This window comes from Mycolicibacterium aromaticivorans JS19b1 = JCM 16368 (assembly GCF_000559085.1).
GTDB classification, from domain to species: Bacteria; Actinomycetota; Actinomycetes; order Mycobacteriales; family Mycobacteriaceae; genus Mycobacterium; species Mycobacterium aromaticivorans.
In genome coordinates, this window is sequence record NZ_JALN02000004.1 from 1 (window position 1) to 45,160 (window position 45,160).

At 63.4% G+C, this 45,160-nt stretch carries 44 protein-coding genes and 3 pseudogenes; 16 read left to right on the plus strand and 31 right to left on the minus strand.

The features are described from left to right. Positions 1-397 precede the first annotated feature (397 nt). The 5 genes and pseudogenes from Y900_RS33880 to Y900_RS29535 all read right to left on the minus strand — a co-directional run bounded on the left by Y900_RS33880 (position 398) and on the right by Y900_RS29535 (position 4,881). Positions 398-2,226 (minus strand): annotated as a pseudogene (locus tag Y900_RS33880) (PE-PPE domain-containing protein). Then, positions 2,153-2,353, minus strand: coding sequence for a hypothetical protein (locus Y900_RS32615; protein ID WP_157838304.1), 201 nt, complete (start codon positions 2,351-2,353; stop codon positions 2,153-2,155). Before Y900_RS32615 ends, Y900_RS33880 begins: the two are co-directional and overlap by 74 nt. 219 nt (positions 2,354-2,572) lie before the next feature. Beyond that, positions 2,573-2,938, minus strand: a complete 366-nt coding sequence (locus Y900_RS33885) for an EamA family transporter (RefSeq protein ID WP_051660618.1) — start codon at positions 2,936-2,938, stop codon at positions 2,573-2,575. A 36-nt stretch (positions 2,939-2,974) separates the two neighbouring features. Continuing rightward, positions 2,975-4,230, minus strand: a protein-coding gene (locus Y900_RS29525) for an IS3 family transposase (RefSeq protein ID WP_237752818.1) whose coding sequence is annotated in 2 segments (ribosomal slippage) — positions 2,975-3,957 and positions 3,957-4,230 — 1,257 coding nt in all. Because the reading frame shifts where the segments join, the coding sequence is not laid out codon by codon here. A 48-nt stretch (positions 4,231-4,278) separates the two neighbouring features. Continuing rightward, the gene (locus Y900_RS29535) at positions 4,279-4,881 is read right to left on the minus strand and encodes a DMT family transporter (protein ID WP_081845476.1); all 603 of its coding nucleotides are present in this window, start codon (positions 4,879-4,881) and stop codon (positions 4,279-4,281) included. Positions 4,882-5,092: 211 nt separating this feature from the next. Between Y900_RS29535 and Y900_RS29540 the strand changes: the two genes are divergently transcribed. Next, the gene (locus tag Y900_RS29540; protein ID WP_036349690.1) at positions 5,093-6,004 is read left to right on the plus strand and encodes a LysR family transcriptional regulator; all 912 of its coding nucleotides are present in this window, start codon (positions 5,093-5,095) and stop codon (positions 6,002-6,004) included. Between the two features lie 52 nt (positions 6,005-6,056). Here the strand turns inward: Y900_RS29540 and Y900_RS29545 are convergent, their stop codons facing one another. Further along, complete coding sequence (locus tag Y900_RS29545; protein WP_036349692.1) at positions 6,057-6,404, minus strand: hypothetical protein; 348 nt, start codon at positions 6,402-6,404, stop codon at positions 6,057-6,059. Positions 6,405-6,546: 142 nt separating this feature from the next. Further along, positions 6,547-6,786 (minus strand): hypothetical protein, encoded by a 240-nt coding sequence (locus Y900_RS29550; RefSeq protein ID WP_036349695.1) that lies wholly within the window; start codon positions 6,784-6,786, stop codon positions 6,547-6,549. A gap of 168 nt (positions 6,787-6,954) precedes the next feature. Here Y900_RS29550 and Y900_RS29555 point away from each other — a divergent pair, with 168 nt between their 5' ends. After that, positions 6,955-8,235, plus strand: a complete 1,281-nt coding sequence (locus Y900_RS29555) for an IS256 family transposase (RefSeq protein ID WP_036348825.1) — start codon at positions 6,955-6,957, stop codon at positions 8,233-8,235. On the opposite strand, the gene Y900_RS29560 is transcribed toward Y900_RS29555, so the two are convergent. The 5 genes from Y900_RS29560 to Y900_RS32850 form a co-directional block, all read right to left on the minus strand. Next, on the minus strand, positions 8,195-8,611 hold the full coding sequence (locus Y900_RS29560; RefSeq protein WP_131536386.1) for a hypothetical protein: 417 nt from the start codon (positions 8,609-8,611) through the stop codon (positions 8,195-8,197). The two genes, Y900_RS29555 and Y900_RS29560, sit on opposite strands and share 41 nt — an antisense overlap. Continuing rightward, positions 8,595-11,519, minus strand: a complete 2,925-nt coding sequence (gene mobF / locus Y900_RS29565) for a MobF family relaxase (RefSeq protein ID WP_036349701.1) — start codon at positions 11,517-11,519, stop codon at positions 8,595-8,597. Before mobF ends, Y900_RS29560 begins: the two co-directional genes overlap by 17 nt. Positions 11,520-11,733: 214 nt before the next feature. Continuing rightward, entirely contained in the window at positions 11,734-12,978 is a 1,245-nt protein-coding gene (locus Y900_RS29570; RefSeq protein ID WP_237752819.1) for a rep protein, read from the minus strand. Between the two features lie 309 nt (positions 12,979-13,287). After that, positions 13,288-13,494 (minus strand): hypothetical protein, encoded by a 207-nt coding sequence (locus Y900_RS29575; protein WP_036349704.1) that lies wholly within the window; start codon positions 13,492-13,494, stop codon positions 13,288-13,290. A gap of 87 nt (positions 13,495-13,581) precedes the next feature. After that, positions 13,582-13,746, minus strand: a complete 165-nt coding sequence (locus tag Y900_RS32850; RefSeq protein ID WP_192827634.1) for a hypothetical protein — start codon at positions 13,744-13,746, stop codon at positions 13,582-13,584. A 442-nt stretch (positions 13,747-14,188) separates the two neighbouring features. Between Y900_RS32850 and Y900_RS29580 the strand changes: the two genes are divergently transcribed. The 3 genes from Y900_RS29580 (at position 14,189) to Y900_RS29590 (ending at position 17,415) form a co-directional block, all read left to right on the plus strand. Continuing rightward, positions 14,189-15,457 (plus strand): hypothetical protein, encoded by a 1,269-nt coding sequence (locus Y900_RS29580; RefSeq protein ID WP_036349707.1) that lies wholly within the window; start codon positions 14,189-14,191, stop codon positions 15,455-15,457. A gap of 226 nt (positions 15,458-15,683) precedes the next feature. Continuing rightward, a complete protein-coding gene (locus Y900_RS29585; RefSeq protein WP_036349711.1) occupies positions 15,684-16,472 on the plus strand; it encodes a hypothetical protein in 789 nt (262 codons plus the stop codon). 190 nt (positions 16,473-16,662) lie between these two features. Next, complete coding sequence (locus tag Y900_RS29590; RefSeq protein WP_036349715.1) at positions 16,663-17,415, plus strand: Abi family protein; 753 nt, start codon at positions 16,663-16,665, stop codon at positions 17,413-17,415. Positions 17,416-17,485: 70 nt separating this feature from the next. On the opposite strand, the gene Y900_RS29595 is transcribed toward Y900_RS29590, so the two are convergent. The 7 genes from Y900_RS29595 to Y900_RS32620 all read right to left on the minus strand — a co-directional run bounded on the left by Y900_RS29595 (position 17,486) and on the right by Y900_RS32620 (position 24,971). Further along, positions 17,486-17,941 (minus strand): hypothetical protein, encoded by a 456-nt coding sequence (locus tag Y900_RS29595; RefSeq protein WP_131536388.1) that lies wholly within the window; start codon positions 17,939-17,941, stop codon positions 17,486-17,488. Continuing rightward, complete coding sequence (locus Y900_RS29600; protein ID WP_036349721.1) at positions 17,934-18,653, minus strand: ParA family protein; 720 nt, start codon at positions 18,651-18,653, stop codon at positions 17,934-17,936. The genes Y900_RS29595 and Y900_RS29600 overlap by 8 nt, the downstream gene beginning before the upstream one ends. 479 nt (positions 18,654-19,132) lie before the next feature. Continuing rightward, the gene (locus Y900_RS29605) at positions 19,133-20,260 is read right to left on the minus strand and encodes a hypothetical protein (protein ID WP_036349724.1); all 1,128 of its coding nucleotides are present in this window, start codon (positions 20,258-20,260) and stop codon (positions 19,133-19,135) included. Beyond that, entirely contained in the window at positions 20,257-21,141 is an 885-nt protein-coding gene (locus Y900_RS29610) for a DNA-methyltransferase (protein ID WP_081845477.1), read from the minus strand. The genes Y900_RS29605 and Y900_RS29610 overlap by 4 nt, the downstream gene beginning before the upstream one ends. A gap of 82 nt (positions 21,142-21,223) precedes the next feature. Beyond that, the gene (locus tag Y900_RS29615) at positions 21,224-22,255 is read right to left on the minus strand and encodes a site-specific integrase (RefSeq protein ID WP_081845478.1); all 1,032 of its coding nucleotides are present in this window, start codon (positions 22,253-22,255) and stop codon (positions 21,224-21,226) included. Beyond that, on the minus strand, positions 22,252-24,807 hold the full coding sequence (locus tag Y900_RS29620; RefSeq protein WP_036349731.1) for an AAA family ATPase: 2,556 nt from the start codon (positions 24,805-24,807) through the stop codon (positions 22,252-22,254). Before Y900_RS29620 ends, Y900_RS29615 begins: the two co-directional genes overlap by 4 nt. Then, positions 24,804-24,971: a hypothetical protein gene (locus tag Y900_RS32620; RefSeq protein ID WP_157838306.1), complete on the minus strand. Its 168-nt coding sequence runs from the start codon at positions 24,969-24,971 to the stop codon at positions 24,804-24,806. Before Y900_RS32620 ends, Y900_RS29620 begins: the two co-directional genes overlap by 4 nt. 160 nt (positions 24,972-25,131) lie before the next feature. On the opposite strand from Y900_RS32620, the gene Y900_RS29625 reads away from it, so the two are divergent. Then, on the plus strand, positions 25,132-25,497 hold the full coding sequence (locus Y900_RS29625) for a hypothetical protein (protein WP_036349734.1): 366 nt from the start codon (positions 25,132-25,134) through the stop codon (positions 25,495-25,497). Between the two features lie 41 nt (positions 25,498-25,538). On the opposite strand, the gene Y900_RS32265 is transcribed toward Y900_RS29625, so the two are convergent. After that, complete coding sequence (locus Y900_RS32265; protein ID WP_131536390.1) at positions 25,539-26,843, minus strand: hypothetical protein; 1,305 nt, start codon at positions 26,841-26,843, stop codon at positions 25,539-25,541. A 530-nt stretch (positions 26,844-27,373) separates the two neighbouring features. On the opposite strand from Y900_RS32265, the gene Y900_RS33370 reads away from it, so the two are divergent. From Y900_RS33370 to Y900_RS29640, 3 genes are all read left to right on the plus strand, one after another. Continuing rightward, entirely contained in the window at positions 27,374-28,060 is a 687-nt protein-coding gene (locus Y900_RS33370) for a hypothetical protein (protein WP_237752820.1), read from the plus strand. A 19-nt stretch (positions 28,061-28,079) separates the two neighbouring features. Beyond that, positions 28,080-28,334 carry a nitroreductase family protein gene (locus Y900_RS33375; RefSeq protein WP_237752821.1) on the plus strand — a complete coding sequence of 85 codons (255 nt, stop codon included), beginning with the start codon at positions 28,080-28,082 and terminating at the stop codon, positions 28,332-28,334. A gap of 180 nt (positions 28,335-28,514) precedes the next feature. Beyond that, positions 28,515-28,889, plus strand: coding sequence for a hypothetical protein (locus tag Y900_RS29640; RefSeq protein ID WP_131536392.1), 375 nt, complete (start codon positions 28,515-28,517; stop codon positions 28,887-28,889). Positions 28,890-28,960: 71 nt separating this feature from the next. On the opposite strand, the gene Y900_RS29645 is transcribed toward Y900_RS29640, so the two are convergent. The 3 genes from Y900_RS29645 to Y900_RS29660 form a co-directional block, all read right to left on the minus strand. Further along, a protein-coding gene (locus Y900_RS29645) for an IS3 family transposase (RefSeq protein WP_237752818.1) occupies positions 28,961-30,216 on the minus strand; the annotation gives its coding sequence in 2 pieces (ribosomal slippage) (positions 28,961-29,943 and positions 29,943-30,216; 1,257 coding nt in all). A gap of 241 nt (positions 30,217-30,457) precedes the next feature. Beyond that, complete coding sequence (locus Y900_RS29655; protein WP_036349747.1) at positions 30,458-31,333, minus strand: phytanoyl-CoA dioxygenase family protein; 876 nt, start codon at positions 31,331-31,333, stop codon at positions 30,458-30,460. A gap of 8 nt (positions 31,334-31,341) precedes the next feature. Then, a complete protein-coding gene (locus Y900_RS29660) occupies positions 31,342-31,932 on the minus strand; it encodes a TetR/AcrR family transcriptional regulator (protein WP_036349750.1) in 591 nt (196 codons plus the stop codon). A gap of 142 nt (positions 31,933-32,074) precedes the next feature. Here Y900_RS29660 and Y900_RS29665 point away from each other — a divergent pair, with 142 nt between their 5' ends. After that, positions 32,075-32,701 (plus strand): TetR family transcriptional regulator, encoded by a 627-nt coding sequence (locus Y900_RS29665; protein ID WP_036349754.1) that lies wholly within the window; start codon positions 32,075-32,077, stop codon positions 32,699-32,701. A gap of 42 nt (positions 32,702-32,743) precedes the next feature. Here Y900_RS29665 and Y900_RS29670 read toward each other — a convergent pair whose 3' ends face one another. Continuing rightward, on the minus strand, positions 32,744-34,261 hold the full coding sequence (locus tag Y900_RS29670) for an ArnT family glycosyltransferase (protein WP_237752822.1): 1,518 nt from the start codon (positions 34,259-34,261) through the stop codon (positions 32,744-32,746). A 403-nt stretch (positions 34,262-34,664) separates the two neighbouring features. Between Y900_RS29670 and Y900_RS29675 the strand changes: the two genes are divergently transcribed. From Y900_RS29675 to Y900_RS29690, 4 genes are all read left to right on the plus strand, one after another. Further along, on the plus strand, positions 34,665-35,258 hold the full coding sequence (locus tag Y900_RS29675) for a class I SAM-dependent methyltransferase (RefSeq protein ID WP_237752823.1): 594 nt from the start codon (positions 34,665-34,667) through the stop codon (positions 35,256-35,258). Further along, positions 35,255-35,863: an AAA family ATPase gene (locus tag Y900_RS29680; protein ID WP_237752824.1), complete on the plus strand. Its 609-nt coding sequence runs from the start codon at positions 35,255-35,257 to the stop codon at positions 35,861-35,863. Before Y900_RS29675 ends, Y900_RS29680 begins: the two co-directional genes overlap by 4 nt. A 75-nt stretch (positions 35,864-35,938) precedes the next feature. Next, entirely contained in the window at positions 35,939-36,916 is a 978-nt protein-coding gene (pip, locus tag Y900_RS29685) for a prolyl aminopeptidase (RefSeq protein WP_109751306.1), read from the plus strand. 103 nt (positions 36,917-37,019) lie between these two features. Beyond that, a complete protein-coding gene (locus Y900_RS29690; protein ID WP_131536394.1) occupies positions 37,020-37,478 on the plus strand; it encodes a GNAT family N-acetyltransferase in 459 nt (152 codons plus the stop codon). 303 nt (positions 37,479-37,781) lie between these two features. On the opposite strand, the gene Y900_RS32625 is transcribed toward Y900_RS29690, so the two are convergent. The 5 genes from Y900_RS32625 to Y900_RS29715 all read right to left on the minus strand — a co-directional run bounded on the left by Y900_RS32625 (position 37,782) and on the right by Y900_RS29715 (position 42,408). Beyond that, positions 37,782-38,819 carry a PE-PPE domain-containing protein gene (locus Y900_RS32625; RefSeq protein ID WP_051660620.1) on the minus strand — a complete coding sequence of 346 codons (1,038 nt, stop codon included), beginning with the start codon at positions 38,817-38,819 and terminating at the stop codon, positions 37,782-37,784. 859 nt (positions 38,820-39,678) lie between these two features. Next, complete coding sequence (locus tag Y900_RS32630) at positions 39,679-39,879, minus strand: hypothetical protein (protein WP_157838304.1); 201 nt, start codon at positions 39,877-39,879, stop codon at positions 39,679-39,681. Between the two features lie 190 nt (positions 39,880-40,069). Next, positions 40,070-40,465, minus strand: a complete 396-nt coding sequence (locus Y900_RS33890) for a DMT family transporter (RefSeq protein WP_081845481.1) — start codon at positions 40,463-40,465, stop codon at positions 40,070-40,072. Between the two features lie 36 nt (positions 40,466-40,501). After that, positions 40,502-41,757 (minus strand): IS3 family transposase gene (locus Y900_RS29705; RefSeq protein ID WP_237752818.1). Its coding sequence is split into 2 segments (ribosomal slippage): positions 40,502-41,484 and positions 41,484-41,757, totalling 1,257 coding nucleotides; the frame shifts between segments, so codons are not numbered across the junction. A 48-nt stretch (positions 41,758-41,805) separates the two neighbouring features. Beyond that, complete coding sequence (locus Y900_RS29715) at positions 41,806-42,408, minus strand: DMT family transporter (RefSeq protein ID WP_081845476.1); 603 nt, start codon at positions 42,406-42,408, stop codon at positions 41,806-41,808. Positions 42,409-42,619: 211 nt separating this feature from the next. Between Y900_RS29715 and Y900_RS29720 the strand changes: the two are divergent. Continuing rightward, a pseudogene (locus tag Y900_RS29720) lies at positions 42,620-43,530 on the plus strand (LysR family transcriptional regulator). A 52-nt stretch (positions 43,531-43,582) separates the two neighbouring features. Here Y900_RS29720 and Y900_RS29725 read toward each other — a convergent pair. Together Y900_RS29725 and Y900_RS29730 are read right to left on the minus strand one after the other, a co-directional pair. Beyond that, positions 43,583-43,930 (minus strand): hypothetical protein, encoded by a 348-nt coding sequence (locus tag Y900_RS29725; RefSeq protein ID WP_036349692.1) that lies wholly within the window; start codon positions 43,928-43,930, stop codon positions 43,583-43,585. Positions 43,931-43,951: 21 nt separating this feature from the next. After that, on the minus strand, positions 43,952-44,302 hold the full coding sequence (locus Y900_RS29730; RefSeq protein WP_036349760.1) for a hypothetical protein: 351 nt from the start codon (positions 44,300-44,302) through the stop codon (positions 43,952-43,954). A 165-nt stretch (positions 44,303-44,467) separates the two neighbouring features. Between Y900_RS29730 and Y900_RS29735 the strand changes: the two are divergent. Continuing rightward, positions 44,468-45,160, plus strand: a pseudogene (locus tag Y900_RS29735) (IS256 family transposase); the annotation flags it as partial.

Genomic DNA, 45,160 nt, shown 5'->3' on the forward strand with positions numbered 1-45,160 from the left:
AAGATCCGACGTGGGGCAGATCGGGCAGCGCCTCCTGGTGGTGGCAAGCTGGGCACACCACGAGGTAGCCCAGTGGGAAAACTCTGATCCTAGTGATCGATACCACGAGCCACCGGCTGTTTCGGGGTCAACATCATCGGCGGGTGCTGGACGCAGACACCCTGAGCAGTGTGTGTCGATGCTGGTCAACCCGATCACTAGTGCACCTCAATGCCGTTTTGTGAGCCCCACGGATCGATCACGGATCGATCGTGGGATCAGCGCCGTACCGTGCGGGAGGATCGTGGGCTGAGTCCGGGCACGTGAGTCGCAATGCGGCGCAGCGCAGTTCGGAGGTGATCGGTGCCAGCGGGTACTTTCGCAGTCGCCGCAGGCTGTCGGGTACTCAGCGCGCCTGTTATTGACGGGCGGTCGCCTCCGGCCGGCGAAGGCCCAACGCGGGTGTCCGCATGAGGCGTGTTCCTGCTGTCGTGGAGTGTTCCGACGGAACCGTGGTGGGTTGATAGCCCGCATCCACGATCGGGCGCAGCGCTGCATCGAGGAAATCTACCTCGGCTGCGGGGATTCCAGCTTGCCGTAGCGCATGGTGAGCGGGAGCTCACGGGTAGGAACCCGATAGATGGTCGTCGTCCCGCCGAGGGCATTTCGCGTCGTTGTGATGTCGCGTGCGGGAACCGTCCGCAAGTCGGTGTTCTGCGCGAACGGGTGCACGTAGGCGATGCCGAGCACAGCGTTGAGCACGGCCAACCTATTGGACGGATCAGTCGGCGGATCTGCGAAACCGTCGTACTGATTCTTCACCACGACAACGTGAAATCGTGTGTCCGGCAATGGTTCCGGCGTGTAATCGAGTCCGGGAACGCTGACGCCCTGCAGCGAAGATAGCGCACCGAGGTTAGGGTCGGCGGTCAGGACGAAGGTGGTATCGGACGGCACAGCCGGGTTGTCGTTGAGTTGGGCGGCCGCTTGCTGGACCACCATCGCGCCCTGTGAGGTACCCACGACGGTCAGCGGCCCCTTGCTCGCCAAGACCTCGGTCTCGAGGGCGTTAACACCGCTGGCGATCGATTCGCCCAAGGTCGGATCCGCTGGTCCCGTCACCGGCCAGAGCGAGGCGGGATAGTTGATTACCGTGACCGGATCGCTGCCGAGCGCTCCGCCGAGCAGATCAGCAGTGTCGCCGAACGTGCCGGCGGGCACCACACGCCCCAGTGTTCCGGTGGTCCCGCCTACGTAGAAAACAGTGTCGGCCTGAGCCGACGCACCGTCAACGATCGCGATGGCAATGACCATTGTCAGGATCGTTATGGGTCTGCGGACAAGTGATCGACGAGCACTCATGGCGACCTCCCAGCACAAAAAGTAGCCGACAGTGACGGCCATCAGCACGGGTAGTGAGAAACTCAGATATGCTGCGCTAGTGTGGCTTTCATTACTCTTGCTCCGCACGATTTGCGGTTTGACTGGGCAGCTGCCCTGCGAAGCGCGGCAACGCCCACACTTTCTTTTCCCCTTCGTACAGGTAAGGGCAGAGGCCACAAGTTCGTGACCCCGGGGAGACCCGTCGATCTCATGAAATCGTCTGAGTCCGAGACAAGGCGTGAGACGTCCACAATCTCTGGATACGAGACTTGATGTCGCTCGGCCTGGCCTTGGCGCGAAAAGGGTTGGACGCGCGCGAATTTCGCCGTAGCGTTTAGCGCTCGATGTGGTGTTGATCGCGAGAGGGCGGTGTCCAGTCGCGGGCGCGTGGTGGAACCGCCGGTGCAACCACATCCGCCCAAGCCGTCCCGGGTCACGAAGCCGCCGACGGTCCTGGGTGGTCAGCCCCAGGAGTCGGCCCTCGCTGCTTTTCGAAGACACGATGACACTGCCGTACAACAACGGCACCGTGCGCACCGAGAAGGTGGTGACCGACAGCAGAAGGCCGGTGGCCTGCCGATTCGGCCTATACCGGCCCGGCACCGCCGAGCGGAACCAGAAATCAATCGCCCCATCGCTGCTGGTCAAACAATCCACACACGGATCACGCAGAATCGCGTTGATGGCGCCCTGGGCAAATACCGTGATCTCCTGCACGTCCCCGGCTGGGGTAATCAACAATGCCGTGTACACAACAGCCCTTCCACAACCCTCGGCGGCACGCACGACCTCACGATCCGACGTGTCGTAGATCGGGCAGCGCCTGCTGATGACAGGCTGGGCACACCACCAGATACGGCCCATCGAGGAGATCGCTGTCCTTGATGATCGATTTCACTATCCACTGGGTGTTTTCGGGGTCAGCCTCATCGGCAGGTGCCGGACGCAGACACCCCGAACAATGCGTGTCGATGCTGGTCCAGCGGATCATTAGCGCACCTTATACCGAGTTAGCCGCCCAAGCGAGAGAATGTGATCAGCACCGCAGGTCCAGCATCAATCCGACCGTTACTGGCCCCGCGGATGCGGCCTCCGCATCCAGCATGCGCGCGCTGCGCGAGGCGCTCACCGATGGTGAGGATGGCCCCTTGCCGAGACAAAAACTGAGCCGTCCACATTCTTTAGAAACGAGACAGGTCGCTCGATGGCTTCAGACTTGGTCTTGTGGCGCGGGTATTCCCGTGCGGTGGGTGTCGATGAGTCGTCCCCAGTTTGTGCCGAAGAGGATCAATAGTGCTCCGGTGACGCCGATGGGGGTAAGGGGGTCGTGAGCCAAGAGCACTCCAATCGCCGCGGCCCAAAGCGGTTCAGTTCCCAAAAGCAGGCTTACCCTGGCTGGCGAGGTGCGCCGGACTGCCCATATCTGGATGAAGAAGGCGAAAACAGTGCAGACAAGCGCAAGATAAATCGTCAGGATCCATGATTGTGTGCTCATCTGCGCGGCGACTTCGCTGACTCCTCGTCCAGAGATCTGTGAGAGGACCGTGAACACGACTAGGCCAGTGCAGAGCTGCACGAGCGTGACTGAACCGTTCCGAGTTTCATGCCGGCTTCATGGTTGAGGTGTCGCCGGCTGGGACCCCTGGGTTTGAGCGTAGTAGGCGCTCTCGTATTCCTCGGGCGGGACGTAGTCCAGAACGCTGTGCAGTCGGCGGTTGTTGAACCAGTCGACCCACTCCATCGTGGCGTACTCGACGTCGTCGATGATGCGCAGCGGGCCGGACAGGAAGGGGCTGCCGCGGCCGACGGCTTCGGTCTTGAACAACCCGATCGTGGTCTCGGCCAACGCATTGTCATAGGCGTCGCCGACGCTGCCAATGGACGCCGCGATCCCCTCCAGCACAAGCGTTTCCGCGAATGCGATCGACGTATATTGCGACCCGGCGTCGCTATGATGAATCAGTCCAGCAGTCACTCGGTGATCGGCGTGATCACGCCGCCACAGCGCCATCTTCAACGCTGTTGTCACCATCGCGGTGTCCTTCACGGTGACGGCATGCCAGCCCACGATGGCCCGCGAGAAGCAGTCGATCACGAACGCCACGTAGACGAACCCCGACCACGTTCGGCAGTAGGTGAAGTCGGTGACCCATTTTCGATTCGGCATCACCGCGGTGAAGTCGCGGTCCAGCAGATCCGGTGCCCGACGAGAGTCCTTGCCGCCGGGGATCGTGGTGCGGTGCTTGCGACCCCTGACCACCCCGGACAGGCCCTCATCACTCATCAGCCGGTCCACGGTGCACGCCGCCACCTGATGACCCTGGCGGCGCAGATGTGCCGTCATCTTCCGACGCCCGTACAAGCCCTCCGGCGTCCCGACAGTGGCACGCAACGCATCAGTCAGCTCGGCGTCAGTGATCGTGCGCGCTGACGGCGCGGCCTTCTTCCAATGTCGATACGTGCGTCCGGCGACCGCCACACCCTGCTCAGTGAGCACGCGGCAGATCGACTCGACCCGGAACTTTCGTGCACGCATCTGATCGATGAACGAACAGATCAACGGTGGCGAGGGTCGAGTTCCCTCGCGAAGAAAATCGAAGCCGCCTTCAGAATCTCGTTTGCTTCCTTGAGATCTCGATTCTCACGCTCCAACTGCTTGATGCGTTGCTGCTCGGCTGTCGTCACCCCAGGACTCTGCGCAGCGTCGACCTGAGCTTGCAGCACCCACTTGCGCAGTGTCTCCGGACCGACCCCGACCTTCGGGCCGATCGCCTGAGCCGCGGCGTACACCGACCGATACTCGCCGAGATGATCGAGGACCATCTTCACCGCACGCTCACGCTGCTCGACCGGGTAATGCTTCGACATAATCTGCATCCTTCTCAAAGAAGGAAGCGGCATCAAACTCGGAACGGTTCAGACTCGCGCCGAGTCGAGGGTGCGTTTTTCAGACAATCGCGCGATCACGGTGACGTGCACTGCGCGTGCCGCGGCGGCAAGCAGAATTAGCAGATCCCCAAGGCTTGGCGCGGCGAATCCGCCGTTTTGAGTGAGTAGCCCGACGCCGACGATGGCGATGACCGCCGCCCCGTAGAACATGGGGGGCAGGTATGTACGCCGTATCCACCGTTCGAGCAGCGGTGTCATGACGATGGTTAAGGAGATGATCAGCCCAGCGTTTGATGCCGAGGTCATCGTCACCCCGAATGTTTCGAGAGTAAAGATGATGCTCAAGATCGTCCCGAAAACGACGCCGAGCGCAATCTCAGTGCGGTTGATGTGCCGCAGCTTCGGCGCTAAAACGATGGTCAAACCTAGTGCGGCCAGAGCGAATCGGATGACGAGGAAGGAGAACACGCCGTCGGCGGTGACAACTTCTTTGGCCGCCAGGTAGCTCGACCCCCAGACGACGGCCACCGCGAGCAATGCGACATCGACATTGCGGGAGGGGCACGCGGACGGCGGCGGTGTGTAGTTGATTGCCGCATTGGGGGTGGCGCGGTTGGGGATGCTCAACACGAGGTCTCGGCAGAAATGGCGGTGTCTTTCTGTGAAAGGTTCACAAGCCGCCGGCCCTCAATAGTGCAGCTTCCAGCTATGAAAGATGCAGACGGCGAGCCAGATTCGGCGACTACCGGGCCGGCCCCATGCCGCGGCGACATCCATCATCTCCAGAGCCCAACACATTAGACAAGCAACACTATCTTCAGTATCCAAGTAGATTCACTACATGGATGTGGAGCGTCTGCGACTTCTGCGCGAATTGGCCGAGCGCGGAACGGTCCATGCCACTGCGACCGCGATGTCCCTTACTCCATCGGCGGTCTCCCAGCAGCTCAAAATCCTGCAACGCGAGGTTGGCGTTCCCCTCCTCGAAGCCACTGGACGCCGATTACGCCTCACCGATGCTGGCCGGGTCCTCGTCGCACGGACCGACGAGGTGCTCGCTGCGCTCGATCGCGCACGCGCTGACATGGACGCCTACCGCGATACACCCCGTGGAACCGTGCGAGTGGCGATGTTCCCCTCCGGGGCCGCAATGCTGTTGGCCGGACTCATCACCCGGGCTGCAGCTATCGGCGTGGAGGTTCTAGGACGTGATATCGATGAGCCTGCCGCACACGCACCCATGCAGCTAGCCGACTTTGACGTTGTGGTTGTACATCGCGACGAACGTGACGCCGCGCACTGGGGTCCCCGCATCGAAGCCACCCTGCTTCTGCGAGAACCTCTTGAGATTCTGTTGCCGCCAGGCCATCGTCTAGCCAAGCGCAAGCGGGTAGCCCTGCCCGAACTCGCCGACGATCCATGGATCGGTGTCGAGGGCGGCCTCATGGTCGACGATGTGCTGCGCTCACTGGCCACCGTATCCGGGGTTCATCCGCGTATCGTTCAAAGAGTCAACGACTTTCGTGTTGTTGAAGAACTCGTCATAGCCGGCATCGGAGTCGCGCTCCTACCGCGCTACGTACTCACCGCCAGAGAACTGACCCGCAAACCACTCAGTGGGATCCGCATCGCGCGCCGCATCGAAGCGGTCACCCGTGCCGGTGCGACCGCTCGGCCCGCCGTCAACGCAGTCATCAGCATCCTCAAGTCACTCGCCCAAGAAACGAACCAGCACAACACCCGACCGCAATAACTGGCACCTGATGCCAGCCCCGGTGAGACAGGATCTGAGCCGTCCAAATTCTTTAAATCTGAGACGTTCTGCTGATTGAAGTGTTGGTAGTCATGTGTTCTGCTCGTTGCTGTTGGGCAGAATCCTTGGTGGTGCCGATGAAGACGTCGGCGATCTCGGGTAGCCCAGATACTAAATCCCACAGGGGCTTATCGGTCTCGTACCGCTCGGCGGCGTTCTCCTGGTCCCATTGCTGCTTCCATGCTGCATAACCAGGCAGGTCATCGGGGTCGGAGCTGTAGTCCAGCGGATCAAGCCCCTCGGGATGCTGCGGCCGGACCATGTAGAAGCGTGCTAGCCGTCCGGTGTGGCGGTGGCCGCCGAACTCGCTGACGAGCTGGAACGACTCCGGCGTCTTCACCGGCCGACTGCGGATCTTGCCGCTACCGGATCACCAGGTGGATGATCTCCGCGGCGATCGGCGCGGAGATGGCGGCCGGAGCCGGGCGGTGACGACGGCCAGAGCGGCGATGAGCGCCATTGCCAGGCCAGCGCAGTCAGCGTTATGGCTGATCTGCGATGAAGGCGCGCATGCCTTTGGGCCAGCTCCACGAGTATTCGGGGTCTGTTTCCCATGCAGTTCCGATGAGTCCCACGGGGCATCGGGTATCGGCCAGCAGCTTGGCCGTTACCGAGCTGGTGTCGTTGTCCTCGGCGGCCTTTCTGACGCGGGCGCGCTGGTCGTCGGTTAGCCGGCCCCACCATTCGCGGGTGTGTTTCTCGAACGGTATCTGGTCAACCATCGTTCACTTTCCCTTCGAGAGGTAGGTCCGGCATGAAGTCAGCGAGTCCGTTGGTGAGCCACCAAGTGAGGTGATCGCCGGTGAGGGCCGCGAGCATGGGGGACTGTGGATCTAACGGTGTTTCCGGCACTGACACGCTGAGTGATGCTCGGCGAGAAAGGTGCCGTGATGACGACACTGGACGATGTGGCGAAGAAGAAGGCGGCTGAGCAGTCCGAAGGCCAGAAGGCTGCGGTCGAACTGGTCCGATTGGCCCAGGAGCAGGGCTTGTCGCTGACCGGGCCCGACGGGCTGCTCAAGCAGTTGACCAAGACGGTCCTCGAGACCGCGCTCAATGAGGAGATGACCGAGCACCTCGGCTATGAGAAACACGACCCGCCCGAGACGGGGTCGGGCAACATCCGCAACGGCACCCGCACCAAGACGGTGCTGACCGACACCACCGGCCCGGTCGAACTTGACGTGCCGCGCGATCGGGCATCGACCTTCGAGCCTCAGATCGTCAAGAAACGCCAACGTCGCCTGAACGGCGTGGACGAGGTCGTGCTGTCGCTGTACGCGAAGGGCTTGACCACCGGTGAGATCTCGGCGCACTTCGCCGAGATCTACGGGGCGTCGGTATCCAAAGAGACGATCAGCCGCATCACCGACAAGGTGCTTGAGGAGATGAACGACTGGTCGGTGCGACCGCTGGATGAAACCTACGCCGCGATCTTCATCGACGCGATCGTGGTCAAGGTCCGCGACGGCCAAGTCGCCAACCGGCCGTTCTACGCTGCCATCGGGGTCACCCTGGCCGGGGAACGCGACATCCTCGGCTTGTGGGCCGGCACCGGCGGGGAGGGCGCCAAGTTCTGGATGAGCGTGCTCACCGACCTACGCAACCGCGGCATCAAGGACACCTTCTTCGTCGTCTGCGACGGGCTCAAGGGACTGCCCGAGGTGGTGGGCAATGTGTGGCCGCAGGCGATCGTGCAGACGTGCATCATTCATCTGCTGCGCAACACTTTTCGGCTCACGTCCCGCAAGTACTGGGACGAGATCAAGGGCGACGTCAAGCCGATCTACACTGCGGTCAACGCGACCGCGGCTCGGGCGGCGTTCGACGAGCTGGCCGAGAAATGGGGGCAGCGCTACCCGGCAGTGATCCGGCTCTGGGACAACGCCTGGGCGGAGTTCATTCCGTTCCTGGACTACGACGTGGAGATCCGGCGAGTGATCTGCTCGACGAACGCGATCGAGTCGCTCAACGCCCGCTACCGCCGCGCGATCAAGGCCCGCGGACACTTCCCCTCCGAGCAGGCGGCGCTCAAGTGCCTGTATCTGGTGACCCGATCACTGGACCCGACCGGTGTCGGCAGGGCACGATGGACGATGCGGTGGAAACCTGCCCTCAATGCGTTCGCGATCACCTTCGCCGACCGATTCCCGGCAGCCGAAACCTACTGATGAAAAACGCCGGAAACACCGTTAGCGAGATAGACCCGAGCATGGCGGTGATGCTGTGGTGGCGGTCCTCGGTGTGCATGATCCAGCCGTAGTCGGTGACGGGTGGCCGGTCGGCTTCGCAGTAGAGGTAGTCGTCGAGTAGCGTGGTTAGTTCGCTGGTGGTGGTGTGGGCGGCTTCAACGATCATTTCGGCGCGCTGTTGCGGGGTGTAACGCGTTGGGAGCACGGCCAGGTCGGTGTAGAGCTCGGCGATCATCGTGGTGAGCGCGGTGTGGCCGTGGTGTCCCCAGTCGGTGGCGATGCGGCCGGCGACCGCATCGATGCGAGCGGCGGCGTCGGTGGGCATAGCGGCGGGGTGGTTAGAGGCTGAGGTCATAGCCGGAGTCCTGTTCTCGGCTGCGGCTGCGGCTGCGGTCGAGGCCGAGGTGTCGGTCTAGTTCCCGATCACGTTGTGTGCGTTGGGTTTTCTGGTAGGTACTACGCCGGCGGGTGACCGCGTGCCGGTGTTCGGCAACCAATGATGCGACCAGCTCGGGCAAGTGCTGGGTGGGGGTGCCGGCCGCGATCTGGTGCGCGGTTCGGGCGGCCTCGTCGCGGCCGATGACTTGGCGTAGCGCTCGGGCGGCTTGGGTGGGGGTGCCACGGCGAGCGAGGTGTACTCCCTCGACGCCGGCCTGATTGTGGATGTGGTGGGTGTCGGCGGGGTCGCGTTGGTAGAGGTAGGCGTGGTTGGATGCGCGGCCGCGGGTGAGTGCGACGTAGGCCAGATTGCGGCTGGCGGTGTCGGCGAGCACGGAGTGGGTGGTGTCGGCGGTGACGCCTTGGGCGGCGTGCACGGTGACCGCATGCCCGAGCTGCACCTGCTCACGCAGGTAATCGTCACTGAAGACAGCCCACGCGCCGTCGCCCAGACGGCGGGCGGCGATCCGCGGGTGCTCGGCGGTGTCGTCGACTTTGACCACGCGCCAGCGTTGCCCGTTACGCACCGGCGCCCCGTTCAGGGTTTGGGTGCGGTCGTGGGGCTGGTAGACGGTGATGGTGGGGTCGTTGCGCCGGGTGAGCACCACATCCCCGGTGCTGATGTGGTGGTCGCGAGCTCCGGTCACCGTGGTGATGTCGCGCCCTGCGGCGGTGCGCTCGGCGACGGTCTGGTCGTGGACACGACGATTCAGGGCATCCGTCATTTCGACGGTGTCGGCCAGCAGTAACGCGTCTTTCCCGGCGGCGAGATCCGCTTGGTGGGCGGCCAGGGCGTCGGCGGCCATGGTGAGCTGATCCCCGCATGCCAGCCGCTGGTGGTCGCGGTACCAGTCGACCGCGCGGCGCACCGGCGCCGGCCCTCCATCACGCACCGCTAACGACGCCGCCCGTTCGGCCGGATCACGCAGACGCCACACCTCGGACAGGCGTTGAGCCCAGGGCAGCTCGTCGCAGAGTTGGGCGAACATTCCCCCACGGGCTTTGACCGGCTCGAGCTGGTGGGCGTCGCCGACCAGAACGGTTTTGGTTCCCGCGGTGGTGGTGGCGGTCAGCAACTGTCTCCAGTGGTCGGTGCCGACCATGCCGGCTTCATCGACGACCACCACATCGAAGGGCCCGAACTGCAGGCGCCCGTCGGCCACGCGGGCCAGGGCGCTGTGCATGGTGTAGCCCTCGGTGGCCACCCCTTCGGCCACGGCGACATCGACGGCTTTTCCGGTGGGGGCGATCACGATCATCCGCGCCGTCTGCCGGCGCTCGACGATGGTGCGCAACGCCCGCATGGAGGTGGTCTTTCCCGCGCCGGCTGGGGCGCTCAACGGCACCACCAACTGGGGTGTGGACGCGATCGCGGTCACCACCTGATGCTGCTGATCCGACAAGCCCAGCGCGGCCGCGGTGTGCTCCGGGCGCACCCACGCCATCGCCTGCATCGCGGTGGTGTCGACGAGGTCGAACACGCGGCGTTCCTCGGCCAAGATCGCATCGACGGTGAACCGCTCCGTGCCTTCGCGGTGATGCGCCAGCCGCGGCCCCGACAGCCGCATCCCCACCGCGTCCACCGCTGTTTCGATGAGCTGACGCGGCATCCCCGCGCCACTGGTGGCGGCACCGGCGGCCCCCGCGGAGTCCTCCACGAGGAGCGGCAGTTGGGCGCCGATGACTTCGACCAGATCCGCGCGCGTCAACCCCGCCTTGTCCGCGTGGGCCGCCATCGCCGCCACCGCGCGCCGATCCACCGCCACCCCACCGCGGCGCGCCGCGCGCGCTGCCGCGGTGCGCGCCGCCTGTTCCCGCGCGGCGCGAGCCTCCCGCTGCGCCGCACGCGACACCGCCAAACCACGCGTGTCAGCGCGCCACTGCGCGCGCAATTCGGCCCACGACAGCGACTCGGGTTTACGCGGTCGGGTGGCCTTCTGCGCGGCCGCCAACTGCGCCTGCGACAACCCCTTAGCATCGTCGACCAGCGTCAGATTTGATGCCGCCCACTCCCGCAACTGCGTGCTTCTCTGCGACCACGCGGCGATAGTTTTCGGGTCGATTCCGGCGATCTCCGCCATCCCCGTACGGGCATCCACCGGCCCCCACTCGATACCAGTCAACCGGTGCAATTCATAGCGCAGGGTGGCCTGATAAATGATCCCCGCTGCCCGGGCTTCATGGAACAAACTGGTGCCGTCAATCGACACCAGCCGGCCATCAGCCCGGGCCTGCCGATTCGGCACCAACACGTGGGTATGCAGGTGCGGATCCCCCGCCCGCGAGGTCTCATGCTGATAGGCCGCCGCCACCAAACCGGGCAATTTCTGCAGATCTTTTTCCCCCGTCACCGAGTTATGCACCCGGGTGTAGCCGGCATGGGCGGCCAAATATTCGAGCGCCTCACCGATCGCCGTCTGATGCGCCGCCGACACCGCTTTATCGACCACGTCATCGCCGAACACCCGCACCAACGACACCGACTTCGGGGCGCAAAACGTCAAATCAAAACCGTGCACACCGTGCTTACCGTGCGCGCGTCCGCACTCACCCGAGGGCGCCACACCCTCATCCAGCCAGCGCGCCACCACATCGGGATCCGCATCCCCACCCCCGCGCTCACCCTTGGTCAAACCGACCAAATCCGCGACCACCCGAGCATCACCGGCACATGTCCAGACCGGTGTCCGGGTGTCGCGTTCGGCGTAATACTCCGCCAACCCACCATTGGCCCGCTGACGGTCTTTCAGGGCATCACCCACCGCCCGCGCGGTGTCGTTGTAATAGTTCACCGACCACAACGACAACTTCGCCACCGTCAACACCGCAACCCCACTTCCGCGACGCCCGCTGCAACGAGCTAGGAAGCGCTGCGACGCGACGCCACCATAGCCTCGCACACCTTGTGCAAATGTGCCATGTTTATATTGTGGTTGGTGGAGGGTTTTGGGGCGGCGGTTGGGCTGGGGGTGGCTGCGGGAAGATTTGGGGAGCGGGAGCGAGGGGTTAGTGGTGGTGGAGTCAGGGTTGCTGGAGGTACTAGGGGCCAGTGGTGGCCACGGGGCGCAGCGGGTGGTGCGCTGGCTCGTCGAGGGCGCGCCGGCCGAGCGTGAACGCGTCGGCGTCGACCTCACCTGGCCGGCCGGCCACGTCCCCCTGTAACCCTGGTGAAGCGGGCGCGGTCACGGCGACCGTGCGGGGCGCATCGGGTGTATCGCTGGGGGTGCGGTGGGCTCGGCGGGACAAGATGTGGCGGATCTGTTCTTGGGCGGCGGTGATCCGGGCCGCCCGCGCGGCGTCGGTGAGCACCGGCGGCGCGGGCGCGGTGTCAATGCGACCGCCGGCTGTTTGCAGTGTGGGGTGCTGCACTGCCGGCGGTGCTGACCAGTCCAGTCGTCGCAGCCGGCTGGACAGGAACGCGCCGGGGTTGGTGATGTGGTCGGGCCAGCTCCAGCCGCGGGTGCGCATATCGGCGTTGAGTGCGTCGGTGATGGCCCGTGCCGTCCAGCCCTGGGGGTCGATACCTGCGACGGTGATGGCGTCGCAGATGGTGCCGATGTGGGCATGGTCTAGGCCGTGGGTGCCGGCCACCAGGGCCGCAGCAAGCTGTTGGGTGGCCAGCGGCCGCGCAGCGGCGCGCCGGGGCGGGCGCACTGCACGGGTTTTGAATCTCTTTCCCGAATCCTCGTCGGCGGGCGCGCCAGCGCGCCCGCTTGGTGAGTTTCTCCCTACGGGAGAAGAACAACCAACACCGCCTGACGGCGGTAGGTGGAAATCATCCCCACCGATACCCGAACGCCAAGGCTGGCGGGCGGCCGCCACCGGTGGCGGAATCCGGCGGGAAACGAGGTGGTACACCGAGGGTCGCCGCCCGACACTGGGGGTACCGGGTGAGCCGTGCCCGCGTTGGGCCTCCACGGCCCACTGGGACGCCCGCAAGACCCGCCAGGCGGCGGTCACAGTGCGCACATCACACCCCACCCGGGAGGCGATGGTGGCGCGGGTGACGGCCACGTGGCGGCCGGTGGCGTGATCGGCATGCTCGGCCATCACCGCCGCGATCGACACCAGCGTGGCCGCAGTGATCGACACCCGCTGCTCCGCGCACAGCTGTCCCAATGCCGGCGACTGCGCCCAGCGCCGTAGCCCCTCGAGCCAGCCGCTACGGCTAGTCCACATCGGGGCGCGCGGCGCACACGCACCGGCACGCTCAACCCAGCCGCGACGGCGTTCTTTCGCCAACGCGCGAACGACGTGCGGGGTGGGGGCAATGGCAGCGCCCACCGGAGCCGGCCACGTATTGCGTACCCGAGGCGATCGGGTGCTAAAGAAGTCACGATTTGCGCACTGACTGCGCGCTATCTCTGGAACGTTGAGCAAGCGTGCGCTACCGTGAGAGCTGTCCACCAAGACAGTCCCTTCGGGGAAATGGGTACGGAGACCCGGAACCGAGTTCGTAGCTCGGTTTGAACCTCCAGACGTGGCCCCGCCCAGGCGGGGCCTTCGTCATTCAGCGGGGTTCCGGACACCAGCTATTCAGATGTCACGTACTGGCCTTCGGCTGGTCGAACCAGCAGCCGCGGCGCGTACCGGTCACATCGCCAGCGGCAGAACCTCCTTGTCAAGTTCACGAATGAGTTCGGGGTGGCCAACATGGGCGGCCAAAACATCGGCCACGTACTGACCCATTGGGATGCCGCGTTGCGCGGCTTCACGCTTGACGATCTCGTAGACGACGCGATCGGGCCGGGTCATGATCTGCGCGCGATCGCCCTTATGTGTGCTGCGCCTTTGGGCCATGGGGTGAACTCTGCCAGCGATGCGGGGCGTTACCTGATAACGACACGCGGTTAGCCGGGCTGGCGTGAAACATGAGGTTTGGGCGGTTCACGGCCTTCGACTGGTAAGAGCGGAAATGATGTCAGCGACGGCGCGGCCGATTTCGGCGATGCCGGTGGTCGTGCCAGTCTTGTGGACGATGTAGCCGACCAGCAGATAGAACCCAATGAGGGCAACTGCGACGATGAGTACGGCGGCGGTCTGGGTGCTCACCGGTGTGCTCCCTTCGGAGATGTCGACCGGGAACCCCCTTGGCGGGGGTCCGGGGCCACGCGAGCGAGCGTGTCCTCTTCTTCTGGTTCGAGACGGCCTGAAATACAGGTCGAGGGAGAATGTGGCAGCACGGGGTGCAGCATCGAGTTGGGCCTTTCGACGACGTTGAAGGCCGTGCGATTCGCGATAAGCCCTCACTAGGGAGTACCTGTCGAATCGGCGTTTTCCGTCACCTCGGGAACCAACTCGCCCCTTCGAGGTATCGCCGCGCGGGGCGTGAGTTCTCTGCGTATGGCGGAACGTATATGCCGGTGACAGACGGATTTCGGGCAGCGGCGCGAAACACGGGGACGAAATTGGTCACTCGCTGAAGACACTGGGCGCTCCACACACGCCAGTTCGGATTCGGAACGGATCAGCGGAGCAGTGTCGTGAGATAGGTATGACCACCATGTCTGACGACACCACCATCGGCTCCAGTGACGACTACGACCCTCGCCAGAACGTGCTCCTGGACTTCGATGACGCCCTCGCTAGTCCAGACCGTTATCCGCGCATGTGGAACATGTCGGCTGGGATGGCCTTCTTCCAGGCGGTGATACGCCCGGATACGCCGGATCGCCCGGAATACGTCAGCGTCCCCATGCCGAGCAGCACCACCGACCTCGAAACCCGTGGGGCCAGGATCTTCGCGGTGGCTAGGTGGAATGCGTTGTGGGAGGCCGCCCAGTTCCGGCGCCGCTTCTTTCACGACGACACCGACGCTGCCCCTGACGGCCTCGCGACGTTACCTCCGGACCTGGCGCGCATCGCCGATCTCGGTGACAACAACATCGTGTTCATCCCCCGCACGCAAACTCGCTACTACGACTACGCACCCCTGTTTCACCTGCTCCCCCGCGCCACGTTGGACCGGTTCGGCCTGCCGATGCTCACTGCTGGTCAATGGCCGTTCTGGACAGAGCTGACCAACCCGGACCCCTACCTGCCCGTCGACTTCAGCCAGCGGCTATCGCGGGCCTGGGGGGCCACGATCTGGCGTCACCTCATGCCCGGATCACCGCAGATCGCCTTCACCAAGAACGACCCGATCCGCATCCTGGCGCACAACCTCGACTTCTGGGTTCCCGCGGTCACCGAGGCCATGGAAGACGAGATGCGGACCTGGCCGATCGTCGACACCGATGGCCCTACTGGCCCGGTACGGCTGAGCAACGGCGAGATCCTCGAAGGCGTCACCGCCGGCGGCCCCCGCGTGGGTTCTGACCTGTGGGCCGGGGAACAGGAAGCCGCCGAGTTCGTCGAGCGCACCATCGCCGCCGCCGACAAAACCGGCCGGCTCCGCGACATTCTCGACGCCGTGCGCTCCCACCGGGTCCACGACGACTTCTCCGACCGGTGGTCACACGCCAAGGAGGACTTCGATCGCACCCTCAACCACAAGCGCTCCAAGGTCACCGTCACCTTCGTCGAACTCGATGACACAACACCGGTTCACGGGCCTGAGACCGAAGTCATCGGCCAGCTCGCCTGCAGCGACTTCCTGACCCTGCTCAACCCCCGCGACCGCGAAGTCGTGGTCGTCCTGCGCAGCGGAGTTACCTCCCTCACCGACGTAGGCAAGATCCTCGGCTACAGCAGCCACAGCGCCGTATCGAAGCGGCTCGCACGCATTCGCGACCAGGCGGCACGCTTCTTCGACCAGAACTGACCCCGAAACGAGGAAGTGGGCAATCACCCCGCCACGCCATCATCAAGGACCCCACGTCGTGATGATGAAGAGCGAGAACATCCGGCAAGTGGCTCCGGTGATTCGACATGTACTTCGACATGTACTCCGACAGGTATTAGATGATCTTTTATAGCTCCTTCTGTCGCGGCAAGTATCAGTGTCCCCTCCAGGAGTTTGACCCGCAGTGACCTGGCATCATGAGTCCATGAATCACGCACCTATCCCCGGCCAGCAGGCCGCCATTGAGGCGCTGCTGAAGGCCTCCGCCCGCACCTCGCAGCGGGTCAACATTCGGAACAGCTTCGTCCAAGGGGGTGATCAAAAGCATCCCGTCCCCGGCCCGCTCCATAAGATGGTTCGCGCACAGGACGACCGCGCGCTGGACCTGTTCCTGCTGCACCGCGCCCTGGTCTCGGCGGAACCCTGGACCAGCCGGCCCCTGCTCTCTCGGGTCTGGGCCCGCATGCTGGGTGTTGAAACCGACCAGGACCACGGTGCCGCGGTCGTCTCGCGCACCTGGCGGCGACTCGACCAGAAGTACGGCCTCATCACCCGCGGCAAGACCGGCCGCAGGGCGGTCTTCACCTCCCTGCGGGAGGACGGCAGCCGCGAGGACTACACCGCACCGTCTGGTCGCGACGTCGCCAATCGCTACTTCCAGCTCCCGTTCGAGTACTGGACCGACGAGCAGGCCTGGTACCGCACGTTGACGCTGGCCGCGAAGGCGATGCTGCTGGTCAGCTCCACCCTCGGGCCGGGCTTCATCCTGCCCGGCGAGCGGGTACCCGAGTGGTACGGGATCAGCGAATCCAGCGCGCAGCGTGGCTTGGCGGAACTGCGTGAGGTCGGTCTGCTTAACCTCTCCATCAGCTACAAGCCCACTCCACTGGAGAAGATCCCGACGACCGAGGTCTACAACTACACGTTGGTGCCGCCGTTCGGTCGCATCGAGAAGCGTCGGCTCCGCGTCGTCCCGAAGATCGCCAGTGCATGACAGCCCAGCATCTCCTTTCCGCTGGTCGAGCGGTGCACCCCGGCGTCTGGGGACGCATCGAATGGCAGCCGTCACATCACCAAACCCCTGTGTCGGGTGTACAGTGATTGACGTAAGCCCTGAGGCCTTCCCGGCACCAGCAATGGTGTGTCTGGCCCCTCAGGGCAAAACGCTTTTTTGGGCCTGAACTATGGACGCCCACCAACTCCCGCTCGAAGAGCTGATCTCCCCCGCCCGCTACCAGCGGTATCGAGCGGCCGCCCGCGGCGACACGGCACGCGCCGCGCGGCTGTACATGTGGAACTGTGATCTCTCCGCGGCGTACTGGCCATCGATCGCCCTCGTCGAGGTCGCCATCCGAAACGCCATCGACTCGCAGCTGTGCTCCCACCTCGGCGTCACACGCGAAGAGGGCTGGCACGCCGAAGTCCTCGCCGACCGTCCACGCATCCACCTGACCGGCAAGGAACTCGACAAGGTCAAGAAGTCGATCGACGCGTTCGACCGCAGGAACAACCCTGCCGGTCAGCCCCGCGTGGAACCCACCGGCGGCGACATCGTCGCCGATCTCAGCCTCGGGTTCTGGGTAACTCTCGTCGGTGAAGGCATCCCCCGTGGTCACGCGAACGTCTACGACTACTTCACAAAGCTCTGGCGGCCATTCCTCTACAAGGCCTTCCCCCACTACGGACCAGGTATGTCCTCGGCCGGTCTACTGCGCAACCGCCTGCGCACCTTCGAGCTACTTCGCAATCGGATCGCCCACCACGAACACATCTTCACCCTCAGCCCGAACCACAACCTGGACAACATCATTGCCCTCGCCGGATTCATCGCCCCTGCCCTCGCGGACTACATCCGAGGCAACCAGCAAGTCACAGCAGTAGCGAACCGGTACCGCAGCTTCGTCCTACAGGAATCACTCAATCCGCCGGAGGACTGAAGCGCCGTCAGGGACAGACCCCGGATGCTCAACGCCACCTCGTTATAGCGCTATAACGCTATAACGCTAGTTATCCGCGTTTGCGGCCGGGACCGGTGTGACCTGCGGCGTTGCGTTGTAGTTCGGCAATCACCTCAGCGGCGTCGAGCTCGTCGGCAAGGCGGGTGAGTGCAAGTCGAACGACAGCGCTCCGGGTAGCGTCGACGCGCGGTCTGGTGTTTCGGGCGGCGGAGCGCACAGTTTCCAGGTAGGCGTCGCTCTGTTCGTCAAGATAGATCGACACTTTGGTGAGGTCGCTGTTATTGGCGGCGGCGGGGGCGATCGGTTCTGGTGGCGCCGGCTTTGAGGTCGGTGTGACGCTCGGCGTCGGCCTCGCCGGGTCGGGGGCCTTAGCGTCGGATTGCTGGCCGCCCGGGCTGGGCATCTCAACGGGTGTACGGCGTGGCTGGTGCCGCGGGGGCGGCACTGCCCGCTTGGATGGGGTCTTGGTGCGCATCGCGGTGAGGGAGTCAAGGCCATCAGCCATGAACGTATTCCTTTACGAACGTGCTCAGGTCGTTCAGTGCAGTAGCGACCTTTTGTAGCGACTTGGCGGGTGGTGCTTCGGCGGTAATGGCGATGCGCTTTTTGCGGGTGCCGACATGCAGAGCGGTTGGAATCGGGGGAGCTACCTGCACGGGTGTGCCGTCGATGATGGTGCGAAGGCGCTGAATCTCGGCGGCCGGCGGCGTGGTGGGCACGAAGTTCGGGACGATGACCAGCGGGTAGTCGGCGATCTCATTGACTAACTCGGCGGTCGCGTCGAGCTCGGCGGTACGCAGCGCGGTGGGCGCCAGGACGATGTTGGCGACCGCCAGGGCGCCGTGGGCAGCCGGGCTTGCTCCGGGGTGAGTGTCGACGACGATCCAGTCCGTATCCCATTCCTGCGCCCACTTTGTCAGCGCGTCGGCCATGGTGTTGGCGTCGGGTTGGTGGTCGTAGAGATCGGGATGGCCAGGGATAAGGGCTGGCTTCTTGAAGCCGCGCATGGGTCGCGGCGCTGGGGCGCCTGGTTCTAGCGCATCCAGAAGACGGGCGCGGGGATGGTCTTGGGGGCGATATCCCCATTTTGCTGTGACTCCCCCACCGTCGTGTTCAAGGTCGACAAGGACGGCATCGAGAAGAAAGGCCAGTTCGTAGGCCAAAAACGACTTGCCAACCCCCCCTTTGCGGGAGTGGCAGACGACGACAGCTGTCATGAAACATCATTCTAGCTCCTGAACGCTAAACCGTTAGAACGTTCTAGCATTCAAACGCTTTAGCGTTTTATTGCTAGAACGTTAAAGCGTTATAGCATTATGGCGCTGTATTATTGGAGCTCGCATGTCCCTCGATCAGCCCTCTCTACGGTGGCTTGGAGGCTCTTTGCGATCGGGGGCGCTTGCCGCCGCCGGGCACTCACGCCCACGACGCCGGTACATCGACGACGTCAAACCAACTGAGCAACGGATTATGAGTCCATTGCTCACGCTGTACCGGGGCAAATTCAGACCTAGGGATTAGGAAGGCCCTTGCTCGCGCACGCCGGACCCGCTGATTAAGAGTCAGCGGGTATGAGCGAGGCCTCGGTTCCAGGCCACGACCGACCAACCTGGGACCTGCGGATTAAAAGTCCGTAGGTCAGAGCGAGGATGTCAGTCGACGCAATGAGCTGAGGATGCGTGGCGCGAGCGACAGCTTAGTCAGAGGCAGGCTGCGGCGGCACAGGAACAAGTCCGGTGAGCTGCGCGAACGGCGCGACGGTGAGCATTTCGTCGAGGGTGTCGACGGTGAAGACGCGGCCGTCGGTATCGCGCAGGACTGGTCCGAGTGTGTCGTTGACGCGTTTCCAGCCGGCGCCGCCGAGCACCGCGAGTAGGGGGACCCCGCCTAGTCGGGTGCTTTCGGCGCGGAGGCGTTCGAATCGTGCGGCTTTATCGCGGGCGGTGCCCCCGTCGTTGGTGGCTTTGCATTCCAGCATCGCGCGCAGCGTGTCGTTGTTGTCGAACACGACGAAGTCCGGTGCGGGAGTGACTGTTACTTGGAATCGGGCGGCGATGTCGCCTTGGTTATGGCTGCCGGTTCTGATGTGGGGAATGCCGGCTTGTTCGAAGAGGGCTTGTACGGCGTCTTCGAGGAGGTCTCCTCGTTGGGTGGAGGTGGCGTCGAGGACCTGGCGGAATGCGCCGCCGTAGTGGCGTTGATGGAGGAAATGGTGGTAGGGCACACCGCCGGTAGCGAGTTGGCGGACGGTGTCCCAGCCGTCGCGGGTGTCGAATTTGTCTTGCTTGCTGTGCAGGCCTGGTGGGGCGTCGGAGAACAGCTCCCGCCGAATCAACTGGTCGATGGTGACGGCGACGACGTGCGCTTCAGCCGGGTTGAACTGACTGTTTCCGCGTTCGGCGGCATCGACACGACCGCCGCTGATGGCCCCGCTCAGGTTGAGTTGCTGGGCGACGAGCGTGGTGCTGTCGGCGAATTCATTGCGGACTAGCCCGCAGATGGTTCGGAAAACCAGCAGGGTTCGGGCATCAGCGCTGAGAACGGTACTGAGGTCGTCGACGCTGACATTGGCGAAGGCCGCGGTGCCGTCAGAGGCCACTTGGTAGACCTGGTCGAAGTAGGCGTCGTCGTAGAAGGGGGCGTCGTGGACGTAGGCGAAGTCGGCGATGAGGTGCGGTACGTACAGTTCGCGTGCGATGGTCGCGTAAATCTTGGGCTGGTCGTCGGTGCCGTGGCGTTGGGGGACATAGCGGAATTCGGTGACGCGGGTGTCCCAGGTGTCGGCGGCCGTGATGGCGGCGACAGTTTCTTCGACGGTGGTCACTGGCCGATGGCGTGCAGGACGGCTGGTGGGTCGGTCGCGATGTCTGCAGCGAGGCGTCGGCGCGCTTCGGTGGCGAAGTGTTCGTGCAGCTCGAACCCGAGGGCCCGGCGGCCGTAGCGGCGTCCGACGACGACAGTGGTCCCACTGCCCGCGAAAGGGTCGACAACCAGGCCGTCGGCGGGGCTGGCGCAGCGGATGAAGAACTCGGCGAGGCCTTCCGGCATGGCGGCGGTGTGGGCGACGCCGCGGTGTTGGTTGTAGGTCTGGGCGACGGACACGACGTTGCCGGGATCGGCTCCTCCACGCAGGTAGGTCTTGGTGCGGTCTCTGCCGAATCCAGCCTCGGTGGTGCGTCGACCGTTCGCGTCTTGGCGCCGGCGGGCGATTTCGGCGGCATCAGCTTTATAGGGGACGCGCACCGCGTCGAGGTCGAAGTAGGGGCGGCCGCCTTTGGCGAAGTGGTAGACGTACTCGAACGAATCCTTGGTGCGCGGCCCGAATTTGCCTGGTACCGCATTGGGTTTGGCCCAAATGTAGGTCTCGATCCAGCGCCAGCCCATGTCTTGGAGCGCCAGGACCAGTTGGTAGACGTAGGGGTGTCGTTGGCCACGAAGCGGGCCCCGGTTAGCGACGCGGTTTTTGATGTTGATGATCATGCTGCCGGTTTCGGTGGTGGCGGCCAGCATTTCTTTGGCGTAGGGCAGGAACCAGTCGACGTAGTGGTCGGGGTGTATGCGGCTGTAGGCGCGAGCGTCGGCGTAGGGGGGAGATGTGAAGAAGAGATCGACGCTGGCTTCGGGTAGCCGGGGGAGCAGTTCGGCGGCATCTCCGTGAACGATTCCCTCGCCCAGCATGCGGCGCACCTGGCGCGAGGTGGTCATGGCCGAAATCCTACGAGAGACAGTCTCTTTGTTGAGGTAGACGCACTCGAAGAGATGCCGGAACCCGGCACGGGAGGAGCATTCACAATCCGAGTTGGGTGGCGGCGTTGTCGTCCCAGGCCTGGTGGATTCGCACGTAGGTGCCGATGGTGGCCAGGGATCGATGGCGGGTTTGGTGGGCGATGGCGCGATCGGAGGCTCCGCGCAGGTGGGCGTGGGTGACGAAACCGGCGCGCAGGCTGTGGGCGCTGTAGGGGCGGGGGTCGATGCCGGCCCGGGCGATGGCATTTTGGACCAGGGTGTTGATGGATTCGGGGTGCAGCCGTCGGGGCAGGGGTCGGTTGCCTTTCGAAACGGGGCGGAACACGGGTCCGTCGGTGATGTCGGCGGCCGCCATCCAGGCCTGTAGCGCGGCCACCGGGGATCGGGCGGGGTGGGTGCCGTGCGGGGCGACGACGAGTTCGGCGTGTTCTCCGGTCTGGTTGGTTTTGGAGCGAGCGATGGACAGGACCAGGCCGTTGGGATGGTCGCTTAGGTGAGCGACATCGAGCGCGGCGAGTTCGCTGCGGCGCAGAGCGGTGACGAATCCGACGAGGAGCAGGGCGCGGTCTCGTAGGCCGGCGAGATCAGGTTCGGCGGGTCGACCGGGGGCAGTCCAGGTGCGGGTGACGGGGCAGGCATCGAGGACGTCGAACAGTAGCGGGGGCATGAGGGGGGTCGCTTGCTCGGGTGGAGTGGTGTGGGTACGGCGGATGCCTTCCCAGACCGCAAGGACGCGGGCGTTGGTGGTGGGGTCGGGCAGGTCGTGCACGGTGTGGGCGAATTTGATGGCCGACAGACGCCGGCTCATGGTGCCGACTTTGGCGCCGCGCTCGGCGAGAGTGGTGAGGTAGCCGGTGATCGCGGCGGCCTCGGCGGGCAGCGACGCGGTGTTGGTGGTGGTGCACCAGGTGGTGAATTCCGCCCAGTCGGAGCGGTAGCCGCGCATGGTGTTGGCGGCGCGGGCTGCGGTGACGTAGCGGGCTTCGGTGGCGGTCAGGGAGTCGTCCGCGACGATGACGGACGGGTCTGTGTCCCGGTGCGGACGATTGACCGGGCCGGCGACGTCCATCATTGCAAAAGTCCACCCGGCCAATGGTTTTGGTGGGCCTTGGCGATTTTGCGGAGGTTCTTGGCGGTTTGCTTGAGTTCCCCGGATGAGGGGACGTCGTCGTCATGACTGCCGGGGTTGAGCACCTTGGGGAACAGCTTCCATTGTCCTTGTTCAGCGTTGCCGCCGACGACCAGGGGCAGCACTCGGGGAAGGAGGTCACCGAGATTCTTGGACTTGACGTCGGCGACGGAGGTAGGCGTGCCGTTCTGCGTGAGGTTGGTGGCGATGATCTGCTTGGCCAGACGTTCGGCGGCCGACCGCAGGGTGTTGCAGGCCGAGCGGCGGCCCTTCGCGGTGGGGGAGTTGAGGCTTTCTTGCGCTTCGAGCATGAGCTGGCCGAAGGCATCGGCGGTCTGGGTGGACTCCGGACCGGCGATCACGTCGATCAGATCGAGTCGGTAGGACAGCCCGTTGCTGCTGCTGCCGTGGCTGGAGTAGGCCCATTCTGCGAGCTTGCCGTCGAAGGTGCTGACGATGACCTGGACACCGGCGTTGAGTAGTTCGGCCAAGGTGTCCTGGACGAAAGTGAGCCGATGATCGGAGTCGCTGCCGGGGATGGGGTCGTCCAGAACCACCACACGTGACCCCAGGAGTTCGGTGCGGGCCAGGAAGATCGACAGGCCCAGGGCATTGAGTTGCGAGTCGCTGTAGACGCCGAGGGCTTCCCGCGTCACCGGCGTGCTGAGCAGGTCGATGCGCAGGTCGGCGACGAGGTTGACGAACAGAGTTCCGCCGGCTCGGCGTTTGATGCCGCCGAAGCCGACGAGTTCGTCGGGGCGGATGGTGGTCCACCACTTGGTGATGGTGTCGCTCATCTGGGTGAAACGCGTATCCAGGACAGCGCCGGCCGCTGTGTTCAAGGCCTTTTCGGCGGTGTTGAGGCGCCGGATGGTCTGTTGTCGGGTGGCCTCGGTCACGACGTCGGCGACCAGTTCGGCACGACGGTTTAGCAGGTCGGCGACCTCTCGGAGACCGCTGAGGGCGGTGCGGTCGCGGGTGACCGCGTCGACCGCCGCGCGCAGCGCCATGGCGGTCTCGGCGTAACGGGTGCTGACCGTCGTGAGGTGCGCCAGGGCGGCGGCAAGGCTTGCACAACCCTCAGTGAGGTCGCCGTTGACGGGGTGGCGTCCGGCGATGGCATCGCCGGCATGCTCGACGGCGCCGCGCACCGTCGTGGCGGCGGTGGTGACGGTGGTGACGGCGTCGGTGAGCTCGCCCGTCCGGGCGTGGGCGTCGGCGGCAAGGGCAGGGTCCAGGCCCAGGTCACGCAGACCGTCGGTGGCACGGGTCAGTTGTTCGGCCGACCAGCGGGCAGCAGCCGGTGCCGAGCGTGTCGCGGCCGCTACCAGCTGGTCGAGGTCGCGGCGGGCGTCGGCGAGGGCATCGATGCTCGATCGTGCTGTGTCGGTGAGCGATTGGGTCCGGCGGAGATGCTCACGCAACACCGCGAGACGATCGGGTGTTAAGGCGTCGCCGGTTCCGCAGACTGGGCAGTCGACGGGGTGGTCCAGGGTGGCGTACTCGTCGACGGCCAGGACCGCTTCGAATACCGGGGTGTGCTGAGCGACATGCTCGTCGACACCAGCCAAAGCAGCGCGGTAGGGGTCGAGATCCGGTGGTGTTGGCGCTTGACCGGGTGGCGGCTCGACGGTGAACGCCGAGAGTGGGAACGCTTGTTCCCGTTGGTCTTCTAATGCCGCGGCGAGGGCAGCGCGGAGTTCGTCGAGATCGACGATGCGGGCGGGTCCGTCGGGATCACCGCGGCGGTCTAGGACGGCGTTGCCGGCGTCCAGCAGGGCGCGCTCGACGGCGGTGGCGGCCGCCTCTGCGGTGATGGGCTTCTTGACCAGGATGGTGAACGAATCGCTCGTCGAAGCGGCTGGAGTTCCGGCGAGGGTTCCTAACTGCCGTAGTGCACTGCCTGGTTGTTCGGCCTCGACACGGCCGCGCGCGGCGCGCACGCGCTCGCGGAACCGGTCGAGGTCGGTGAGCGAGAGCAGTGCCTTGAAGTAGCCGACGCGTTGCTTGGGTTCGGTGGATAGCACGTGGCGCAGGGTGTGCTGTAAGAGCACCGGTGCGCGCACCGGCGGGTCGGCCAAGGGAAAGCCGACTTGATCGAGGTTGTCGGCTTCGACACCGTCGATGAGCAGGCGGCTGTCGCATTCGGTGCCTTGTCCGAAGTCGCAGAGCAGTTCGCGGCGGACCTCATGCGTGATGCCGGCAGCGTCGCGGATCACCGCGGCGACGTAGACATTGGTGTCGGCGGCCGGGAGATGAGCGTTGCGCAGGCTGTCGTGATACTCGGCTTTCGACCCGCCGAGCATGTCGCGGCGGCTGCTGAGACCGCTGATGAGGAATTCGATGGCCTCGGCAAAGCTCGTCTTGCCTTGACTGTTGCCGGCGTGCACGACCACCAGGGGCGCGTCGAGTTGCAGGGTACGGGCCTCGGTGCCGAAGGCCCGGAAGCCGCGGACCTCGAGCGATACCAGACGCGGGCCGGTGGCCGTGGTCATGATTTCCGCCAGGTCGCGATGACTGCATCGAGCGCGTCGTCGAGCTCGTCGTCGGTGCGGGCCTGCGCGACGGCCTCGGCCAGGGCGCGAGCGTCGCGGGGGCCGGCGGTGGTGCCGGTCAGCTGGGCCAGCAGGGCGTCGAGGTTGGGCAGCAGGTCACTCATCAGGTTGGCAGCCTACCGCCTATTACACGGGATTCCGTGCATTATCCCAGGTAATAGCAATGTGCGAGATTCTAGGTGTATACAAAACAAATGTCATACTTGCACACAGTTGTTATACCTGCGTACAGTCATACTTACCTACCACCGAAAGGTTCCTCCAGTGAAGCACTTCCTCACCGCCGTTGTCCTCGCTCCACTGGCCGTCGCCAGCGCCCTCGTGGCCTCGCCGCCGGCCAGTGCTCACGCGGGTACCAAGGTGGACCTGAACGCGACGTGCAAGTACGAGCATCCAGATAAGCCGGATGCGCACGTCACCAATGGTCAGAACATGCTCAACCCGTACGACGCCTATTCGCTGACGTGCATTAACTATGTGCTTTCGGTTCCGTTCGGCCTCACCTTCGAAGACCTCGGACCGATCGACGTTCAAGGATGGTGTGATCACAAGTACGGTCGCGGCCATCACGCCCAGGCCGACACCAGCACCGGCCTCACCCTCGCCTGGGACCGCTGGTACTGCGTCTGACCGGTCAAGCTAGAACGACCCCGGGATTTCCCGGGGTCGTTCTAGCTTGTGCAGGTCTTCAACACATAGACCGGGATGACGGTGACGAGCTTCTTATCGGGATCGGGGTTACCGGACGGCGACACGAAAAGGCTGACCGGAGCCGGGTTGTATCCACAGTGAAAGGTGCCCGAAGTGATCTTGCCGGCGTTATCCCGATTGTCGTTGGGGTTCGTCGACATCATCATGGTGACCACCGTCGGCGTTCGATCTTTATCTTTATCGAGGGAGAGCGGGAGCGGAATGACGGGATCGACAAGGTCATGCGGGGCAGACTGCGGCGTCTTATTCACGGCGTTCGATATGTGGGTCTGGCCCGCCACCGGAACGGTTCCCGGTGCCCATTGCGCACCCAGGTCGACACCGGAATTTAGCCCGCTTGCATCTTGCAGCCGCAATTTGACCTCTATGTGCAGCTGGTTATGGTCGTCGTCTCCCAGCTTCACGACCACAGGGGTCGTCGGTGGCGATGACCACGGATCGATGGCGATTTGATGCTGCTCGTCGTTCACGACGTACACAGAGACTTGCTCGGTCACGTTCGGCAACACGGGGGCGGTAGTGATTGCCTCATTGGTCCCCGGAGCTGGCGCTGCATCGGAGCGTTGTGGCCACAACACATAAGTAGTAATGCCGCCGACAATCACACCGCCGACGACAATCGCCGATCCCACACTGGCCAGGGGACGCAGACGAACGCCGCGGCGCGCGGTTTCTCCAGCTTTGTCGCGCAGGGTCTTCTTGCGAGCCAGCTTGCGTAATTCCTTGGCTAATTTAGGCGCGGTGGAGCTGATTGTCGATTCAGTCTGATCAGGTACCCGGTCTAACAGCCGGAGGAACTTCTGTACCCCTTTACCGGCAAAAGCAGAGTTGAATCCCACCGGCACCAGATTGACGTCCCGTGTTTTGCCGAGAATCTTCTCTGCCAGCTCTAGGGCACAATCCTGAATCGTGATCGTGTCCTGGTGATAAGCCACTGCTATTCCGACCCGAGGAGGCACAAAGGTGGGAACGTCATCTTTAAATATTTCGCGATGCTTATAAACAAGTTGGTACGCCGCACATGCCGCCAAGTAGAACTCTGACCACGACTTCGTGCGGCGCTGACTGTGCTCTATTGCCTCATCTTGAGCGTCACACATCGCATCGAGGAGGAGGCCGCGATTGATGCGGGAGTCAAACTCGCCGGACACCACCAACGCGTGTTGTTGAAGAATTTTCGCCGCTGCTGCGGCCAACGATCCTGCATCTCGGCGAAGGGCAACCGGCCCGTCAGTCAGCGCGGCGCTGCCACCCCCGTCATCCACAGGGCAAATCGTACGAGTCGCTGACAATTTCGATTGGCTCACCTGCAAAATTAGGCGAGAAATGTATGCAGGTAATACGCTGTTCTGTGCATACGGAAGTTGAACAGTGGACGGGAGCACCTCCATGGTGATCACAGGCGGGCGCTACATAGGGATAGCGACCCTCAGCGTTGCAGCACTGCTGGGCGCCGCCCCTCTCGCCGTCGCTCACGCTGACGACACCGGCATCCACCAACCTCAGATGGATGCGCTGTGCCAGGCTCAGTACCCCGGTCGAAACACCCCGTTCAACGACGGGTCCGCCTACGTTGTCGCTCCCGGTGACGCCTACTCCTGGCGATGCCAACAGACATCCCGATCTGGCGCCGGAGCGATCTCCAACCTCGGCATCAACCCCGCCGCGTACTGCAGCATGCTGCCGAACCTCGGCCGACCAGTGCCAATAAATCCGGGTAGCCCCGACGGCTGGGTGTGTCGGACTTAAGTAGAAGACCTCCATCCGCTTCTCACAACAAGGCCAACGAGAAACCATGCCCGACAGACTCTTTCAAGCACGCGTGGATGCCTACGCCGCCACGCGTTTACGCGCCTACGCCCAGGCCAAACCTAAGAAAATGTCGGAGTCAGAACTCGTCAAGTACGCGCTCGACCTGGTCATCGACGAGGCCGATCGACAGCTCGCTGCGCTACAGCAAAAGGTCCTGGCGGATGCCAACCGAACCGCCCAAGCACTCGGGGGGACGGCAGAGCCAACACCGCTCGACACTGCGGCTCGGCTCGGACCCCAAGTGCCCGCAGGAAGCGAAACCTTCCAAGCCAAGATCAAGGAAGCAAAGGCGTTGCGGTTAAACGCAATCCGGCGGGCTTACGACGCCTCCGACTCCCAGCTGATTCGCCGCGGATTCGAACTTATCCTCGACGAGATGCATGACACCCAAGCTCAACTGCTCCAACAACTTCACGCCGATTACCTCGCTACACAGGCAGCAATACGAGGCACTGCCACCGTTGTTACGACGACCGACCACGACACGGCTGATCACGACACAACTGGTGACGACAGGGTCGATCACGACACGGCAGATGATCCTGGTTTGCCGTGGGTCTCTTCCTCTCCAGAGACACCCAATGTGCAACGCGCACACTCTGATGGCGACGCGGCGAAGGAAGCCGCTGGATCCGTTGCCGTGGCTTCCCCGGAAGGCCCTCCTCCGTAATCTCCCTGAGGCCGTGTGCATGCCCCGCGACCTTCACCACGTCGACAGTCTTGGTGTCGGCATGTACCTGCAGACGTTCATCCTTGGACTGACCGCCCGAGGGCTGGGCACCTGCGTCCAGATGATCATCGCGGGATTTCCCGACGTCGTGCGCCAAGCCCTCCACATCCCGCCCCAGTACGAGATCCTCCATTGGCTACGCCGTCGAGGACTTTCCCGCCAACAACCTCGACGTCCCCCGCAAGTCGCTCGACGCCACAACCGTGTTCCTTGACCTGCCGACGATACGGGTGTCCACGAGGGTCGTCGCAGCTGTCGACCACCTCAGCGGCGCTTGGCCATCTACGTTCTTAGTCTTCCAAACTGATTACGCGGGTTCACCTCCCAGGGGAGGATCGCCGCCGGACCATGGTCACAAGGGCACGATCTTCGTTCGTACGCCTACGATCTGTCGGTGGCATCCTCGTTTAGCCGCGACGTGTCGGTCAATGTGGTGGCGGGATTGATCGGGTCCGCCATCATTGCAGCTCTGGGTCTTCTAGGGCACCGGTGGCACCTGATCGTTGAGCGCTGCAATGGCAGCAACGCCGCGGCAGCGTTTGAGCTTTTATGGTTTCTGATTTGGTTCGCGATCGGGTTGGCCTTGGCGATCGGAGTGATAACCACTCTCACCGCCGGTGAGGCGGGCGACGGCTCCGACGTCCTCTGGTACGGCTCGTGGGGCTTACTGTTTCTCGTATATGGGGGTTGGAATCTCTGGGTCATCTTCACGGACCCGCACGGATCACCATGGATTACCAAGCTATTTCGCGCAATCATGTGGTTCTGAGATTGACAGGTTTACCAACCTGGGGTCGTCCGAGGTCTGCAAGCTGAACCGTTCCGAGTTTCATGCCGGCTTCATGGTTGAGGTGTCGCCGGCTGGGACCCCTGGGTTTGAGCGTAGTAGGCGCTCTCGTATTCCTCGGGCGGGACGTAGTCCAGAACGCTGTGCAGTCGGCGGTTGTTGAACCAGTCGACCCACTCCATCGTGGCGTACTCGACGTCGTCGATGATGCGCAGCGGGCCGGACAGGAAGGGGCTGCCGCGGCCGACGGCTTCGGTCTTGAACAACCCGATCGTGGTCTCGGCCAACGCATTGTCATAGGCGTCGCCGACGCTGCCAATGGACGCCGCGATCCCCTCCAGCACAAGCGTTTCCGCGAATGCGATCGACGTATATTGCGACCCGGCGTCGCTATGATGAATCAGTCCAGCAGTCACTCGGTGATCGGCGTGATCACGCCGCCACAGCGCCATCTTCAACGCTGTTGTCACCATCGCGGTGTCCTTCACGGTGACGGCATGCCAGCCCACGATGGCCCGCGAGAAGCAGTCGATCACGAACGCCACGTAGACGAACCCCGACCACGTTCGGCAGTAGGTGAAGTCGGTGACCCATTTTCGATTCGGCATCACCGCGGTGAAGTCGCGGTCCAGCAGATCCGGTGCCCGACGAGAGTCCTTGCCGCCGGGGATCGTGGTGCGGTGCTTGCGACCCCTGACCACCCCGGACAGGCCCTCATCACTCATCAGCCGGTCCACGGTGCACGCCGCCACCTGATGACCCTGGCGGCGCAGATGTGCCGTCATCTTCCGACGCCCGTACAAGCCCTCCGGCGTCCCGACAGTGGCACGCAACGCATCAGTCAGCTCGGCGTCAGTGATCGTGCGCGCTGACGGCGCGGCCTTCTTCCAATGTCGATACGTGCGTCCGGCGACCGCCACACCCTGCTCAGTGAGCACGCGGCAGATCGACTCGACCCGGAACTTTCGTGCACGCATCTGATCGATGAACGAACAGATCAACGGTGGCGAGGGTCGAGTTCCCTCGCGAAGAAAATCGAAGCCGCCTTCAGAATCTCGTTTGCTTCCTTGAGATCTCGATTCTCACGCTCCAACTGCTTGATGCGTTGCTGCTCGGCTGTCGTCACCCCAGGACTCTGCGCAGCGTCGACCTGAGCTTGCAGCACCCACTTGCGCAGTGTCTCCGGACCGACCCCGACCTTCGGGCCGATCGCCTGAGCCGCGGCGTACACCGACCGATACTCGCCGAGATGATCGAGGACCATCTTCACCGCACGCTCACGCTGCTCGACCGGGTAATGCTTCGACATAATCTGCATCCTTCTCAAAGAAGGAAGCGGCATCAAACTCGGAACGGTTCAAGCAGCCCCCATCCAGGGTGCTAATCACCAACGCGTTTCATGGAACGGCTGTCTCATCCGATGATGAGAGGGCGGATGTGAGACATGCGGTGTGAGATAGGAAATGAGACAGCTCGACCAGGGCCTACGCGGCGGGGAAGTGGCGCCTGGAGGGGTGTCTCATTTCTCTAGATTCGAGATCGCCTGGCCGTCAACGAGCGGCTTCGAGGATTCGCTTGGGGTGCATTCCGTTGACCATGCCCATGAAGGGTGGGTGGATGCTGTAGCCGATCATGCGACGGATATTTTCCGAGACTACGCGAACAGTGGCTGGCGGCGTTGACAGTGTGAATGCCTCCTGAGGACGCAGCCACGGTTGGCAGTACTGAGCGGTGACGGCAAGGCGGCGCTGCGCGGTGGTGTGGTTCGCTCCGCCGCCGTGCCACAGGGTGCCCAAGAAGAAGACGACCGATCCGGCCGGCATCACCACACTGACGTGCTCATCAGTATCGGCGGGTTTGCGGGCGTCATCCCACTTGTGGCTACCGGGGATGACCACGGTCGCACCATTGTCTGCGGTGAAGTCGGTGATCGCCCAGATGGTCGCTGCGCTCAACGCAGCCCTGGGGCGGGGGAGGGGATACATGCCGTCGTCGTAGTGGAGGAACTGGGAGCTCTCGCCAGGTCCGATTTGGATGGCTTGAAGTTGCGAGAGCAGGTAGTTGGGCATCAACAGGGCGTCGAGCAGCGCCAACACACGGGGATGCTCCACCAGGTCGTCACACACGCGGGTCTTGGCCAGCAGACTGTATGCACGCTGGGTGTAGTGGCCCTCGAAGACATTTCGGCCTACCGGACCCAAAAGCGACGACGTCGCGGCGGCGATGTCGTCACACAACTTGGGCGAGAGACAGCCCTCAACGACGAGATAGCCGTCACGCTCCAAGGTGGCGAGATCCGACTCGACTACCTGCGCATCGACGTCGTACGCGGCGGCGGTTGACCGATAGGTTCCAGCGACGTCGCCGTACATGTCTTCGACCTTCTCGACGCTGCCTGGCGAACGTGATGTGTTGTGAGGCAACATATTTTCCTTCATCGCGATGTCAGCCCAACGGCTCCGGATACGAATGCCCACAGTTGTTCAACGACAACGTCAGCCGGTGGACGGGGGTCGCGAGTCAGGCACACCGCCACCACGGCGTTGGTTCCCCCGATCGTGGCTGCAGCCAGATACTCGGGGTCGCGGTCTGTCGGAATCTCTCCATCCCGTTGGGCCTGGGCCATGTTGCGCGCGCCGATCTTGCTCATCTCCTGAAGCCAACGACCGCGCGCGGTCGCTAGTTCACCCTCACCCAGGCCCGCCAGCACCACCGCGGCCGCCGGCTCGCGATACAGGAACTCGACCCAATCGGTGATGCGCTGGCGCTCCCGCTGCGCCCACGTCGGCTCGTCATAGGCGCGCAGCGCGATCGCTTCACAAAACCGCTGATAGAACGCATCGACCACGGCAACTAACAGCCCGGTCCGGGTGCCGAAATACCGGTAGGGCAGCCCTGCGCTCACTCCGGCTCTGCGGGCAACCGCCGCCACTTCAAAAGACCCGGTCTCGGCCAACTCCGCCGTTGCCGCCTCAATGAGCCGCTCCCGGGCCTGCGCACCCCGCGCCGTCACAACCGATGTCACACCACGAACCCTAAGTTGAGTTCAACTCATTTACAAGCGCCACCGTGCTGTGCCGAGACAAGATCTGACTGATCTCGAATCTTTTAGAAACGAGACAGGCCTCGCGTAGCCATGTGTTAATGAAGCATTGTTACACTAAGGCGTGCCCCGCCCGGTTGATCATGCGAAGCGCCAGGACCTTGTTGCCGCTGCAAGTGTTGTCCTGGCGCGCACGGGGGTGATTGATACTTCGCTGCGGTCGCTGGCCGCCGAGCTGGGCACCAGTGCTCGCATGCTGGTGTATTACTTCGGCAGCAAGGAGCAACTGATTCTTGAGGTGCTGAATCGTCAGCAGCGTGCTGCGATTCCGGAGACTGACGAGGTAGAGCTTCCGGTTTCGCTTGTGGCGCATCGGAATTGGTGCTTCGAGGACTGGCATGCCTGCACGCGGGGCGATCGCAGCGACACCTTACGCATCGTCTTGCAAGTCTTTGGTGCCGCCTGTGGGCGTGACAGTGCCTACCGGGCCTACACCTGGAGCACGTTGTCGTTGCTGACGCGCAACTCTCAAGCCCGATTGGAAGCGTTGGGCTTTCCGGCCTACGTCGCGGAAACCCGGTCACGGATCGCGCTGGCAGCCTTTCAGGGCTTCATCATCGAGTACTTCACCGCAGATGACCCTAGTTACGTCGACGGCAGTTTCGCCCGGTTCGTTGACGAATTCCTGCTAGCGCCATGGACACCCGCCGATCAGCCCGCCCTCCGCGAGGAACTGCCAGCTGGTCACTGACTCGCCTCGCTTCGCGTCTGGCGTCGACGGTCCGCGCCCGCGCTAGAGGTTCATCATTTTCGGCCATAGCGACGACCACGGCTGCCGCGGATGGGTACATGTCCAGATGGTGATGTCACGTGTGACCAGCGGCATGCCGAGCCGAACGTCCAACGTCGACGCTGGCACCACGGAGGTGAACCACTTCTGCAAGTCGGGTGCGGTACTACCGACCCAGATGACGGTCTCGGCGGTGTCCGGTGGGGTGCCGAAGTAGCCGAATCCGCGCTTGGGGCTGTAAATCGCGGGAAGTGCCGCCGCATTCCGGTCATAGTCGAGCGCGCTGGCTTGGATGTAGCGTTCTGTCACGATGACCGCGGTGCGACGCTGTTCGGGCGCCAACCGCTGGTACACGATGGCCACCGCTGCCGTCAGTTGACGCCAGCCAAACTCGCCGTAGGCTTGCGCATTGACACCGGCGGCGAAATCCGCGGCAGGTGTCAGCTGCGAAGCCGATCGCCACGGGGTCTGCCACACCACGAACGTTGCGATCGACACCGCAACCGCGGCCGCGACGGCGACAACCGCTCGGCGGCTACGCACCGCCGCGCCCAATTCCACGGCCCCCGCGACCATCACCGCCACGTACAAGCCGGCGCCGTACTCGGTGCGCCCCCCAGTAGCCGCGAAGATGATCACCATCAGCACAAATGCCAAGCCGACAAATCGGTACGGCCGCAGCCGCGGCGATCGCCACAGTCGCCACACGCCGTACACCAGCAAGACCACGCCAAGTGGGCCGCACATTTCAGCCACCCGGGGCAGGAAGGTGAGCACGCCGCCGGCCAAACCCGTGGTCTGCCCCCGCACGACAGCGCCCATACCGACTTGCGGCCAACCATGTTTGGCCTGCCACACCAGCATCGGGATCGCACCGACCACCACGAGTGCGGTACTGCACCACAGAGCTGGCCGGCGCAGCAGTGCCCGTGGTCCGAGGCATCCGGCGGCAACGAGAATCACGACCCAAAACACCGGGACAAGCCACTTCACTTCCAACGCCGCGACGCTCACCACTCCGGCCCCGAGCAGCAGCGCATCGCGGCGAGTCCGCACCCAGCACACGATCAGCCACGCCAACAGCACCCATAACGCGGTATCGATACCGTTGGTCGTCAATCTCTGGTTTTGCCCCAGCGCACACACCGACGTCGCGCACGCCGCCGCGGCTAGCACCTGCGCGACCCGCCCGCCACCCAGCTCACGCGCAATGACCGCACCGAACACCACGATCACCACCGCGGCGATGATCGCGGGAATCCGCAGGGCTGCAAACGATCCCGGAACCAGCCAATCCATCCCGCGTGCCAGCAGCGGCACCAACGGGCCTTGATCAACATAGCTCCACGCCAGCCGCTTGCCGGCAGCGATGAAGTACAACTCGTCGTAGTAATAGCCGTAGCGGCAAGCAGACAAAACCGCCACCGTCCCGGCCATCACCGCTACGGCCGCCACTTCCCACGTTGCAATCGGCGGGCGGGCGTCAACGCTCTCGTCCTGCGCGGTCATGATCTCGGCCACCACATAACTGTAACGGTTGCTTCACTAACGATCCACGCCCCCTGGGGGTCGAAGTGAACTAAACGTCACCAAGCTAGGGGCCGGCCCCCCTCGCCACGAAGCTCCGGCGTGAGAAACAGGATCTGATCGACCTCGATGAGATTAGGAGGGTCGAGACGTCAGGATGTGGTCGCTCCGTACGGCCCGAGCTCGCTAGTGACATCGGGTTTCTCGCCGGTGGCCGCGATGCGGACAGTGGAGCCCACAAGGTGCGAGGCTGTGCCGATGGATGCCCGGTCGAATGACTACGACAGTTTCGCCGAGGCTTATGCCGCTGAGAACGAAAACAGCCTGGTAAATGCGTACTACGAACGTCCCGCAATGTTGGCTCTCGCAGGTGAGGTGACCGGCCGACACATTCTTGATGCCGGTTGTGGCGCGGGCCCCCCCCCTGACAGCTGCACTACGTGAACGCGGTGCAGCTGTCACCGGTATTGACTCCAGCGCCGCGATGCTGTCGTTGGCCAGGCAGCGACTAGGTGAGAATGCGTCGCTAGAGCTGGTGGACCTACGCGATCCGCTGCCGTTCGTTGACGAAACGTTCGACGACGTCGTGTCGTCGTTAGTGTTGCATTACTTGCAGGACTGGGGACCAACGTTGGGTGAGTTGCGACGAGTGCTCAAGCCCGGCGGCCGGCTGATCGCATCGGTCGAGCACCCCATCATCGCCTACATGATTCAGGATCCGTTGCCCAACTACCTTGCCACGAACAGCTATTCGTTCGACTGGACCTTTAACGGCAAAGCTGCGCCGATGACATTCTGGCGCAGGCCTCTACACGCGATGACCGACGCCTTCGCCGCCGCCGGATTCTGCCTCTCATTGATCAGCGAGCCGCAACCGGACCCCGCTGCCCGGGAGTTGTTTCCCGACGAATTCGAAGCCATGCAAACCCAACCGAACATTCTGTTCTTCGTCGTCCACGCAGTACCTGCGATGCAAGCCGCAAATCCTTGAACCTAGTCAAAGTTGGTTCCGCCACCGACCCGGCGAGCGTCGCACTGCTGCGCGGAACGACCCGGACCGTCCGCATTGGTGGTGGGCAGAAACGGACGGTTGAATTTGCGGTCATGGTGGGTCACTCAGCGATCTTGATCACGGGGATGTCGGGTGTGGGGAAGTCGACGGCTCTGATCGAGCTGTCGCGACGTGGGTTCGCCACTGTCGACACCGACGATGCCGGCTGGATTGACCTCGTCGATGGGGAACCGATGTGGCGTGAACCGTTGATCGACGAGTTGCTCAACCGGCGTCGCGATAAGCCGCTGTTTGTTCAAGGCACCGTCGTCAACCAGGGACGTTTCTGTGACCGGTTCGACGCGATCGTCCTTTTAAGTGCGCCAACGAATGTCGTGTTTGACCGCCTGGCCCGGCGCACGAACAATCCGTTCGGCAAGGCACAGGCTGAACGTGAGCGAATTGCCGGCGACATTGCTCACGTCGAACCGCTGCTGCGTCAAGCAGCGACCCATGAGATCGATACGACTCGTTCGCTGGCTGAAGTGGTCGATGCATTGATCGATATCGCACGGAGTCCTCGAGGCGGCACAAAGGGACGCTGAACGACGTCCTATAGAAGCGGAGCACTCGTCGGTGCGTCGGTGCGAAGAAATAACCGTTGTGGATACGGTGAGGTAATGGGGGAGTTGTACCCGTCGATCGAGCCGTACGAGTCGGGCATGCTCGACGTCGGAGACGGCAACGAGATCTATTGGGAGTGCTGCGGAAATCCGAATGGTATCCCTGCGCTGGCCATCCACGGCGGCCCCGGGTCTGGCAGTGCGCCCGGGATGCGCCGGCCGTTTGACCCGCACCGCTACCGGATCGTGGCGTTCGACCAGCGTGGCTGCGGCCGCAGTACACCGCACGGCAGCGACCCCGCGGTGGACCTCAGCACCAATACCACCGATCACCTCATCGCCGACATGGAGCTGTTGCGCAACCACCTCGGTGTGCACCAGTGGGTGCTGGTGGGCTGGTCCTGGGGCACTACCTTGGCCTTGGCCTACGCCCAGGCCCATCCGAACCGCGTCACCGGACTTGTCCTCACCGCGGTCACGACTACTAGCCCGAGCGATGTCACATGGATCACCCACGACGTGGGCCGACTGTTCCCGGCAGAATGGACGCGGTTCCGTGATGGTGTGCCCCGCGACCAGCGCAACGGTTCCCTGGTGGACCAATACGCCCGCCTGCTGGCCAGTTCCGATCCGCACGTGCGGGATAAGGCCGCGCGGGACTGGTGCGATTGGGAGGCAAGCCACATCAACCTCGGCCCCGAGCCCCTACCGCGGTATGACGATCCGCAGTTTCGAATGTGCTTCGCCCGCTTAGTCACGCACTACTGGCGGCACGCAGCGTGGCGAGCCGAGGAAGAGCTTCTAAACGGTGTCAACCGGATCAATCATCTTCCGGCAGTTCTGATCCACGGCCGTCTCGACCTGAGCTCCCCACCCGACAACGCCTGGAAGCTGGCCCAGAAATGGCCAAGGGCGCAACTGCACATCGTGCCTGGCGCCAGCCACTCCGCAGGAGGAACGATCTCCGATCACGTCGTTGATGCGCTTAACCACCTAGCGGACCTCGCTGCCGACGACAACGCATACAAGATCTGATTGACCTCGTTTCTCTAGCAACTAGACAGCATTGGGCGGGGGACTCGTCCTCGGTAGCGTTATGGGCGTGGAGGTTCTTTGGCGCGAAGCCAGGGTGCGCCCTATGACCGTCGACGAGGCAGTCGACGTCGCCAACTGGCGGTACGGCGGCGACTGGTCCGTCTACGACCTCTCTACGCCTCAGCCCGTCCTCGACAACCTCTCCAGCTACTACACCGTCGCAAGCGGTGACGACCTCATTGGCTTCTGCTGCATCGGGATAGAGGCACGGGTTGCAGGTATGAAAGCTGCCCCAGCAATCCTCGATGTAGGAATGGGAATGAACCCCCAGCTAGTCGGACGCGGCAACGGGGCTCGATTTGGCGAGATCGTCCTTCAGTACCTCGACGGGTGCCACCCGGGCATCATATTGCGCGCGGCCGTTCAGGCCTGGAACGAGCGCAGCCTGAGGCTCACCCGCCGGCTGGGCTTCGAGGACGCCGGTGAGCTGATCGCGGTTCAGGGCGACCGTTCGGTGAGCTACCGAGTAGTTCAGAGGCCTCTACATCGAGACAAGATTTGACTGATCTCGAATCTTTAGATCCGAGACAGACGGCGGTGCAGCTTAAGATCCGACGTGGGGCAGATCGGGCAGCGCCTCCTGGTGGTGGCAAGCTGGGCACACCACGAGGTAGGCCCCAGTGGGAAAACTCTATCCTAGTGATCGATACCACGAGCCACCGGCTGGTTTCGGGGTCAACATCATCGGCGGGTGCTGGACGCAGACACCCTGAGCAGTGTGTGTCGATGCTGGTCAACCCGATCACTAGTGCACCTCAATGCCGTTTTGTGAGCCCCACGGATCGATCACGGATCGATCGTGGGATCAGCGCCGTACCGTGCGGGAGGATCGTGGGCTGAGTCCGGGCACGTGAGTCGCAATGCGGCGCAGCGCAGTTCGGAGGTGATCGGTGCCAGCGGGTACTTTCGCAGTCGCCGCAGGCTGTCGGGTACTCAGCGCGCCTGTTATTGACGGGGCGGTCGCCTCCGGCCGGCGAAGGCCCAACGCGGGTGTCCGCATGAGGCGTGTTCCTGCTGTCGTGGAGTGTTCCGACGGAACCGTGGTGGGTTGATAGCCCGCATCCACGATCGGGCGCAGCGCTGCATCGAGGAAATCTACCTCGGCTGCGGGGATTCCAGCTTGCCGTAGCGGCATGGTGAGCGGGAGCTCACGGGTAGGAACCCGATAGATGGTCGTCGTCCCGCCGAGGGCATTTCGCGTCGTTGTGATGTCGCGTGCGGGAACCGTCCGCAAGTCGGTGTTCTGCGCGAACGGGTGCACGTAGGCGATGCCGAGCACAGCGTTGAGCACGGCCAACCTATTGGACGGATCAGTCGGCGGATCTGCGAAACCGTCGTACTGATTCTTCACCACGACAACGTGAAATCGTGTGTCCGGCAATGGTTCCGGCGTGTAATCGAGTCCGGGAACGCTGACGCCCTGCAGCGAAGATAGCGCACCGAGGTTAGGGTCGGCGGTCAGGACGAAGGTGGTATCGGACGGCACAGCCGGGTTGTCGTTGAGTTGGGCGGCCGCTTGCTGGACCACCATCGCGCCCTGTGAGGTACCCACGACGGTCAGCGGCCCCTTGCTCGCCAAGACCTCGGTCTCGAGGGCGTTAACACCGCTGGCGATCGATTCGCCCAAGGTCGGATCCGCTGGTCCCGTCACCGGCCAGAGCGAGGCGGGATAGTTGATTACCGTGACCGGATCGCTGCCGAGCGCTCCGCCGAGCAGATCAGCAGTGTCGCCGAACGTGCCGGCGGGCACCACACGCCCCAGTGTTCCGGTGGTCCCGCCTACGTAGAAAACAGTGTCGGCCTGAGCCGACGCACCGTCAACGATCGCGATGGCAATGACCATTGTCAGGATCGTTATGGGTCTGCGGACAAGTGATCGACGAGCACTCATGGCGACCTCCCAGCACAAAAAGTAGCCGACAGTGACGGCCATCAGCACGGGTAGTGAGAAACTCAGATATGCTGCGCTAGTGTGGCTTTCATTACTCTTGCTCCGCACGATTTGCGGTTTGACTGGGCAGCTGCCCTGCGAAGCGCGGCAACGCCCACACTTTCTTTTCCCCTTCGTACAGGTAAGGGCAGAGGCCACAAGTTCGTGACCCCGGGGAGACCCGTCGATCTCATGAAATCGTCTGAGTCCGAGACAAGGCGTGAGACGTCCACAATCTCTGGATACGAGACTTGATGTCGCTCGGCCTGGCCTTGGCGCGAAAAGGGTTGGACGCGCGCGAATTTCGCCGTAGCGTTTAGCGCTCGATGTGGTGTTGATCGCGAGAGGGCGGTGTCCAGTCGCGGGCGCGTGGTGGAACCGCCGGTGCAACCACATCCGCCCAAGCCGTCCCGGGTCACGAAGCCGCCGACGGTCCTGGGTGGTCAGCCCCAGGAGTCGGCCCTCGCTGCTTTTCGAAGACACGATGACACTGCCGTACAACAACGGCACCGTGCGCACCGAGAAGGTGGTGACCGACAGCAGAAGGCCGGTGGCCTGCCGATTCGGCCTATACCGGCCCGGCACCGCCGAGCGGAACCAGAAATCAATCGCCCCATCGCTGCTGGTCAAACAATCCACACACGGATCACGCAGAATCGCGTTGATGGCGCCCTGGGCAAATACCGTGATCTCCTGCACGTCCCCGGCTGGGGTAATCAACAATGCCGTGTACACAACAGCCCTTCCACAACCCTCGGCGGCACGCACGACCTCACGATCCGACGTGTCGTAGATCGGGCAGCGCCTGCTGATGACAGGCTGGGCACACCACCAGATACGGCCCATCGAGGAGATCGCTGTCCTTGATGATCGATTTCACTATCCACTGGGTGTTTTCGGGGTCAGCCTCATCGGCAGGTGCCGGACGCAGACACCCCGAACAATGCGTGTCGATGCTGGTCCAGCGGATCATTAGCGCACCTTATACCGAGTTAGCCGCCCAAGCGAGAGAATGTGATCAGCACCGCAGGTCCAGCATCAATCCGACCGTTACTGGCCCCGCGGATGCGGCCTCCGCATCCAGCATGCGCGCGCTGCGCGAGGCGCTCACCGATGGTGAGGATGGCCCCTTGCCGAGACAAAAACTGAGCCGTCCACATTCTTTAGAAACGAGACAGGTCGCTCGATGGCTTCAGACTTGGTCTTGTGGGCGCGGGTATTCCCGTGCGGTGGGTGTCGATGAGTCGTCCCCAGTTTGTGCCGAAGAGGATCAATAGTGCTCCGGTGACGCCGATGGGGGTAAGGGGGTCGTGAGCCAAGAGCACTCCAATCGCCGCGGCCCAAAGCGGTTCAGTTCCCAAAAGCAGGCTTACCCTGGCTGGCGAGGTGCGCCGGACTGCCCATATCTGGATGAAGAAGGCGAAAACAGTGCAGACAAGCGCAAGATAAATCGTCAGGATCCATGATTGTGTGCTCATCTGCGCGGCGACTTCGCTGACTCCTCGTCCAGAGATCTGTGAGAGGACCGTGAACACGACTAGGCCAGTGCAGAGCTGCACGAGCGTGACTGAACCGTTCCGAGTTTCATGCCGGCTTCATGGTTGAGGTGTCGCCGGCTGGGACCCCTGGGTTTGAGCGTAGTAGGCGCTCTCGTATTCCTCGGGCGGGACGTAGTCCAGAACGCTGTGCAGTCGGCGGTTGTTGAACCAGTCGACCCACTCCATCGTGGCGTACTCGACGTCGTCGATGATGCGCAGCGGGCCGGACAGGAAGGGGCTGCCGCGGCCGACGGCTTCGGTCTTGAACAACCCGATCGTGGTCTCGGCCAACGCATTGTCATAGGCGTCGCCGACGCTGCCAATGGACGCCGCGATCCCCTCCAGCACAAGCGTTTCCGCGAATGCGATCGACGTATATTGCGACCCGGCGTCGCTATGATGAATCAGTCCAGCAGTCACTCGGTGATCGGCGTGATCACGCCGCCACAGCGCCATCTTCAACGCTGTTGTCACCATCGCGGTGTCCTTCACGGTGACGGCATGCCAGCCCACGATGGCCCGCGAGAAGCAGTCGATCACGAACGCCACGTAGACGAACCCCGACCACGTTCGGCAGTAGGTGAAGTCGGTGACCCATTTTCGATTCGGCATCACCGCGGTGAAGTCGCGGTCCAGCAGATCCGGTGCCCGACGAGAGTCCTTGCCGCCGGGGATCGTGGTGCGGTGCTTGCGACCCCTGACCACCCCGGACAGGCCCTCATCACTCATCAGCCGGTCCACGGTGCACGCCGCCACCTGATGACCCTGGCGGCGCAGATGTGCCGTCATCTTCCGACGCCCGTACAAGCCCTCCGGCGTCCCGACAGTGGCACGCAACGCATCAGTCAGCTCGGCGTCAGTGATCGTGCGCGCTGACGGCGCGGCCTTCTTCCAATGTCGATACGTGCGTCCGGCGACCGCCACACCCTGCTCAGTGAGCACGCGGCAGATCGACTCGACCCGGAACTTTCGTGCACGCATCTGATCGATGAACGAACAGATCAACGGTGGCGAGGGTCGAGTTCCCTCGCGAAGAAAATCGAAGCCGCCTTCAGAATCTCGTTTGCTTCCTTGAGATCTCGATTCTCACGCTCCAACTGCTTGATGCGTTGCTGCTCGGCTGTCGTCACCCCAGGACTCTGCGCAGCGTCGACCTGAGCTTGCAGCACCCACTTGCGCAGTGTCTCCGGACCGACCCCGACCTTCGGGCCGATCGCCTGAGCCGCGGCGTACACCGACCGATACTCGCCGAGATGATCGAGGACCATCTTCACCGCACGCTCACGCTGCTCGACCGGGTAATGCTTCGACATAATCTGCATCCTTCTCAAAGAAGGAAGCGGCATCAAACTCGGAACGGTTCAGACTCGCGCCGAGTCGAGGGTGCGTTTTTCAGACAATCGCGCGATCACGGTGACGTGCACTGCGCGTGCCGCGGCGGCAAGCAGAATTAGCAGATCCCCAAGGCTTGGCGCGGCGAATCCGCCGTTTTGAGTGAGTAGCCCGACGCCGACGATGGCGATGACCGCCGCCCCGTAGAACATGGGGGGCAGGTATGTACGCCGTATCCACCGTTCGAGCAGCGGTGTCATGACGATGGTTAAGGAGATGATCAGCCCAGCGTTTGATGCCGAGGTCATCGTCACCCCGAATGTTTCGAGAGTAAAGATGATGCTCAAGATCGTCCCGAAAACGACGCCGAGCGCAATCTCAGTGCGGTTGATGTGCCGCAGCTTCGGCGCTAAAACGATGGTCAAACCTAGTGCGGCCAGAGCGAATCGGATGACGAGGAAGGAGAACACGCCGTCGGCGGTGACAACTTCTTTGGCCGCCAGGTAGCTCGACCCCCAGACGACGGCCACCGCGAGCAATGCGACATCGACATTGCGGGAGGGGCACGCGGACGGCGGCGGTGTGTAGTTGATTGCCGCATTGGGGGTGGCGCGGTTGGGGATGCTCAACACGAGGTCTCGGCAGAAATGGCGGTGTCTTTCTGTGAAAGGTTCACAAGCCGCCGGCCCTCAATAGTGCAGCTTCCAGCTATGAAAGATGCAGACGGCGAGCCAGATTCGGCGACTACCGGGCCGGCCCCATGCCGCGGCGACATCCATCATCTCCAGAGCCCAACACATTAGACAAGCAACACTATCTTCAGTATCCAAGTAGATTCACTACATGGATGTGGAGCGTCTGCGACTTCTGCGCGAATTGGCCGAGCGCGGAACGGTCCATGCCACTGCGACCGCGATGTCCCTTACTCCATCGGCGGTCTCCCAGCAGCTCAAAATCCTGCAACGCGAGGTTGGCGTTCCCCTCCTCGAAGCCACTGGACGCCGATTACGCCTCACCGATGCTGGCCGGGTCCTCGTCGCACGGACCGACGAGGTGCTCGCTGCGCTCGATCGCGCACGCGCTGACATGGACGCCTACCGCGATACACCCCGTGGAACCGTGCGAGTGGCGATGTTCCCCTCCGGGGCCGCAATGCTGTTGGCCGGACTCATCACCCGGGCTGCAGCTATCGGCGTGGAGGTTCTAGGACGTGATATCGATGAGCCTGCCGCACACGCACCCATGCAGCTAGCCGACTTTGACGTTGTGGTTGTACATCGCGACGAACGTGACGCCGCGCACTGGGGTCCCCGCATCGAAGCCACCCTGCTTCTGCGAGAACCTCTTGAGATTCTGTTGCCGCCAGGCCATCGTCTAGCCAAGCGCAAGCGGGTAGCCCTGCCCGAACTCGCCGACGATCCATGGATCGGTGTCGAGGGCGGCCTCATGGTCGACGATGTGCTGCGCTCACTGGCCACCGTATCCGGGTTCATCCGCGTATCGTTCAAAGAGTCAACGACTTTCGTGTTGTTGAAGAACTCGTCATAGCCGGCATCGGAGTCGCGCTCCTACCGCGCTACGTACTCACCGCCAGAGAACTGACCCGCAAACCACTCAGTGGGATCCGCATCGCGCGCCGCATCGAAGCGGTCACCCGTGCCGGTGCGACCGCTCGGCCCGCCGTCAACGCAGTCATCAGCATCCTCAAGTCACTCGCCCAAGAAACGAACCAGCACAACACCCGACCGCAATAACTGGCACCTGATGCCAGCCCCGGTGAGACAGGATCTGAGCCGTCCAAATTCTTTAAATCTGAGACGTTCTGCTGATTGAAGTGTTGGTAGTCATGTGTTCTGCTCGTTGCTGTTGGGCAGAATCCTTGGTGGTGCCGATGAAGACGTCGGCGATCTCGGGTAGCCCAGATACTAAATCCCACAGGGGCTTATCGGTCTCGTACCGCTCGGCGGCGTTCTCCTGGTCCCATTGCTGCTTCCATGCTGCATAACCAGGCAGGTCATCGGGGTCGGAGCTGTAGTCCAGCGGATCAAGCCCCTCGGGATGCTGCGGCCGGACCATGTAGAAGCGTGCTAGCCGTCCGGTGTGGCGGTGGCCGCCGAACTCGCTGACGAGCTGGAACGACTCCGGCGTCTTCACCGGCCGACTGCGGATCTGCCGCTACCGGATCACCAGGTGGATGATCTCCGCGGCGATCGGCGCGGAGATGGCGGCCGAGCCGGCGGTGACGACGGCCAGAGCGGCGATGAGCGCCATTGCCAGGCCAGCGCAGTCAGCGTTATGGCTGATCTGCGATGAAGCGCGCATGCCTTTGGCCAGCTCCACGAGTATTCGGGTCTGTTTCCCATGCAGTTCCGATGAGTCCCACGGGGCATCGGGTATCGCCAGCAGCTTGGCCGTTACCGAGCTGGTGTCGTTGTCCTCGGCGGCCTTTCTGACGCGGGCGCGCTGGTCGTCGGTTAGCCGGCCCCACCATTCGCGGTGTGTTCTCGAACGTATCTGGTCAACCATCGTTCACTTTCCCTTCGAGAGGTAGGTCCGGCATGAAGTCAGCGAGTCCGTTGGTGAGCCACCAAGTGAGGTGATCGCCGGTGAGGGCCGCGAGCATGGGGGACTGTGGATCTAACGGTGTTTCCGGCACTGACACGCTGAGTGATGCTCGGCGAGAAAGGTGCCGTGATGACGACACTGGACGATGTGGCGAAGAAGAAGGCGGCTGAGCAGTCCGAAGGCCAGAAGGCTGCGTCGAACTGGTCCGATTGGCCCAGGAGCAGGCTTGTCGCTGACCGGGCCCGACGGCTGCTCAAGCAGTTGACCAAGACGGTCCTCGAGACCGCGCTCAATGAGAGATGACCGAGCACCTCGGCTATGAGAAACACGACCCGCCCGAGACGGGGTCGGGCAACATCCGCAACGGCACCCGCACCAAGACGGTGCTGACCGACACCACCGGCCCGGTCGAACTTGACGTGCCGCGCGATCGGGCATCGACCTTCGAGCCTCAGATCGTCAAGAAACGCCAACGTCGCTGAACGGCGGTGGACGAGGTCGTGCTGTCGCTGTACGCGAAGGGCTTGACCACCGGTGAGATCTCGGCGCACTTCGCCGAGATCTACGGGGCGTCGGTATCCAAAGAGACGATCAGCCGCATCACCGACAAGGTGCTTGAGGAGATGAACGACTGGTCGGTGCGACCGCTGGATGAAACCTACGCCGCGATCTTCATCGACGCGATCGTGGTCAAGGTCCGCGACGGCCAAGTCGCCAACCGGCCGTTCTACGCTGCCATCGGGTCACCCTGGCCGGGAACGCGACATCCTCGGCTTGTGGGCCGGCACGGCGGGGAGGGCGCCAAGTTCTGGATGAGCG

What these genes read in the sequence shown, in the direction of transcription:
- Y900_RS29575 (WP_036349704.1), bottom strand. Translation starts at nt 13,494, where the DNA reads ATGGCCCAAAGGCGCAGCACACATAAGGGCGATCGCGCGCAGATCATG.
- Y900_RS29590 (WP_036349715.1), top strand. Translation starts at nt 16,663, where the DNA reads ATGGACGCCCACCAACTCCCGCTCGAAGAGCTGATCTCCCCCGCCCGC.
- Y900_RS29620 (WP_036349731.1), bottom strand. Translation starts at nt 24,807, where the DNA reads ATGACCACGGCCACCGGCCCGCGTCTGGTATCGCTCGAGGTCCGCGGC.
- pip (WP_109751306.1), top strand. Translation starts at nt 35,939, where the DNA reads ATGGGGGAGTTGTACCCGTCGATCGAGCCGTACGAGTCGGGCATGCTC.
- Y900_RS29585 (WP_036349711.1), top strand. Translation starts at nt 15,684, where the DNA reads ATGAATCACGCACCTATCCCCGGCCAGCAGGCCGCCATTGAGGCGCTG.
- Y900_RS29690 (WP_131536394.1), top strand. Translation starts at nt 37,020, where the DNA reads ATGACCGTCGACGAGGCAGTCGACGTCGCCAACTGGCGGTACGGCGGC.
- Y900_RS29595 (WP_131536388.1), bottom strand. Translation starts at nt 17,941, where the DNA reads ATGGCTGATGGCCTTGACTCCCTCACCGCGATGCGCACCAAGACCCCA.
- Y900_RS29615 (WP_081845478.1), bottom strand. Translation starts at nt 22,255, where the DNA reads ATGATGGACGTCGCCGGCCCGGTCAATCGTCCGCACCGGGACACAGAC.
- Y900_RS29550 (WP_036349695.1), bottom strand. Translation starts at nt 6,786, where the DNA reads ATGGTTGACCAGATACCGTTCGAGAAACACACCCGCGAATGGTGGGGC.
- Y900_RS29580 (WP_036349707.1), top strand. Translation starts at nt 14,189, where the DNA reads ATGACCACCATGTCTGACGACACCACCATCGGCTCCAGTGACGACTAC.
- Y900_RS32630 (WP_157838304.1), bottom strand. Translation starts at nt 39,879, where the DNA reads ATGATCCGCTGGACCAGCATCGACACGCATTGTTCGGGGTGTCTGCGT.
- Y900_RS29610 (WP_081845477.1), bottom strand. Translation starts at nt 21,141, where the DNA reads ATGACCACCTCGCGCCAGGTGCGCCGCATGCTGGGCGAGGGAATCGTT.
- Y900_RS29730 (WP_036349760.1), bottom strand. Translation starts at nt 44,302, where the DNA reads ATGGTTGACCAGATACGTTCGAGAACACACCGCGAATGGTGGGGCCGG.
- Y900_RS33375 (WP_237752821.1), top strand. Translation starts at nt 28,080, where the DNA reads ATGCCCCGCGACCTTCACCACGTCGACAGTCTTGGTGTCGGCATGTAC.
- Y900_RS29675 (WP_237752823.1), top strand. Translation starts at nt 34,665, where the DNA reads ATGCCGGTTGTGGCGCGGGCCCCCCCCCTGACAGCTGCACTACGTGAA.
- Y900_RS29540 (WP_036349690.1), top strand. Translation starts at nt 5,093, where the DNA reads ATGGATGTGGAGCGTCTGCGACTTCTGCGCGAATTGGCCGAGCGCGGA.
- Y900_RS32620 (WP_157838306.1), bottom strand. Translation starts at nt 24,971, where the DNA reads ATGAGTGACCTGCTGCCCAACCTCGACGCCCTGCTGGCCCAGCTGACC.
- Y900_RS29600 (WP_036349721.1), bottom strand. Translation starts at nt 18,653, where the DNA reads ATGACAGCTGTCGTCGTCTGCCACTCCCGCAAAGGGGGGGTTGGCAAG.
- Y900_RS32625 (WP_051660620.1), bottom strand. Translation starts at nt 38,819, where the DNA reads ATGGTCATTGCCATCGCGATCGTTGACGGTGCGTCGGCTCAGGCCGAC.
- Y900_RS33370 (WP_237752820.1), top strand. Translation starts at nt 27,374, where the DNA reads ATGCCCGACAGACTCTTTCAAGCACGCGTGGATGCCTACGCCGCCACG.
- Y900_RS29560 (WP_131536386.1), bottom strand. Translation starts at nt 8,611, where the DNA reads ATGACCTCAGCCTCTAACCACCCCGCCGCTATGCCCACCGACGCCGCC.
- Y900_RS29655 (WP_036349747.1), bottom strand. Translation starts at nt 31,333, where the DNA reads ATGTTGCCTCACAACACATCACGTTCGCCAGGCAGCGTCGAGAAGGTC.
- Y900_RS32615 (WP_157838304.1), bottom strand. Translation starts at nt 2,353, where the DNA reads ATGATCCGCTGGACCAGCATCGACACGCATTGTTCGGGGTGTCTGCGT.
- Y900_RS29555 (WP_036348825.1), top strand. Translation starts at nt 6,955, where the DNA reads ATGACGACACTGGACGATGTGGCGAAGAAGAAGGCGGCTGAGCAGTCC.